The following is a 56926-nucleotide window of genomic DNA, read 5'->3' on the forward strand; positions in this document are numbered from 1 at the left end:
GGCCTCAGCGCGTACGAGATGGGGCAGGGCGTACGGGAAGGACAGGAAGGGACGCACGCGCGCCCACGCGGCACCACAGGGCCACAGAGGCGCCACAGGCCCGCAGGGACCCCGGAACGCCGCCGGGACAGCACCCGACCCCTCTGCCACGCCAGGCCCGCGTCACACCAGGCCCCGCGCCACACCAGGCCCCGCGCCACGCCAGGCCCGCCTCACATCAGGCCCGCGTCACGCCAGCGAGGCGCCAGGCACCTGCTCGCACCGCCGCGCCAACACCACCCGCGCTCAGCCTGCGCAGGCCGCCCAAAGGCCCCGCGCAGGCGTAGCGCAAGCCCACCCCGCCGCTCAGGCGTCGATGTGGTCCCGATCCACCTCGGCCGCACTGCTGACGATGAACTCTCGCCGAGGCGCGACCTCACTCCCCATCAGCAGGTTGAAGATCCCCTCAGCCCCTTCGGCATCCTCGATCCGCACCCTCCGCAGAATGCGGTGACGCGGATCCATCGTGGTCTCCGCGAGCTGATCGGCGTCCATCTCGCCCAGACCCTTGTACCGCTGCACCGGGTCCTTCCACCGCTTGCCCCGCCGCTCCAGGTCGCGCAGCACCTTCTGCAGCTCGGCGTCGGAGTAGCAGTAGATGTACTTCTCCTTGCCCCGCCCCGGGTTGGTCAGCTCGATGCGGTGCAGCGGCGGCACGGCGGCGAACACGCGCCCGGCCTCCACCATGGGCCGCATGTAGCGGTGGAAGAGGGTGAGCAGCAGGCAGCGGATGTGCGCGCCGTCGACGTCGGCGTCGGCCATCAGGATGACCTTGCCGTAGCGGGCGGCCTCGATGTCGAAGGAGCGCCCCGAGCCGGCGCCGACGACCTGGATGATCGCGGCGCACTCGGCGTTCTTGAGCATGTCGCTCACGGACGCCTTCTGCACGTTGAGGATCTTGCCGCGGATCGGCAGCAGCGCCTGGAACTCGGAGTCGCGGGCGAGCTTGGCCGTGCCGAGGGCGGAGTCTCCCTCAACGATGAACAGCTCGCTGCGGTCGAGGTCGTCGCTGCGGCAGTCGACCAGCTTGGCGGGGAGCGCGGAGTTCTCCAGCGCGCTCTTGCGGCGCTGGTTGTCGCGGTGCTCGCGGGCCGCGATGCGGGCCTTGGCGGCGGCGACGATCTTCTCCAGCACCGCCCGCAGCGGCTGCTTGTAGCCGCGCGGCGGGTTGGTGAACAGCTCCTTGAGCTCGCGCGAGACCACGTGGGCGACGATGCGGGTGGCCGCGGAGGTGCCGAGCACCTCCTTGGTCTGCCCCTCGAACTGCGGCTCCGGCACCCGGACGGTGACCACGCCGGTCAGGCCTTCCGAGATGTCGTCCTTGGTGACGGGATCGTCGCCGTTCTTGAGCAGGCGGGTCTCGCGCAGCAGCTCGTTGATCGTGCGGACGAGGCCGCGTTCGAAGCCCGTCAGGTGGGTGCCGCCCTTGGGGGTGGCGATCACGTTGACGAACGAGCGCACCGTGGACTCGTAGCCCTTGCCCCAGCGGACCGCCACGTCGACGCTCAGCTCGCGCTGCACCTCGGTGGGCGTCATGTGGCCCTGGTCGTCGAGGACGGGCACGGTCTCGTGGAAGTGGCCGACGCCCTGCATGCGCAGCACGTCGCAGACGGGCTCGTCGCGGGCCAGGAACTCGGCGAACTCGGAGATGCCGCCCTCGAAGCGGAACTCCTCCTCGATGCGCTCCTCGTGCCTGCTGTCGTAGACGGCCAGGGTCAGGCCGGGCACCAGGAACGCGGTCTGCCGCAGGCGCACGTGGATCTCGTCGAGCGAGACCTCGGCGTCGGGCAGGAAGATCTGCGTGTCGGCCCAGAAACGCACCCGGGTGCCGGTGACGGTCTTGGGGATCTTGGCGCCCAGGCGCAGGCCGGACTTCTTCTTGAACTTGGCCGCGGGCCCCTCGCCGTCGAAGACGCCGGTGACGCCGCGGCGGAAGCTGATCTCGTGCACCACGCCGCCGTGGTCGACCGACACGTCGAGGCGCGAGGACAGCGCGTTGACCACGGACGCGCCCACGCCGTGCAGGCCGCCGGAGGCCCCGTAGGAGCCGCCGCCGAACTTCCCGCCCGCGTGCAGCTTGGTGTAGACGAGCTCCACCCCGGTCAGGCCGGTCTTGGGGTGGACGTCGACCGGGATGCCCCGGCCGTTGTCGCGGACCTCGATGGACCCGTCCGCGTAGAGCTCTACCTCGATCCGGTCGCAGTGACCTGCCAGCGCCTCGTCGACGCCGTTGTCCACGATCTCCCAGAGGCAGTGCATGAGCCCGCGGCTGTCGGTGGACCCGATGTACATGCCCGGGCGTTTCCGCACGGCCTCCAGGCCCTCAAGCACCGAGAGGTGACGAGCCGTGTAACCCGCCTCCACAAGCGTCACTCCAGCTCCCCTGGTCTAGGCATCGAACACGTGTGCGTAGCCTACCGTTCTTCCCCTACGCGCGCGTACAAGCTTGCCATGGCGTCACGTTTGCCGTTACCAACCGGCTGATCGTCATTACTTTGGGACACATTCCGCTCTGGGCGTAGCGAGGGGGCGGTTGGGAACGTCCAGGTCCGGTTAGATGTTGTTCCAAGTGACTGACGCCAGATCCTCGCTTCGGCGGGGGTGACCCGAAAGGCGATACGTGACTGGAGCTCTCGCCCCCGTTAAGCCGCTGACGGCCCTCGACCGCTGCGACCGCTGCGGCGCCCAGGCCTACATTCGCGCGACCCTGCCTGTAGGTGGGGAGCTGCTGTTCTGCGCCCACCATGGGCGTCAGCACATTGCAGCGTTGCGCGAAAAGGGTGCCGACATCCTGGACGAGTCGGCTCGACTCAGCGAAACCCCAACCATTGCCCCCAACGACGAGCGCTGACCCGCGCTGGTCGTGATGAGATAACCACATATTGCATGATCAGTACGGCGACCCCGAGACACCTCGGGGCCGCCGTTCTGCTTATTCTGGGAGAAACGCACGCCCGGGCGTGTCGCGGCGCCTTCCCAGCTCATCGCACCCGGTAGTGGTACCGGCCCGCGTCCTCGAACCCCTCGCCGCGATAGAGCGCCTGAGCCGCCCCGTTCCCCGCCGTCACCACCAGATAGGCGGACGGGACCCCCGCCCGTGCCACCAGCGCCCGCAGCACCACCCGCGCCAGCCCTCTCCGCCGCGCCTGGGGCAGCGTGGCCATGCAGTAGATCCCGAGCGTGTCGCCCTGCGGAACGCCCCGCCCGACGGCCAGCACCGCCCCGTCCTGCTCGTACGCCGCGTACCAGGCGGGCACCCCGGCGCAGATCCGCGCGGCCTCCTCCAGGCCGCTGCCGTACCGCCCGTCCACGGCCCACCAGGCCTCCAGCCATTCCGGCCACGGCCGCTCCGAGATCCGCACCCCCGGCGCGGGCTCGCCCTTGGGCCGGCCGGACATCACGAGCGTGGGGTCCACCAGGTCGTACCCGCGGCGCTCCAGCTCCTCGTCCAGCCCGGCGGGCGCCGAGGTGCCGACCGAGAAGACGCAGCGCTGCCCGCGCGCGCCGTAGAACGCCTCCGCCGCGCGGATGGCGCCGTCCAGGTCGGCGGGCGGACGGGTGGCGAGCACGGAGTTGGCGCGCTTCGTCACCCCGCCGGCGTGGCGGAACACCCACCCGTCGTGGGGCTGCTGCTCGTACGCGGGCCAGGCCTCATGGACAAGACGGTCGAAATCCATCCCGGCAGGTTAACCGTCCCGAGGCCGGGCGGGGTCCGCCGGGTAGGGCGCCGACCTGGGCCAATAGGGTATGGGGCTGTGTTGATTCTGTTGCCGCCGTCCGAGGGCAAGGCCGCGGAGGGCAGCGGGCCTCCCGTGGGTGAGCTGTCCTTTCCCGCTCTCGGCAAGCACCGCACGCGGGTGCTGAACGCGCTGGTCCGCGCCTCCAAGCGCCGGGACGCCCTCGACGTGCTCGGGCTGACGCCGGGGCTGGCGGGCGAGCTGGCCAAGAACGCGGCACTGAAGAGCGCCCCCACACTGCCCGCCGCCGCGCTCTACACCGGCGTGCTCTACGACAATCTCGGCCTGGAGACTCTGGACGAGGAGTCGAGGAAGCGGGCCGAGGAGTCGGCGCTGATCTTTTCCGGGCTGTGGGGTGTGGTGAAAATCACAGACCTCATTCCGCCTTACCGGCTCTCCATGGGGGTCAATCTGCCGTCTCTCGGCGGGCTGGCCGCCTTCTGGCGGCCCAAGGTGACCAAGGAACTGGACGGGATCCCGGGGCTGGTGGTGGATCTGCGCTCCGCCACGTACGCGGGCGCGTGGCAGCCCGGCTCGCGGTCGGTCACGGTACGGGTCTTCCGCGACGGCAAGGTCGTCAGCCACATGGCCAAGGCCACCAGGGGCGAGATCGCCCGCGCCCTGCTGCGCCAGGAGACGGCCCCGGAGAGCCCCGACGAGCTGGCCAAGATCCTGGACGACCTCGGCTACACGGTGGAGCTGGCCGAGCCCGCGCGTCCCACGCGCCCCTGGGCCCTGGACGTGCACGTCACCGACCCCACCTGACCGCGCGCCCCGGCCAGAACACCGCACGCGCCCCCGCAGACACCGCGCGCCGCCACAACACCGCATGCCCCGCAGAAAAACCGAACGCCGGAAAACCGAACGCCCCACCGGGAACTCCCGGCGGGGCGTGCGGATCAAGCGAAGCGTGCCGTATCAGTCCAGGTAGTCACGCAGAACCTGGGACCGCGACGGGTGGCGCAGCTTGGACATGGTCTTCGACTCGATCTGGCGGATGCGCTCACGGGTGACCCCGTAAACCTTGCCGATCTCGTCCAGCGTCTTCGGCTGACCGTCGGTGAGGCCGAACCGCATCGACACGACGCCCGCCTCGCGTTCCGACAACGTGTCGAGAACGGAGTGCAGCTGCTCCTGCAGCAGCGTGAAGCTGACGGCGTCGGCCGGCACGATGGCCTCGGAGTCCTCGATGAGGTCACCGAACTCGCTGTCGCCCTCCTCACCCAGCGGGGTGTGCAGGGAGATGGGCTCGCGGCCGTACTTCTGGACCTCGACGACCTTCTCGGGCGTCATGTCCAGCTCGCGGGCCAGCTCTTCCGGCGTGGGCTCGCGGCCCAGGTCCTGCAGCATCTGCCGCTGGACGCGGGCCAGCTTGTTGATCACTTCGACCATGTGGACCGGGATGCGGATGGTCCGCGCCTGGTCGGCCATGGCACGCGTGATCGCCTGCCGGATCCACCACGTGGCGTAGGTGGAGAACTTGTAGCCCTTGGTGTAGTCGAACTTCTCCACGGCCCTGATCAGACCCAGGTTGCCTTCCTGGATCAGGTCGAGGAAGAGCATGCCGCGGCCGGTGTAGCGCTTGGCCAGCGAGACCACGAGCCGGAGGTTGGCCTCCAGCAGGTGGTTCTTGGCCCGGCGGCCGTCCTCGGCGATCCACTCCAGCTCGGCCTTGACGTCGACCGGCAGGTTGTCGGTCTCGCCGCCGCCGAGCTGCTCCTCGGCGAACAGGCCCGCCTCGATGCGCTTGGCCAGCTCGACCTCCTGCTCGGCGTTGAGCAGGGGGACCTTGCCGATCTGCTTGAGGTAGTCCTTCACCGGGTCGGCGGTGGCGCCGGCGGCGGCCACCTGGGCCACCGGAGCGTCATCGTCGTCGTCGGAGAGGATCAGGACCTCTTCCTCGGTCTTCTGCACCGCGGCCACGTCGGCGGCCTTGGGCTCCTCTTCGGAGTCGTCGTCGGAGTCTTCGCCCTCGGACTCGGACTCGTCCTCGGCGACGATCTCCTCGTCGACGTCGATGTCCTCGAGGTCCTCCAGCTCCACGTCGCCGTCGAGCTCGATGTCCTCGTCGTCGTCCGACTCGCCCCGCGGGGCGTCGGGCGCCTTCGGCTTGGTGGTGTCGGCAGGCCCAGCGTTCTTCTGCTCGGCCTTCTTGGCGGCGGCGGGTGCCGCGGCCTTCTTCGCCGCCGGAGCGGCCTTCTTGGCAGGGGCCGCCTTCTTGGCGGCCGGCTCGGCTTCAGCGGTGCCCACGACCGCGGTCACGGTCTCGGGCTGCTGCTCTTTGGCGGCCGCCGCCGTCTTGGTCTTGACGGGGGCGGCGGTGCGGCGCTTTGCTGGACCACGAGACTTCTTCGGCGCAGCCGAATCCGCGGCGGTCACCACCACGGTCACGCCCTCTTTGCTGAGGTTCCGCAAGAACGCGGCGGCGTGCGACATGGGGATGTCCGCCTCCTCGAAGGCCTGACGGACATCCTCAGACTCGAGGAAACCCTGCGAGCGCCCACGCTCGAGCAGTCGCTGAATGACGGGCTCGTTCAGCTCTTGTGGCTTCGAGCGAGTCGAACTTGCAGGCGACACGAACACCTCTCGAACGAACGCGTGGCGACAATGGACCCAGATGCCCGCTGGGGGGCTGTTGCCTCTCTCGGAGATCGGTGAGGCCGTGCGGACCGCGACGGACCTGCACAGCATTGTGGCACGACCCCGCACTCCATACGGCCACCTCCCGGCGGTTGACCTCCACCCTAGGCCGACCGAGACAGTAGTGCGTACGTAAGCGGGGCACTGATACCCGAAAGCAACCGTTATGACTGTTTCATTCAGTCACTCTTCGTGGCTGGTGGGACGTGAATTGCTAGCGCGGTAACGTCATCGTCCTGTTCATATCCAGACAACATCCGGTCAACCAGGAAGTCCAGCAGCATGTGAGGACTACTCACCACCTCAGGCGGCGCTTCGGTCACAACACTGCAAAGCTCGGCGAGTCCGGCGTCCAGCCCCCGCTTCCGGTTCTCGACGAGACCGTCGGAGTAGAGCACGGCGGTATGGCCGGGCGGCACCACGAACCGGAACTGCCTTCGGCTGGTCGGCCAGCCTAGCGGAGTGCCCGGCTCGGCGTCGCACAGGATCGCCGTGCCCTGGGGAGAGACCAGGACGGGTGGCGGGTGACCGGCCAGGGCCAGCGTGCCCTCGCCGGTGACGGGCTCGACCACCATGTACGCCAGCGTCGTGACCTGCTCTTCCTCCTCCGTGGCCTCGAAGACCCGGTCGAGGCCTGTGAGCACGGCCGCGGGCGGCGGGTTGGTCAGCGCCAGGGCGCGCATGGCGTTGCGGATGCGGCCCATGCCGGCCGCGGCCTTGACACCCTTGCCCATGACGTCGCCGACGACCGCCGCGACCCGCCCGTCCTGCAGCACGAACGCGTCGTACCAGTCACCGCCGACCTGCACGTGGCGGCTGCCCGAGCGGAAGCGCTGGGCCAGCACCAGGCCCTTGACCACCGGCAGGCGGTCGGGCAGCAGGCTGCGCTGCAGCGTCTCGGCGGTGCGGTGCTCGCGCTCGAAGAGCGTGGCCCGCTCCACGGCCAGCGCGCACTGGCCGGCCAGCGCCTCCAGGAAGACGCCGTCCTCCTGGGAGATCTTCTGCGGCCTGGTGAAGGAGAATCGGAGCGCTCCCAGGGCGCGGCCCGCGGCCAGCAGCGGCAGGCCCACCCAGGCCCGCTCGTCGCCGTGCGCCAGGAAGCCCGCCAGCACCTCCTCGTCGCCGCCCGCCTCCAGGAGCTGGGCCTTGAGCGACTCGGGCGACTCGGCGAACACGGGCCGGCGACTGTTGACGGCCATGGTCATCACGTTGGAGTGGGACAGCGGGATCTCGTCGCCCGTCGCCCCCGAGGCCTCCAGGATGCCCTCGCCGTTGATCAGCTTGAGCGCGGCGCGGTCGGTGTCGAGCAGCGCGACCGCCGAGCGGTCTGCGGCCAGGGCGGTGCGGCCCACGTCGATGATGACCTGCACGACCTGCTCGACCGTGAGCGCCTCCGCGAGCATGGCGGTGGCGCCCTGCAGCCGGGCGGTGCGCAGGGCGGCGGCGCCGAGCTGGTCGGTCAGCCTGCCGCGCATCTCCTCGGCCTCGCGCTGCGGCGTGACGTCGGTGTTGGCGCCGACCCACTCGACCACCCTGCCGTGGCGGATGATCGGCACGGCCCGCACCTCGAAGTGGCGGTAACCGCTGGCGCGGGTGCGCACGCGGTAGTTCCACTCGAACATGGTGCGGCCGCGCAGCGCCTCGCGCCACGCCTCCTCGGTCTGCTGGCGCTCCTCGGGATGCACGACCTCCAGCCAGCCGCTGGCGAGGTACTCCTCAAGGCCCTGGCCGGTGATGGCGCGCCACTGCGGCGCGTCCTCGACGACCGCGCCGGTGGGCGAGGTGATCCAGACGAGCTGGGACTGCGCCTCGACCAGCGAGCGGTAGCGCTCCTCGCTGCGGCGCAGCGCCTCCTCGGTCTGGCGGCTCTCGGTCACGTCGAGGCCGACCAGCGCGACGGCGCGCAGCTCGCCCGCGTCGTCGTGGACCGGCGAGAACGACAGCGACCAGTGCCGGGTGTCGCCCTCGGCGGAGCGCACCCGCACGCGGCCCTCGGTCACCGGGGCGTCGGTCTCGATGACGGCCTGCACGGCGTGGGTGATGATCTGACTGAGGTCGGCGGCCAGCACCTCGACGGGCTGGCGGCCCACCATGCGCTCCGCGGGCACGTTGACGACATCGCTGAACACGTCGTTGACCCGCTGGACGCGGCTGTCGGCGTCGAAGAAGGCGAAGGCGAACTCTGCCTCCGACAACATGCCCTTGAAGAGGGCGGAGTCTGAGATGTCCACATCCGACTCCCGGGGACGGGGAACGGAGGTCTCGGCGCTCATGGTCCGCACCTCCGTCGCGTGCCAGGGTCTCCCACGCGGCACATCTCCATAACTGTGTATCGGCGTAGCGCAGCTCCGGGCGACCGGATCCTGCAGTACATCATCGACGATGGGCATGTACGGACGGAAGCCCCCGCCGTGGCCCGGTCGACTCTAGGGTCTACGCATCCTGTCAAAGTCGCTCCACGTTGCGCAGCAAGATCAGGTTACAGCGTCACATCGCCGGGCCCGGATCGCCGTGGCGGACGCCCGTCAGGCTACTGCCCCTGCTGGCTCTTCGCCGCCTGCTTGGCCTCCTGCTTGGTGGCCCGCACGAGGCCCAGGCTGTCGGCGTCGACCACGTCGGCGACCGACCGGTGCGAACCCTCCTCGCCGTAGAGCCCGGCCGCCTCACGCCAGCCTGACGGCTGCACCCCCAGCTGCTTGCCCAGCAATGCCAAAAAGATCTGGGCCTTCTGCTTGCCGTATCCCGGCAGGGCCATGAGTCGTTTCAACAACTCTTTGCCGTCGGCGACGCCGGCCCAGATCTTCTCCGGCTGCCCGTCGTAGTGCTCGACGAGGTAGGCCGCGAGCTGCTGCACCCGGCCCGCCATGGACTTGGGATAGCGGTGCACGGCCGGTTTCTCCGCCAGCAGCGCGACGAACGCCTCGGGGTCGTAGGAGGCGATCTCCTGTGCCGTCAGGTCGCGCCCGAGCCGCTGGGAGATCGTGTAGGGCCCCGTGAACGCCCACTCCATCGGGATCTGCTGGTCGAGCAGCATGCCGACGAGCAGGGCGAGCGGGCTGCGGCCGAGGAGCTCGTCTGCCTCGCTCCGCTGGGCGAGCTGGATGCGCATGGAGACAGCTTCGCATGAAAGCTCGCCGGGTGAAGTGAACACAGACGTCGTGGAGCCTTGACACGGGCCGGAGAAAAGATGAAATGAGAGCGCAAGTCGCCCTGCTGACATTCCTGGGGGTTTGCCCCTGGGGTTCCAGAGGAATCTCACTTCTATGCTCGCTCTGGCCACACGGTTCCTGCGGGAGCCGGTCAGTCTCAGGCTGGCCGAAGAGTTCCTGACCGTACCCGTGGACACGATCGACCGCTGCGTGGCCGACGTGTGCGCGTGCGCACAGCATCTGGGCATCTCCGCCACGCCCGAGATCGTGGAACGCATCGCCCGCGAGCACCTGCTCGCGATCGTGAATTCCGCGCCTCCTCCCCGGGGCCTCCGCTAGGACATCAGGGAGATGCGGGACAAGGCGGGTGGACGCTCGGCGTGCCCGCAGAAAGCGCCTTCCCCGATAACATCGGGGTCACCAGGCCGTGTTCTCCGCACCGTCAGCGCCTGGAATACGAGAGAGTGAGGGTGTGCGCCGACACCGACGAGATCCCCGGGAGAGCACCCCGCCAGACGACGTGTTCAAGGAGATGGTGCAGGCGGCTCGCGAGCTGCTGGCCGTACGCACCCCTCTCGACGCGGAGCTGATGGTCTCCGACATGATCGGAGCCTGGTGGGGCAGGCGGGTCAGGGGCGGCGACGTCGAGCAGGTGCTCGGTGAGGGGCTGGTCGACTACGCGGCCAAGGCCGGCACGCCGGCCTCGCTGACGTTGCTGATCTGCCTGGCCTATCTGGGCACGGCCCGGCAGGGCGCCAAGGCCGAGGGCGCGGCGCTGGCGATGATGGAGTCGGGCGTGGCCAGGCCGGGCTGGGCCGACCGGGTGGGCGCGGTCAAGCCGGCCGGCTGCTACGTCTCCCGCGACGCCTACGGCGACCAGGACACCGTGATCTGCACGTTCGCCTACCGCTGGAACGACAGCGAGCAGCCGATCGACCGCCACGCGCTGGTCATGGTGGTCGACCACAACATGAGCGGCATGGCCCGCGACGCCTGGGTGTCCTCCCAGGTCGACAAGCTGCTGGAGCAGGCCAGGGCCGAGGCGGCGGGCAACCCGCTGCTGCTGTTCGAGGAGATCCAGCCCGAGCAGGCCAGGGCGCTGCTGGAGTCGGCGATGAAGGCCACCAGGGAGCCGAAGACGCCGCCGCCGGTGAGCGAGAGCTACAGCGCCTACCACGCCTTCGCCCGCGCCCGGCTCAAGGCGCTGCCGCCAGGGCGCAAGCGGCCCGCGCCGCTGCACATCGAGGCCCCGTACAGCAGGGAGCGGCGGGCCATGCTGGCGGCGGAGTTCCTGGCGTCCGACGCGGCCGAGCACCTGTCCGACCCGTCGGCGGCCTCGCGCTGCGCCGACCACATCATCGACTACGGCTGCGAGCAGGACTTCAACCGGCCGCTGCGGGTCAGCCCGACCAAGTGCGAGACGTTCCTGCTCGACTGGCTGCCGCGCAAGGTGATGCTGAGCGTGGCGGAGCAGGAGGCGATGCCGCACGTGCTGTCGGCGTGGGTGCGCTTCGCCGCCCACCGGTCGGGGCTGCCCGAGCAGGGGCTGAAGGCCACGCTCGACGCGGTGTGGGAGGCGACGGGCAAGTTCCCCGAGGCCTACCGCGACCCGACGTCGTTCGGGCTCGACCGGCCGCTGCTGGAGCGGCTGCTGCCGGACGGCGACCTGTCGGCGCTGGCCAGGCGGGCCTTCGCGTTCCCGTACTTGCAGGGCACGCACAACGGCATCGACCTCGACAAGCTCGACCCGGCCGACCAGGCCGACCGGCGCACGTTACTCGAGATCGACCACGGCGGCGTGATCGACCAGGAGCACCTGGCCTGGCACGAGGAGATCGCGACGAGGCTGTGGGACGGCGATCCGCCGCAGCTCTGGGAGGCGGCGCAGCGCCTGCTCGACCTGGGGCACGACCGCCACGACGTGCTGCACGTGCTGATCGAGATCGCCGAGCGGATCGGCGGCGATCCGGAGGAGCTGGCCGCCGCCCTCGACGACATCGCCGACATCCCGGACGAGTTCTGAAAAATGGCGATGTACGAGCGGCTGAGCGAGGGCCGTTATCTCGCCTCGGAGCACACGCAGGGGCCGTGGGACCCGCGCACGCAGCATCTGGGCCCGGTCACCGCGCTGGTCGCGCACGAGCTGGCGCGCACCGCGCCCCGCCCAGGGCTGGAGCTGTCCAGGCTGGTGGTGGACGTGTTCGCGCCGGTGCCCGTGGCCGAGCTGGAGGTGGCGACGGAGGTCGTCCGCGACGGCAAGCGGGTGCAGTGCCTGTCGGCGAGCGTGTCGTCCGGCGGCAGGGAGTTCGTCAGGGCCACCGCGTGGCGCATCCGCGAGGCCGACACCCCGCCCACGCCGGCCGGGCAGGCGCCGCCGATCCCGTCCCGCGAGGAGGAGCACGCGCGCTCGTGGCTGCAGTCCGGCTTCGGGTACGGCAAGGCGCTCGACTGGCGCTTCGTCACCGGCGGCCCCCTGGAGCTGGGCCCCGCCACGGTCTGGGGCAGGCTCACGATGCCGCTGGTCGAGGGCGAGGAGACGACGCCGGTGGAGCGGGTGGCGGTGTTCGCCGACAGCGGCAACGGCGTCAGCCTCGCCCTCGGCTTCGACACCCACGTGTTCGTCAACGTGGACCTGACGATCTCGCTGTTCCGCGCGCCGGTGGGCGAATGGGTCTGCATGGACGCGGAGACCGTCATCGGCCCGTCGGGCCGCGGCCTGACTCGTTCCACTTTGTTCGACGTGGCAGGTGAGATCGGCACGGCCACCCAGACGCTGTTCGTCGCGCCGAGGCAGTGACAACCGCCATGATGGACGCATGGTGATCGACCTCAACGCGGACCTCGGCGAGGGCTTCGGCATCTGGAAGCTGGGCGAGGACCTCGCCCTGCTCGACATCGTCACGAGCGCCAACGTGGCGTGCGGCTTCCACGCGGGCGACCCGGTGACGATCAGACGCACGTGCGCCGCGGCCGTCGATCGGGGCGTGGCGATCGGGGCGCAGGTGTCCTACCGGGATCTGGCGCACTTCGGGCGCAGGGAGATGGACGTCGAACCGGAGGAGCTGTGCGCCGAGGTGCTGTACCAGCTCGCGGCGGTCGACGGCATCGCCAGGGCGATGGGCGGCCGGGTGTCCTACGTCAAGCCGCACGGCGCGCTGTACAACCGGATCTGCCGCGACGAGCAGCAGGCGGCGGCGGTGATCGAGGCGGTCGCCGACTACGACCCCTCGCTGCCGGTGCTCACGCTGCCCGGCTCCGTGGTGCACAAGGTGGCGGCGGCCGAGGGCGTGCCCACGGTGAGCGAGGCGTTCGCCGACCGCGCGTACACGCCGCAGGGCATGCTGGTGCCGCGCAGGGAGCGGGGCGCGGTGATCCACGACGCCGCCACGGTGTCCGCCCGCGCCTGCCAGATGGCCGTGGAAGGCTCTGTGACGGCCGCTGACGGAAGTTCCGTGCCCATCGCGGCTCGTTCCATCTGCGTTCACGGCGACACGCCTGACGCGGTCAGGCTGGCGCAGGGGGTGCGTGACACGCTGCTGGCGGCCGGAGTGGTCCTTCAGGCGTTCGCGTGATCAGGACGGCCGGGGAGCACGCGCTGCTCGTGGAGACCGGGTCGCTGGAGCTGTCGCACCGGCTCGACGCGGCGCTGCGGGCCGAACGGCCGGACGGGGTCGTGGAGATCGTGCCGGGTCCTGAGACGGTGCTGGTGGTGGCTCCCGGAGCGGATCAGGCGCTGCTGCGGGCGCGGCTGGAGCAGGTCGCGCGCAGGGAACGTGACCAGGTCGGCGCGGGGGCCGGCGAGGAGCAGCCGCTGGTGACGATTCCCGTCGTCTATGACGGGGCCGATCTCGATTCCGTGGCGGAGCTGGCGGGGATCTCCACCGCCGAGGTGGTCGAGCGGCACACCGGGCGGGAACTGGTGGTGGGGTGGCTGGGGTTCGCGCCCGGGTTCGCCTATCTGACCGGGCTCGATCCGGTGCTGCGGACGCCGCGGCTGGAGACGCCGCGCACCTCGGTGCCCGCCGGGTCCGTGGCGGTGGCGGGGCCGTACTCGGCGGTGTATCCGGCGGCGTCGCCCGGCGGGTGGCGGCTGCTCGGGCGGACCGCCTTGCGGGTGTGGGACGTGGCGGGCGATCCGCCGTCGTTGTTCCGGCCGGGCATGCGCGTGCGGTTCGAGGCGGCATGATCGAGGTCGTGACGCCGGGGCCGTACGCGACGGTGCAGGATCTGGGCAGGCCTGGTCACGCCCATCTGGGGGTGCCCCGGTCGGGGGCGGCCGACGCGCCGGGCCTGCGGCTTGCCAACCGGCTGGTCGGCAACGCCGAGACGCTGGCCGGGATCGAGCTGACCTTCGGCGGGGCGCGGCTGCGCTTCCTCGACGGGGCCTGGGCGGCGCTGACCGGGGCGCCCCTGGTGGCGGCGTCGATCGAGACGTCCGGCGCCCGCGCCCTGAGCGTGACCGAGGCGTCCGGCGGGCGTGCCGTGGGCGTGACCGAGGCGTCCAGCGCCCTGAGCGTGACCGAGGCGTCCGGCGCCCGCGCCGTGGGCATGGGTGCGCCGTTCTGGGTGCCCGCGGGTGGTGAGCTGCGGCTGGGGGCGCCGGCGTGGGGGTTGCGGACGTATCTGGCGGTGCGCGGCGGGATCGCGGTCGAGCCGGTGCTCGGCAGCCGCTCCACCGACTCGCTGTCAGGGCTGGGGCCCGAGCCGCTGCGGGCGGGCACGCTGCTGCCGGTCGGGCGGCCCGAGGGCGTGATCTCCGTGGATCTCGCGCCGCCGCCGGGCCCCCGGCCCGCCGTGGTGCGCGTGCTGCCGGGGCCGCGCGACGACTGGTTCGTGCCGGAGGCGATGGCGGAGCTGTGCGCGCTGCCGTACCAGGTGACGCCCGACAGCAACCGCGTCGGCGTGCGCCTGCGCGGCCCGCGCCTGGAGCGGGCCAAGGACGGCGAGCTGCCCAGCGAGGGCATGGTCACCGGAGCCGTGCAGGTGCCGCCGAGCGGGCAGCCGATCGTGTTCCTGGCCGACCACCCGCCGACCGGCGGCTACCCGGTGATCGGCGTCGTGCCCGAGGCCGATCTGCCGGTCATCGCCCAGCTCAGGCCGGGCGAGGAGGTGCGGTTCACCACGCGACGCGGCCTGTGACGCAGGTGGCGCGGTTCACAACAGGCGGGTGCGGTTCACAGCTCGACCTGGCCCGTGACGCAGGTGATCACGTCGCCGCCCACCCAGACGGTCTCGTCGTCGCCGACGGAGATGTGCACGCGGCCCTCCCGCCCGATCGCCGTCCCCTGCGCGGCCACGTACGGGGCCTTGGTCCGGCCCGTGCGCAGCAGCCACTGCGCGAGGGAGGCGTTCAGGCTGCCCGTCACCGGGTCCTCCACGGTGGCGCCCTGCAAGGGGAAGAAGGCCCGCACCTCGAACGCGCACGGCGACCCCTCCGGGTGCGGCCCCACCACGCCGATGTCGTGCGGCACCGTGCCCGGACGCAGCGCGAGGACGGAGTCGGCGTCCTTGAGCAGCAGGCCGACCCAGCCGGGGCCGTTGTCGGCCCACTCGGCGTCCACGACGTCGTCCCGCGTGATCCCGAGCGAGGCGACGACCTGGTCCAGGAACTCCTCCTCCACCGGCCCCGAGCGGATCAGCGGCGGCGCCTGGAACGCGAGCCCGGCGTCCGTGGCGTCCACGGGGACGAGCCCGGCGCCGCACTCCTGCACGACCCGGCCCGCCTGGCGCGGCTCTCCCCCGGCCTCCAGCCAGGCGTGGCAGGAGCCGAGCGTGGGGTGCCCGGCGAAGGGCAACTCGGTGTCAGGGGTGAAGATCCGCACCCGGTAGTCGGCCTCGGGCGTGGTCGGCGGCAGCAGGAAGGTGGTCTCCGACAGGTTCGTCCAGCGGGCGAAGCGCCGCATCTCCTCCGTGCTCAGCCCGTCGCCGTCGATCACGACCGCCAGCGCGTTTCCCGTGTACGCCCGGCCGCCGGCGAACACGTCGACTTGCGTGAATCTCCGCAACATACTCCGGAGTCTCCCAGACGGGTCTTTCCCCGTTAACACACCGCCCGCAGACTGGACGGTGTGGCGGACTTTGATGTTGTGGTCCTCGGCTCGGGGCCAGGTGGGCAGAAGGCCGCGATCGCGGCGGCGAAACTCGGCAGGCGCGTGGCGGTGGTGGAGAAACGGCACATGCTCGGCGGCGTCTGCATCAACACGGGCACGATCCCCTCGAAGACGCTGCGCGAGGCGGTCCTGTATCTGACGGGGCTCAACCAGCGGGAGCTGTACGGCGCCAGCTACCGCGTCAAGGACGAGATCACGGTGGCGGACCTGGGGATGCGCACCCAGCACGTGATCGGCCGCGAGATCCAGGTGATCCGCAGCCAGCTCGCCCGCAACCACGTGACGGTGCTGCAGGGCACCGGCCGCTTCCTCGACGAGCACACGATCGGGATCACCGGCGACGAGGAGAAGAAGATCACGGCCGACAAGATCGTGATCGCCACGGGCACCTCCCCAGCCCGCCCGTCCAGCGTCGAGTTCGACGACAGGACGGTGATCGACTCCGACGCCATCCTGCACCTCGACAAGGTGCCCGAGACGCTGGTCGTCGTGGGCGCCGGCGTGATCGGCATCGAGTACGCCTCCATGTTCGCCGCCCTCGGCACCAAGGTGACGGTGGTGGAGCGGCGCGAGCGCATGCTGGAGTTCTGCGACCTGGAGATCGTCGAGGCGCTCAAGTACCACCTGCGCGACCTGGCGGTGACCTTCAGGTTCGGCGAGAACGTGGCGGCCGTCGAGCGCCGCCCGCGCGGCGCGCTGACCCTGCTGGAGAGTGGCAAGAAGATCCCCGCCGACTGCGTCATGTACTCGGCGGGCCGCCAGGGCAAGACCGCCGAGCTGAACCTGGAGGCCGCCGGCCTGGCCGCCGACGACAGGGGCCGGATCAAGGTGGACGAGAACTACGCCACCGAGGTGCCGCACATCTACGCCGTGGGCGACGTGATCGGCTTCCCCGCGCTGGCGGCCACCTCGATGGAGCAGGGGCGGCTGGCCGCGCAGCACGCGTGCGGCGAGCCGGCCGGAGACCTGCACGAGCTGCCGCCGATCGGCATCTACACCATCCCCGAGATCAGCTTCGTCGGGCGGTCGGAGGACGAGCTGACCCGCGACAAGGTGCCGTTCGAGGTGGGCATCTCCCGCTACAGGGAACTGGCCAGGGGGCAGATCATCGGCGACTCGTACGGGATGCTCAAGCTGCTGGTGTCGTCGGAGGACCGGCGGCTGCTGGGCGTGCACGTGTTCGGCACGCAGGCGACGGAGCTGGTGCACATCGGGCAGACCGTCATGGGCTGCGGCGGGACGATCGACTACCTGGTGAACGCGGTGTTCAACTATCCGACGCTGGCGGAGTCGTACAAGGTGGCGGCTCTGGACGCGATGAACAAGATGCGGACGGTGGCCCGGCTCACCGCGGAGATGTGAGCCGGGCCCCTTCTCGCTAGGACAGGGTCCACTTCTGGTTGGCCGCGCCCGTGCAGGCCCACAGTTGCAGCGGGGTGCCGTCGGCGCCGGTGTTGCCGGTGACGTCGGCGCACTTGTTCGCCGCCGGGTTCACCAGGTCGCGGGCCGAGGTGTACGTCCACTGCTGGTTGGCCGCGCCCGTGCAGGACCAGAGCTGGAGCCGGCTGCCGTCGGCGGTGCCGTGGTCGCGGACGTCGAGGCACTTGCCGAGCGCGCGCAGCGTGCCGTCGCCGGGGCGGGCCCACTGCTGGGCGGCGGTGCCGTTGCAGGTGTAGAGCTGCACGGCGGTGCCGTCGGCGGCGCTGCCGCCCGCCACGTCCACGCACTTGCCGGCCAGTCCGGTGATCTGGCCGCCTGAAGAGCTCGTGCCCGACCAGGTGTAGGTGGCGGTGGTGCGGGCGGGCAGCGTGTGGACGAAGGACTGGCCGCCCCAGTTGACCCTGACGGACTGGGCGGAGGCGCCGCCGTTGTGGGCGATCAGGGCCTTGGAGCCGTCCGGGTTGCGGTAGGCGACGTTCTGGATCGTGGCGTTGGCGGTGGAGTCGATGCGGTACGCGCCCGGCTTGACGAACTTGGTCAGGTGGCCGGTCGTGTAGTACTCGATCGTGTAGTCGACCTGGCCGGCGCGGGAGCCGCCCTCCTGGACGGTGATCAGGCCGGTGCAGGTGCCGCAGCCGCCGTTGTGCGGGCCCATGTTCTGGTTGAGCGCCAGGCTCCACTTGACCAGGCTGCCGCTCCAGTTGCGGGCGTAGGTGACGATGTCGGCCATGTCCTCGTTGTGCTGGTTGGCGATCCAGGTGCCGCCCGAGTGCTCGGTGCTGAACTGCCTGACCGACGGGTACTGGTTGTGCACCTGGGTGCCGACGGCGGGGTCGCCGAAGTAGCCGTGCCAGGCGATGCCGCCGAACAGCGGGTCGTTCCTGAGCGTGGCGTCGGCCAGGATGGGCTGGCCGATCTGGGCGTAGTCGCCGTAGTTCCAGTCGTGGACGAGGATCTTGGTGGTGAGACCGGCGGCGCGGAAGGCCGGGTAGACGAAGTTCTTGGTCAGCTCGATCAGGCCGGAGGCGTTCCAGGACATGCCGGGGTAGTTCATCGCGGCCGGGTTGCCCGCTTGACAGCAGTTGGGCTCGTTCTGGACGGAGACGTAGTCCACGGGCACGCCGGCGGCCTGGTAGCTCTGCACGTACTTGACCAGGTACTGGGCGTAGGTGGCGTAGTGCTCCCACTTGAGCCAGCCCATCTGGTCCATCCGGCCGTTGTCCTTCATCCAGCCGGGCGCGCTCCACGGCACGCCCTTGACGCGCAGGGCCGGGTTGAGCTGCTTGGCCTGGACGGTGAGCAGGCGCACGTTCGTGTCGTAGCCGTTGGCGCCGAAGTCGTTCAGGTCGCAGCAGGTGTCGTCGAGGGAGACCATGCCGGGGCGCGACAGGTCGGAGGCGCCGATCGGGTTGCGCACGAAGGACAGCCCGATCCCGTCCGTGGGGTGGAACAGCCTGCGCATGACGGCGTCGCGGGTGGCGGCGCTGACGGCGCCGCCGCGCAGCAGGTGGGCGGTGGTGTCGGTGATGGACGCGCCGCCGCCCTCGAACTGCTGGTACGTGGTGCCCTCGTTGACGGTGATCGTGTGGTTCGCGGTGCCTCCGGCGGGGCCGAAGGCGATGGGGGCCTGCTGGGCGAGGCCGCGGGTGACGGTGCGCCCGCCGGAGTCGGAGGTGGTGGTGAGCCAGACGTTCACGGGCTCGTTCGCGGCGGCGGCCGGCAGGGGCGCGGCGGCCAGCACCAGGGTGAGCGCGCAGGCGAGCGCCAGAGGGATTCTGGACACGGCAGAGGTCCTCTCAGGGCTGGGGGGTGATGCCCTTGGAACAAATGAAACAAATCGCGTAACACTGCCTTGCTCTGAGCAGCAGAGCACGAGTCAACTCAGACAGTCAACCGATGTAACAAATGAAACGCGTCAGCGCGGGGCAGGGCCTGTGGAGCCGCGCACGACCAGCTCCGTGCCGAGCGAGACGTGCAGCGCCTCCAGCGTGTGCCTGCTGAGCAGCCGCATCAGCAGGGTGACCGCCATCCGGCCCATCTCCTCCAGCGGCTGCCGCACGGTGGTCAGCGCGGGCGAGGCCGCCCTGCTGACGTCGATGTCGTCGAAGCCCGCCACCGACAGGTCGCCGGGCACGCTCAGCCCGCGCTCCGCCGCCGCGCGCAGCGCCCCCACCGCCATCTTGTCGTTGAACGCCACCAGCGCCGTCGGCCGGTCCGGCAGGCCGAGCAGCTCGCGGGCCGCCAGGTAGCCGTGCTCGATGTTCGGCTCCGGCACGTGCCGCAGCAGCTCGGGCGCGGGCAGCACCCCGGCGTCGGCCAGCGAGGCGGTGTACCCGGCCAGCCTGGCCTCGCTGGGCAGCCACTTGACCGGGCCGCCGATGATCCCGACCCGCCGGTGGCCCAGCTCCACCACGTGCGCCATCAGCTTGCGGCCCCCCGCGAAGTGCGCGGCCGACACGGCCACGATGTCCTTCGGGGGCGGCGTGCGCGGGTCGATCACCACGAACGGGAAGCCGCGGTCGCGCAGGCGTACCAGCTCCTCGCCCGGCTCCGGCGGCAGGATGAGGATCGCGCCCGCCACCCCCGGCCGGTCGGGCAGGCCGGGCAGCACCGCCGTGCGCTGCGCCGCCTCCCCCGCGCCGAGGATCATCTGCCTGCCGTGCAGCTCGATCGTCTCCCCCACCGAGGAGACGATCAGCCCGAAGTAGTCGGTCAGCACGTACGGGCAGCGCACGTACACCGCCCCCGCCGGCGCGTCGGGCGCGGCGCGCGGCCTGGGCGCCTGGTCGCCGAGCCGGCCGACCGCCCGCAGCACCAGCTCGCGGGTGTGCGGGGCGACGTTGGTCTGGCCGTTGAGCACGCGGGAGACGGTGGCGATGGACAGGCCCGTCTCGGCCGCGACGTCCCTGACCGTCGCCCGCGCCCTGCCTGCCATCGCTGCTCCCCGCTCGGCTGCCGTCAGGATATTCACCGGGTGAAGCTGATCTCCACCCTGCGGTTCTTGGCCCGGCCCCCGGGATTGTCGCCGCCGTCCGGCAGGGCGTTGGGAGCCACCGGATCCGCCTCGCCGTGGCCGGCCACGGTGAACGTGACGCCGGGGACGAGCTTGCCGAGCGCGTCGCGCACCGCCTGTGCCCGGCGCCGCGACAGCGCCAGGTTGTAGGAGCCGGAGCCCTTGGCGTCGGTGTAGCCGTCGATCTCGACCGGCTTGCCCGCCGCCTCCGCCTTCAGCGACGCGGCGGCCAGCTCCAGCCGGCTCCTGGCCTTGCCGGTCAGGGTGGCCTTGTCGAAGGCGAACAGCACGTCGGCGGCGAAGATGATGCGCCGCTGGGTGCCGCTCGTCTCGTCGGTGACCGACTCGTCCAGGTTCGAGATGCGCTCGCCGATGTCCAGGACCTTCCCTCCGAGGTCGAGGACCGGCGCGGTGACCGGCTCCCCGCCCTCCAGCGGCGGCTGCGTGGGTTCGAGCAGGCCGAGCAGCAGGGCCGCCGCGCTAAGAGATCGGTACATTCGCCAGTGTCCCCACGTTCGGGATGTGCACGTCCACCGAGGCCACGTCGGCGGGCGGGGCGGCGAACGTGGCCGAGAACACCGCCTTCTGGTCCTGCTTGAGGAACAGCGCCTCGATGCGGCTGCACACGCACTTGCCCTCGCTGTCCAGGGCCACGAGGTGCTTCTTGGCGTTCTTGACGTCCACGAGGTAGACGCCGTCCACGGTCGGATCCGGCCGGGGAACGGCGGAGAAGGCGTTGTGCACCTGCCAGCCGAGGCCGCCGCCGTCCTTGGTGACCGTGGCGGTGAAGGTGAGGTTGACGAAGCGCTCCCTGCGCAGGAGCTGGACGATCTCGACGTTGAACGTGTGACCGTCGAGCGTGCCCTCCCTGGCGGCCAGCACCTTGTCGGGCGGGACGGTGGACGGCGGGGCGGTGGACGGCGGGGCGGACGATGGTGGCGCCGTCGTCGCGGCGGCCGGCTCGGAGCGGGGCGGCGCGCCTGCGGCCTGGCAGCCCGCGGCCAACGCGGCGAGGATCACGATCGTCGAGGCTCTCGTCGGCGTCATGCTTCGTGGAGTGTAGCGAGGGATCGGGGCAAGATCCGGGGATTCGCCCCGATCCGTGCTAGTCGGTCTCCGTGCTGGTCGCGGTGCGGCGCGTACGGGCCTGCGGCTTCTTCCTGCCCGCCACCAGCGTGTCGCCGGGAGCGGGGGCGGGCTCCTCGGCCTGCTTGGGCTCGGGGGCCTGTGTCCTGGGCCGCGGGTGCGGCGCCGTGTCCTCGGTGGGGGAGATCTCCGGCTCGGGCTTGGGCTCCGCGGGTTTGTCCGGCTCCCTGAGCGAGGCGATGACCTGGTCGGCCTCGGTGTCGGCGGCGAACTCGCTCGCCGCCTCCGATTCCCTCCGCCGGATCACGACCATGTGATCCACCGAGATGCGTCCCGCGCCGACCACGGCGAGCAGGAGTGAGGCGGCGCCGAGCAGGATGAGCTCGTTCATGGTGATGGGGTTGAGCGGCGGGGCGACCAGGAAGACCGCGAGCGCCTCGGCGAAGAGGATCAGCCCCGTCGTCGAGACGGCGAGGCCGGCGATGAGCAGCGCGCCGCCGATGAGCTCGGCGAGCATGGTGACCGTGGCCCAGGCGCCGGGCGCGGGGGCGCCCTGCTCCGCGAACTTGGCCCCGGTGATCTTCAGCCCGTCTTCCAGCTTGGTCCACCCGTTGGCGAAGAAGATACCGCCCACCCCGAGGCGGGCGACTAATGCGGCGACATCACGGAGGACCTGTTTCACGGTAGTTGTCTGCCCTAATCGGGACATGGCACACCTCAATCACGGCTGAGCAGCATGGCCACCACCACGGCGGTCAGGCTGAGCAGGACGACGCTCACGACCACGGTCGTGTGCAGGGCGTTGACGAAGGCCCATCGGGCGGCGTCGAGCAGCGCGCCGCCGGCCGACCCGCCTACCTCGTCCGCGACGTGCGCGGCGGCGGCCAGCGACTGCCTGGCCTTGTCCATGCCGCCCTCCGGCACGCCGGGCACGGACGGCAGGCCGGGGGCGTACACGATCGTGGTGATCGTGCCGAGCACGGCCACGCCCAGGCCGGCTCCCAGCTCGTACGCGGTCTCCTCGATGGCCGCCGCGCCGCCCGCCTGCGACTCGGGCGAGGCGGCCATGATCGTGTCGGACGCGGCCAGCAGCGCCACCTGCACGCCGAACCCGATGCCCACGAAGCAGACCGCCAGCATCACGGGATGCCCCTCGACGCCCCAGGTCAGCGTGGGGGTCAGGGCCAGCGCCACAAGGGCCAGGCCGCCGCTCATGGTGGCCCGCATGCCGGCCCTGGGCAGGATGTGCGCGGCGGCGAGGCCGCCGATGATGGCCGACAGGACCAGGGGCAGCATCCGCAACGCCGCGCGCACGGGGCTGTCGCCCAGGACGAGCTGCAGGTACTGGGCGAGCATGAGCTGCAGGCCCACCAGCGCGAACACGCCGAGCAGCACGCCGACGACGCCGGTGGTGAACTCCCGCCGCCTGAACAGGCCGATCTCCAGGAACGGCGCGGGCAGCCGGGTCTGCCGCCGGACGAACGCCACCAGCAGCGCCAGCCCGGCCAGGAACACCGCGGCCGACGCCCAGAACGGCATCAGGCTGCCCGAGCCCGCCTCCTTGAGCCCGAACGCCAGAGCCAGGATGCCGGCCACCGACAGGACGGCGCTGACCGCGTCCCATGGCCTGTCGCGGCGCTCGCCCGACTCGGGCAGCAGGCGGATCGCGGCGGGCAGCAGCACCAGCAGGATCGGCACGTTGATGAGGAAGACCGCACCCCACCAGAAGCCGACGAGCACGCCGCCGATGAGCGGCCCGACGGCGGCGCCCGCCGCCGCGACGGCGCTCCAGACGCCCAGGGCGATGGCGCGCTCGCGCCGGTCGGTGAACACCTGGCGGATCAGCGAGAGCGTGGCCGGCATGATCATCGCGCCGCCGACGCCGAGCAGGGCCCTGGCCAGGATCAGGGTCAGCGGGGTCGGGGCGAACGCGGCGGCGGCCGAGGCCAGGCCGAACAGCACGAAACCCCACAGGACCAGCCGCTTGCGGCCGTACTTGTCGCCGAGCGTGCCGAACATGATCAGCAGCGGCGCGACCACCAGCGAGTAGACGTCGATGATCCACAGCAGTTGCACCGCGGAGGGTTCGAGCGCGGCCGTGAGCGCGGGCACCGCGATGTGCAGGACGGTGGCGTCGACCGTGATCAGCAGCAGGCTCAGGCAGAGCAGCACGAGAATGGACCAGCGATGGTCCTGGGGGTTCCGGTCGGCGGTGCGTACGAAGGATGCGGCCTGTGTGACGGTCATGGGCCTCCTCGCAGGCCGATCCGGTTCACAGGGCCCGCACGTGCTGGTGGTCGGCGGCGGCGGGACCACGGCTCGCCCTGCGCTCCTTTCGAGCTCCGCGGCCTGGTTCCGGCGCTCCCGGCTTGCGTGGCAGCTTAGGCCATGCCGGGGGGTTGTGATAGCGGTATCGGCCGATCCACGGTCACCGCACACCTCTCTAGAGAGATACAGCCATATGTCGGTATCTATCCAACAATGGCCCGCCCGCCGATCATGGGACGCGTGGGGACCGATGAAAGTGGCACCAAAGGCAACCATCCCGACCGGTCCTCCCGTGAATGGTGCGAAGAGGCTCTCGCCAGGCTGAGCGCGGGCCGCCCCGAATCCGCGCTGGACGCCGCCCGCCGCGCCGCCGGCCTGGACCCCGGCTCCGAATGGGCGCACCGGCTCATCAGCCTCGCGCACGAAAGGCTGGGCCGCGAGGCCGAGGCCGTGCCCGCCGCAGAACGGGCCGTGGAGCTGGCCCGCGGCTCCTGGCAGGCCCGGCTGCGCCTGGCCGCGGTGCTGCGCCGCGTGCCAGGCCGCTGGGCGCAGGCCGTCGAGCAGGCCGAACTGGCCAGGAAGTTCGCCCCCGAGGAGCCCGCGCCCGAGGTCATGCTGGGCGACCTTGCGCTGCTGCGCGGCGAGCACGCCAGGGCGGAACGTTCCTACCAGGCCGCACTCGCCATCGACCCCACCGATCCGCAGACCCGCGTCAACCTCGGCCTCGCGCTGCTGCGCTGGGACCGGCCCCGCCCGCACCACGACCCCGCCTGGCCGCTCGACCCCCGCGAGACCGGCCGGGCCAGGCGCGCGCTGGAGGTCTGGTCCCGCCAGGTGCGCCTCCTGCTCGCCGTGGCCACCCTCGGCATCGCCGCCTGCGCGCTCCTCCTCGACCGGGGCGCCGAGGCGCGGCTCGGCGGCTGCGCCGTGCTCCTGCTGCTGGTCCCGCTCACCGTGCGGCAGGCGCGGCGGGTCGGCGCCTGGCCGTACGTGGGGGCCATGTTCGGCCGGGACCCCTGGCTCGGGGTGTCGGTGGTGTCGGCCGTCCTGTCAGTGGCGGGGTTCGGGACGTGGCTGCTCCTCGGCGCCGTACGGGTGCTGCCGTCCCTGCTCGACCCCGTCTGGGCCGGGCTGGCGGGCATCCTCGTGCTGGGCTGGCCCGCGCTGGCCGCCGTGCGCGTGCTGGCCGAGTCGTGGCGCGGGCACCCGCTGCGGGCGCTGGCCGCGACCGAGCCCGCCCGGCCGGACGAGCGGACCGCCAGGCGCAACGCCGGGGTGATGCTCTGGATCGTGCTCGGCCGGACCTGGTCGGTGCTGGTGACGCTGGTCGCGGTGGCCCTCGTGGTGGAGCCGGGGGCTGCTGTGGCGGCGGTGGCGGTGCCGTACCCGATGGTGCGCGGCTACCTGCGCGCCCGGCGCGGGGCCCGTCACCAGGTGGATCCGTGGCTGGCCACCGCGATCTGGCTGGTCGTCCCGGCGGCCGTGGCCTGCGCGGCGGGCGGGCTGGTGGGGGCGGCCGGTGGTGCGGCGGTGGCGGCGTGGGCCTGGCGGATCGGGCTCGGGGCGCTCGCCGCGGCGGCGGTGGTGCTCGCGTTGCGTGGGCTGCAGGCCTGGTGGCGGGGCGGGCCGGGGCCGTGGCGGTCCTCGCTGCTCATGTGCGACCTGCCGGTGGGCGCGGGGCCGTCGGTCGCGCTGAACTCCGAGGTGCGCCAGACCTTCTCGTACGCGCGCAGCATCGTCCTGTCGTACGGCGACTCGCTCGGGCCCCGGGTCGCCGGCGCGGTGGCGTCCGTCACCTCCTCGGGCGAGCTGCGGCTGATCGCCGAGACGGCGGCCTGGGATGCGATCGAGGAGGATCCCAGGGTGGCGGTGTTCGCGACGGATCCGCTGCAGCGGCGGTTCTGGGTCGAGGTGCGCGGGATCGCCAGGGCCGACTCCGACGTGCTGCGGGTGACGCCCAAGCAGGTGCTGGTCGGCGAGTTCCCCGGCCGCCACCAGCGCCGCTAGCCGACCCGGGGGCGGTGGCGTGTGGGGCCGTGCCGGGGTAGAACGTTGTTCTATGCGAATCCTGCGCACGCCGGACGATCACTTCACCGACCTGCCCGGCTTCCCCTACACCCCCCACTACGCCGAGGTAGGCGACGGCCTGAGGATGGCCTACGTCGAGACCGGCCCCGCCGACGGCGAACCGGTCGTGCTCCTCCACGGCGAGCCGAGCTGGTCCTTCCTCTACCGCCACGTCATGCCGGAACTGGCCACAGCCGGCCTGCGCGCCATAGCCGTGGACCTGATCGGTTTCGGCCGCTCCGACAAACCGGCCGACCTGGCCGACCACACCTACGCCAGGCACGTGGAGTGGACGCGCGCCCTCCTGCTGGACGCGCTGGGCCTGACCGGCATGACCGTGGTCGGCCAGGACTGGGGCGGCCTGATCGGGCTGCGGGTGGCGGCCGAGCACCCGAAACGGGTGGCCAGGATCGTGGCCGCGAACACGGGCTTGCCGACGGGTGACATTCCTATGCCCGAGGTCTGGCACCGCTTCAGGAACGCGGTGCTCAAGGCCCCCGTGCTGGACGTCGCCCGGCTGGTCCAGGCGGGCTGCCGGAGCGAGCTGCCCAAGGAGGTGCTGGCGGCCTACGACGCGCCGTTCCCCGACGAGTCGTACAAGGCGGGGCCGCGCGCGATGCCCGGGCTGGTGCCGATCGCGCCGGACGACCCCGCCGCGCCCGCCAACCGCGCTGCCTGGCAGATCCTCACCACACTTGACAGGCCGTTCCTGGTGGCGTTCTCCGACAGTGACCCGATCACGGGGGGCATGGCACCCATATTGCGCAAATCGCTGCGCGGCACTGCTGGCCTGCGACATCCTGTGATCAAGGATGCCGGGCACTTCCTGCAAGAGGACGCGGGGCCCGAACTCGGCCGTCAGATAGCCCTTTTCGTGACCTCCACCTAGCGTGTCAGGACCGCCCAATAGTCGGCCCGGTGCGGTATAACCGGGGGCGGACCGGGGAGGCGTGATGCGGGAGTCCGACAGGGCCCAGGCCGCGGGGCGGGCCGCGGCGCGGGATCTGTTCGAAAAGGTTCGGCTGCGTTATTTCCAGATTCCCCCCGCCGTGCGCCGGGTGCTCTACGTGGTCGTGCTCGTGGTCACCATGGGCGTCGGCGCCGCACTCGGATGGGACCTGCTCAAGACCTTCCCCCTGGTGCTGCTGCTGCTCGCGTTCGTCGCGCTGACCATGCGCTATCCGAGGGCCGCGGCCACCGCGCTGGTGGTGGCGGGCTGGATGGCGCTGGCGGTGCAGGTCTTCGGGCGGCTGTTCCCCGAGGGCGCCCTCACCCTGCACATGATGGTCTTCCTCGGGCTGCCCGTGGCCGGGGCCGCCCACCTCATCCGCTGGGTGACGCCGTGGGTGAGCACGCTGCTGGCGCTCGTCCCCGCCGGGGTGCTCGCCGCCGCGCTGTCGCCCGTCTCCGACGCCGTGGCCGTCTGGGTGGCGTTCGCCGCCGCCGTGGCCGTTCTCGGCTACCGGTTCATGCTGGCCAGGAAGGTCCGTGCGGCGAGCGTCGCCGCGGCGGAGCAACAGGTGCGCGTCCGGGTCCGCGAGGGCAGGCCCGAGGTGCCGCACGACAAGTCGGGCGCGCCGCCGCAGATCTCGGTGGAGGAGGCGCTCGCCGAGCTGGAGAGCATGATCGGGCTCGCTCCGGTCAAGGAACAGGTGCGCTCGATCGCCGCCTCCATCGAGGCGTCGCGGCTGCGCGCCGAGGCCGGCTACACGGCCGAGCGGCCCACCAGGCACTTCGTGTTCGTCGGCCCGCCCGGCACCGGCAAGACCAGCGTGGCCCGCGCGCTGGCCAAGATCTTCTACGCGTTCGGCCTGCTGGAGACGCCCTACGTGGTCGAGGCGCAGCGGGCCGACCTGGTGGGCGAGTTCCTCGGCGCGACCGCCATCAAGACGAACGAGCTGGTCGACAGGGCGCTGGGTGGCGTGCTGTTCATCGACGAGGCGTACGGGCTGATCAACTCCGCCGACGGGCAGCCCGACCGGTTCGGCGCCGAGGCCGTGCAGACGCTGCTCAAACGGGCCGAGGACGACCGCGAGCGGCTCATCATCATCCTGGCGGGCTACGAGCAGGAGATGGGCTCGTTCCTCACCAGCAACCCGGGGCTGGCCAGCAGGTTCGCCACGCGGGTGCGCTTTCCCGGCTACTCCCCCGCCGAGCTGGTCGAGGTCACCGAGCTGCTGCAGCGGCGCAGGGGCGACCAGATGGACGACGCCACCAAGCGGGTGCTGCTCGGCCTCTACGACGACGTGCACCGCCGCGGCCTGGTCGACGAGCTGGGCAACGCCCGGTTCGCGCGCAGCCTGGTGGAGGCCGCCGCGCAGGCCCGCGACGTCCGCGTGGTGGGCGCCGGCGGCACGCCGACCACGCAGGACCTCGTCACCACGACCACGCCCGACGTGACCAAGGCGTTCGAGGAGCTGACCGCCCGCTTCCGCGGCTACGTGGCCACGCCCACGCTGGAGGAGGCGCTGGCCGACCTCGACAGGATGGCCGGGCTGGCCCCGGTCAAGCGCCAGGTGCACGCGATCGCGGCGCAGCTCCAGGTGGCCAGGATGCGCCAGGAGCGCGGGCTGCCCACGCCGCAGCAGATGCGGCACTTCGTCTTCGTCGGCCCGCCCGGCACCGGCAAGACCACGGTCGCCCGGGTGCTGGGCCGCGTCTTCGCCGCACTCGGCCTGCTGGCCAGGCCCGACGTGGTCGAGGCGCACCGGGCCGACCTGGTCGGCCAGCACCTCGGCGCCACCGCGATCAAGACGAACGAGCTGGTCGACAGGGCGCTGGGCGGCGTGCTGTTCATCGACGAGGCCTACAGCCTGGTCAACCCCGGCTACCAGGGCGGCGACGCGTTCGGCGCGGAAGCGGTGCAGACGCTACTCAAGCGGGCCGAGGACGACCGCGACCGGCTCGTCGTCGTGCTGGCGGGCTACGAGCGCGAGATGGACGTGTTCCTGTCGACCAACCCCGGCCTGGCCAGCCGGTTCAACCAGCGGGTGGCCTTCCCCAGCTACTCGCCGCGCGAGCTGTCGCAGATCGCGGTGCTGCTGGCGGAGAAGTCGGGCGACAACTTCGACGACGAGGCGCTGCAGCGGCTCGACGAGGTGTTCACCTGGGTGTGCGAGGACCGGCTGATCGACGGGCTGGGCAACGGCCGCTTCGCCAGGTCGCTGTTCGAGCGCGCGGCCATGCGGCGTGACGTGCGGCTGGCCGCCCACGCCTCACGCGGCGGCTCCGCCAGCGCGGCCGACCTGACCACCATCACCAGCGAGGACGTCCGCACCGCCGTGGACGAGCTCTCCGGCCGCTGACCCTTTTCGCGGCTTCTTCACGGCTTTCGTGCGGCGCGATGCTCGCATGGTGTAGCAATATGACTACGATAAGCCACGTCCAGTGGCTCGGTCGTGCGTGTCGCGCGCGCAGGAGGGGGAGCGATGGCGGGGTTCCTGGCCCGCAGGCTGCTCAACTACGCCGTGCTCGTGATCGTGGCCGCCAGCCTCGCCTACCTGCTCGCGGCCATGGCCCTCGACCCGCGCTCCAACTACGCCGACCGCACCCCGAAACCGCCGCCCGCCGTGGTGGACGCGCAGCTCGCCGCACTGAATCTCAACGACAAGACGCCGCTGCTGCAGCGCTACGCCGTCTGGGCGAGCGGCGTGCTGCGCGGCGACCTCGGCAAGACGATCGCGGGCGCGCCGGTCAACGAGGACGTCAAGCGCCGCATGGGCGTCACGTTCCGGCTGGTCATCCTGGGGCTGGTGTGCGGCAGCCTGCTCGGCGTGCTGGTGGGCGCGCTGGCCGCGGTCCGCCAGTACGGGTGGTTCGACCGGCTCTCGACCGGGCTGTCGTTCCTGGTGCTGGCGGTGCCGGTGGTCGTGCTGGCCAACATGCTGATCCTGGTCGCGGCGTGGGCCAACCAGCAGGTGTTCGGCCGGCAGGTGCTGCTGGTCAGCGGCGAGTACAGCACCGACGTCGAGGGCTTCTGGAACCAGGTGGTCGACCGGCTGCAGCACCTCGTCCTGCCGACGGTCTCGCTGTCGGTGGGGCTGATCGCCGTCTTCAGCCGCTACCAGCGCAACATGATGCTGGACGTGCTCGGCGCCGACTTCGTCCGCACGGCCAGGGCCAAGGGGCTGAGCAGGCGCAAGGCGCTGACCAGGCACGCGCTGCGCACCGCGATGATCCCGGTGGTGACCTACTTCGCGTTCACGTTCGGCGCGCTGCTGACGGGGGCCACGTTCACCGAGAAGATCTTCGGCTGGCACGGGCTGGGCGAGCAGCTGATCAACTCGATCTTCAGCAACGACGTCAACACCGTCGCCGCCATCTCCCTGCTGGCCGCCGTCTCCGTGCTGTGCGCCGCGCTGGCCGCCGACCTGCTGCACGCGGCGCTCGACCCGAGGGTGCGGGCCTGATGACGCTGTCGGAGGAGGAGCAGGCGGAGGAGCTCGCCGACGGCGTGCTGACCAGGGCGCCGTCCAGGATGCGGATGGTCGCCGGGCGGTTCTTCCGCTCCACCCAGGGGCTGATCGGGTTCGCGGTGCTGGCGCTGATGTTCCTGCTGGCCTTCGTGGGGCCGCTGTTCAGCCCGTGGACGTACACCGACAAGGACTTCACCGCGTTCATGCAGCCGCCGTCGGCGCGGCACTGGTTCGGAACGCTCCAAACGGGCTCCGACGTGTTCGCCGTGACGTTGCGCGGCATGCAGAAGTCGCTGGTCGTGGGGCTGCTCGCGGCGCTGGTCTCGACGGCTCTGGCGGCCGTCGTGGGGGCGTTCGCCGGCTACTTCCTGGGGTGGACCGACCGGGTGCTGAGCTGGGTGACCGACCTGCTGCTGGTGCTGCCCGCGTTCCTGATCCTGGCGATCCTGTCGCCGCTGTTCGGGTCAGGGCAGTGGCCGCTGTTCGTGGTCATGCTGGCGCTGTTCCTGTGGATGGTGACCTCGAAGATCGTGCGCGGGATGGCCATCTCGGTGAAGGAGCGCGAGTTCGTCCAGGCCGCCCGCTACATGGGCGTGCCACCGGTGCGGATCATCTTCCGCCACGTGATCCCCAACCTGTCGTCGCTGCTCATCGTGGACGCCACTCTCAACGTCAGCAGCGCCATCCTCACCGAGACGTCGCTGTCGTACTTCGGCTTCGGCATCCAGCCGCCCGACGTGTCGTTCGGCACGCTCATCGCCGACGGCTCCAGGACCGCGGTCTACGCGCCGTGGACGTTCTGGTTCGTGGCCGGGCTGCTGGTGATCACCGTGCTGGCGGTCAACCTCGTCGGCGACGCGCTGCGTGACGCGTTCGACCCCTCCTCCGGAAGGCCGTGATGGACGACGAGCCGGTGCTGGAGGTCAGCGACCTCAACGTGTCGTTCGGCGACGTGCGCGCCGTGCGCGGGGTGAGCTACGCGGTACGCCGGGGCGAGGTGCTCGGCATCGTGGGCGAGTCGGGCTCCGGCAAGTCGGTCACCTCGGCCGCCGTGATGGGCCTGCTGCCGCCGGGGGCGCGCGTCTCCGGCTCGGTACGCCTGCACGGCAGGGAGCTGATCGGCGCCCCCGAGCGGGCACTGAACTCCTTCCGCGGCAAGGCCGTGTCGATGGTCTTCCAGGACCCGCTGTCCGCGCTCACCCCGGTCTACCGGGTGGGCGACCAGATCGCCGAGGCGGTGCGCGTGCACCAGCGGGTCGGCAGGGAGACGGCCCTGGTCAAGGCGATCGAGCTGCTGGAGCTGGTGGGCATCCCGCGCCCGGCGGAGCGGGCGCTGGCCTTCCCGCACGAGTTCTCCGGCGGCATGCGCCAGCGCGTGGTGATCGCGATGGCCATCGCCAACGACCCCGACGTGATCATCTGCGACGAGCCGACCACGGCCCTCGACGTCACCATCCAGGCGCAGGTGCTGGAGGTGCTCAAGCGGGCGCAGGCCAAGACCGGCGCGGCCATCGTCATGATCACCCACGATCTGGGGGTGGTGGCCGGGTTCGCCGACCGGGTGCTGGTCATGTACGCCGGCCGGCCCGTCGAGGTGGGCGGCGTGGACGACATCTACTACCGCACGCGGATGCCGTACACCGCGGGCCTGCTCGCCTCTGTCCCGCGTGTGGACCGGCGCGGCCGGCAGCCGCTGACGCCCATCGAGGGCAACCCGCCGTCGCCGGGCGCGCTGCCGCCCGGCTGCCCGTTCGCGCCGCGCTGCCCGATGCGGATCGCCGAGTGCGAGGAGGCGGAGCCGCCGCTGTTCGAGGTCGGCCAGGATCACCGGGCGGCGTGCATCCGGTGGCAGGAGGTGCACCCGCGCGGGCCCGGCCGGCACGCGGCACCGTCCGACGGCGGGCGGCTGCGCGTGCGCGGCGAGCGCACCGTGCTGGAGGTGCAGCGCCTGGTCAAGGACTATCCGCTGCTCAAGGGGGCGGTGTTCAAGCGCCGGATCGGCACCGTGCACGCGGTGGCAGGGGTCAGCTTCGACATCCGGCAGGGCGAGACGCTGGGGCTGGTCGGCGAGTCGGGCAGCGGCAAGACGACCACGCTGACGCAGATCCTGGAGCTGGCCGCGCCCCAGGACGGCCGTATCGTGGTGCTCGGCCACGACACCGCCAAGCTGGGGCGGGGCGAGCGCGTCGAGATCAGGCGCGACATGCAGGTCGTCTTCCAGGATCCGCTGGCCTCGCTCGACCCGCGCATGACCGTGCACGACATCCTGGCCGAGCCGCTGCGTACGCACGGGTGGGGCACGTCCAGAGACGGTGCGGGCGGCGGCGCGCGCGGTCAGGCGGGTGGCGGCGCGGGGGCCGTGGGGCGGCGGGTGCGGGAGCTGCTCGCCCTGGTCGGCCTCGATCCCGCCCACGCCGCCCGCTACCCGCAGGACTTCTCGGGCGGGCAGCGGCAGCGCATCGGCATCGCCAGGGCGCTGGCGCTGGAGCCCCGGCTGCTCGTGCTCGACGAGCCGGTCTCCGCGCTCGACGTGTCGATCCAGGCCGGCGTGATCAACCTGCTCGACTCGCTCAGGACCAGGCTCGGCCTGTCCTACCTGTTCGTGGCGCACGACCTGGCCGTGGTGCGCTCCATCGCCGACCGGGTGGCGGTGATGTACCTCGGCAGGATCGCCGAGCTCGGCCAGGTGGACGCGGTCTACGACAACCCGTCCCATCCGTACACCCAGGCGCTGCTCTCGGCGATCCCGCTGCCCGACCCGGTACGCGAGCGTGCCCGCGAGCGGATCCTGCTCGAAGGCGACCTGCCCAGCCCGGCCAACCCTCCGACGGGCTGTCGATTCCGCACCAGGTGCCCCAAGTTCCGCGCGGAGCTCACCGACGAGGAGCGTCAGCTCTGCGTCGGCGTCGAGCCCGAGGTGCGGCCGGTGGGCGAGGACCACGGTGCGGCCTGCCACTACGCAGAGAGACGCGAAGTCGTATAGACCTCGCTCGATCCAGGAGGAATTTCGCGCGATGAACTCATCACGTCGTGTCGTGGCCGCGGCCATGGCCGTCACCGCAGCGCTCCCGCTGCTGCTCGCGGGCTGCGGCTCAGGCCAGGGCGGCGTCCCGGGGAGCCAGGACAGCGCGGGGGACGAGCGGACGATCAAGGCTTCCGACGTCAACCCGCAGCCGCGCGACAAGGTCAAGGACGGCGGCACGCTGCGCTGGGGCATCAACGAGTTCCCCAGCCAGTGGAACCGCAACCACGTCGACGGCAACCTCGCGATGGCCGCCGTGATCAGCAACGCGCTGCTGCCCTCGCCGTTCACCTCCGACGAGAAGGCGGAGATCTCGGTCGACGCCGACTATGTGCTCGACGCCAAGGTCACCGAGCAGCGGCCGAAGCAGGTGGTGACGTACCGGCTGAACCCGAAGGCCAAGTGGTCCGACGGCAAGCCGATCACCTGGGCCGACTACCAGGCGCAGTGGCAGGCGCTCAGCGGGCGCGACCCGGCCTTCCACATCGTCTCCTCCACCGGTTACCAGGACATCGAGAAGGTGGCGCGGGGCAAGGACGACCACGAGGTGGTGGTGACGTTCCGCAAGCCGTTCGGCGACTGGCAGGCGCTGTTCGGGCCGCTGCTGCCGGCGGCCACCAACCACAGCGCGCAGACGTTCAACAACGCCTGGGTGAACCAGATCCCGGTGACGGCGGGGCCGTTCAAGTTCGGCGGGTTCGACCAGACGGCCAAGACCATCACCATCGTGCGGGACGACACGTGGTGGGGCGACCGGGCCAAACTGGACAAGATCATCTATCGGGCGTCCGAGCAGGACTCGCTGATCGGCGCGTTCAACAACGGCGAGCTGGACATCATCGACGTCGGCACCTCCGCGCCCAACTACGCGCGCGCCAAGGCCACCACGGGCGCCCAGGTGCGCCAGGCGGCCGGCCCCGACTTCCGGCACCTCACCTTCAACGGCTCCGGCGAGCTGCTGAAGGACCGCAACGTCCGCCAGGCCGTCCAGCTCGGCATCAACCGCCAGGCCATCGCCCAGTCGGACCTGCAAGGGCTGGACTGGCCGATCGCGCTGCTGAACAACCACTTCTTCATGAACACCCAGGAGGGCTACCAGGACAACGCAGGACCGCTCGGCGCCTACAACCCGGAGAAGGCCAGGCAACTGCTGGACGCCGCCGGGTGGAAGCTGAACGGGACGGTCAGGCAGAAGGACGGCAAGCCCCTGGACCTGCGCTTCGTGGTGCCGTCCGGGGTGCAGACCAGCAAGGCGGAGGGCGAGCTGGTGCAGACCATGCTCGCCCAGATCGGCGTGAAGGTCACGATCAAGGCCGTGCCCAGCGACGACTTCTTCACCAAGTACGTCATCCCCGGCAACTTCGACCTCACGCCGTTCGCCTACATCGGCACGCCGTTCCCCGTCTCCAGCAGCTACGGCATCTACGCCAACGCCGCCAACGGGCAGAACTGGAACGCCAACTTCGGGCGTACCGGGTCGGCGGCCATCGACGAGGCCATGAGCAGGGCCGCGCAGAGCCTCGACCCCGTACGCGCCCGCGCCGCCACGAACGCGGCCGACCGGCTCATCTGGGAGGAGGTCAACGTGCTGCCCCTCTACCAGCGGCCCCAGCTCGTGGCGGTGCGGCAGGAGCTGGCGAACATCGGGGCGCGCGGCTTCGACGACCTGCGGTACCAGGACATCGGCTTCACGGACTGAACCTGTCCGCTATCGCAGGTAGACATGTCCGTGTGAAAGTGACATGGGCCCAGATCCTCGCCTGGCGGTTGAGCCGGCAGTTCGTGAGCGCGGCCGACGGCGGCGGTGCGGTGGAGGTCGCGCGGCGGCTGTGCGGGGTGCAGGCGCAGGTCGCCTCGTCCGCGCGGCTCGCCGTGGCGGTCAGGAGCGCGCGGCCGGACGCCTCGGAGATCGACCGGGCGTTGTGGGGGGATCGCACGCTCGTCAAGACGTGGCTCATGCGGGGTGGGACGCTGCATCTGGTGCCGGGGGATCAGCTCGCGGACTACTGCTCGGCGCTGAGCACGCTGCGCTTCTGGGAGAAGGGGGCGTGGCTGCGTGGCCAGGGGGTCACGGCCGGGGAGATCGCGGCGATCATGGCCGCGGTCCCGGCCGTGCTCAATGAGCGGGCCGCGCCCGGCGAGTCGGCAGCGTCCGGTGCGCAGGCCGCTCTCGGTGAGCCGGGGCTGACCAGGGAGGAGCTGGTCGATGCCGTGGTGGCGCGGACCGGGGACGCGCATCTGCGGGAGGCGCTCGGCTCGGGGTGGGGCGCGTTGCTCAAGCCGCTGAGCCGGCTGGGCGAGCTGTGCTACGGGCCGCCACGCACGGGCAAGGTGACCTTCACCACGCCGCGCGCCTGGGTGCCGGGCTGGCCCGGCGCGCTGCCGCCGCAGGAGGAGGCCGGGGTGCGCCTGGTGCGGGCCTTCCTGGGCGCGCACGGCCCGGCCACGCCGCAGATGTTCGACGCGTGGCTGTTCGGCGGGACGGCGCCCAAGGCGGTGCTGAAGGGCTGGTTCCGCGAGCTGGCGCCCGAGCTGACCGAGGTGGAGACCGACGACGGCGCCACACTGCCGGCGCTGACGTCGCACCTCGACGACCTGGCGGCCACCGAGCCCTCGCAGGCGGTGCACCTGCTGCCCGGGTTCGACCAGTACATCCTGGGCGCGCCACGCAACCTGGCGCCGCTGCTGCCGCCGGAGCTCAAGCCCAGGGTGAGCAGGCAGGCCGGGTGGATCTCCCCGGTGGTCGTGCACGAAGGGCGGGTCGCCGGGGTGTGGGAGGCCAAGGGCGGCGACATCGTCACCGATCTCGCCGCCCCCGTGCCCCGTGCGCCGCTGGACGAGGCGATCGCGCGCATGCGCGGTCTGCTCGACGCGCTCAGCGCCGAGGGACGGCAGGCCTCCTGGTCCGGCGCCTAGGCCGTGGTGCCGGCCATGACCCGGTCGACCAGGCCCTTGGTGCCCTCCTCACGCGCGCAGTGGGCGCAGCAGTACCAGTGCTCGCCCGACTGCACGCCGTGCCCGATGACCTTGGTGCCGCAGTGCTCGCAGATGGGCGCCATCGCCTCGATCGCGCACTGGAAGCAGTCGAAGGTGTGCACCGCTCCCTGCGCGTGCACCTCGAACGCCATGTCGTAGTCGTTGCCGCAGGTCTCGCAGACAGCCATGGTGATCCCCTTTGCAGTCGATCCGCCGGGGGGATACCCGGTTCCGTGGTCTCTTTTCCCCAAGAGAGCGCCATATTCCGGCTCACCGGCGTTGGATGGCGGCCCGTGCGAGGAGCGGCAGGCCCAGCAGGCCGAGGGCGGCCAGGGCTGCGGGCAGGCCGAGCCACCCGCTCAGCCCTGCCACCAGAAGCGGGCTCACCACGAACCCCGTGTACGAGATCGTGGACACGCCCCACACCATCGTGCCGCTGGGGTCGTCGGCGGCGGCCCGGCTGAGCAGGGCGGGCACCAGTGGCCCGAGCGCCAGCCCGGTGAGCCCGAATCCGGCCAGCGACACCACCACTCCCCCGCCGAACCCGGCCGTCGCTTCCCCGCCGAGCCGGAAGAGCGAGCCGCCGAGCCCCGCCAGGGCGATCCCGGCGCCGCCACCGGCCCCCGCCACCACGTACAGCACCTTGAGCGGCACCCTGGGCAGCGCCTGCACGGCCAGCCGCCCCGCCGTGAGTGCCGCCATGTAGACCGAGGGCGCGGCGCTGGCGACCAGCGGCGTGGCGCCCCGGTGCTCCTCCAGCAGCAGGACGGACCACTGCTCCACGGAGTTCTCGATGATCAAGACGCAGGCGGCCAGCACGCCCAGCACGACGGCCGCGCCCCACAGCCGCCGCCCGTCGCCGGTGCTCTTCTCCTGCGGGCCGCGCCCCTGGGGCAGTGTCGGGAGGGTGAGCGACGTGGCCGCCACGATCAGGGCGATGATCACGAGCACGGTGGCGACGCCGAGCCCGTACGAGCGGGCCAGGCCGGTGAGCGGCGCGGCGGCGATGACCGCCACGGGGAAGGCGGCGTGCACCGGCTGGAAGAGGCGGCGGCCGGTCTCGCGCTCGGCGCGTCCGGTGGCCAGGTTGAGCGCGATGTCGAGGGCGCCGCTGGTGGCGCCGACCAGCAGGAGGGCGAGCGCGAGCTGCCAGGCGGTGCCGGCCAGCCCGATGGCGGCCACGGCGAGCGCGAACAGGATCATGGTGGTGGCCAGCGCGGTGCGCTCGCGTCCTCTGGCCAGGCGTCCGGCCAGCGCCATCGCGGGCAGGGCGCCCACCGGCACGGCGCTGAGCGCCAGCCCGAGATCGCCGGCCGTGAGGCCGAGCTCGCCCTTGATGGCGGGCAGCAGGGCCGACCACGACCCCCAGAACACGGCCCACGCCGCACAGACCGCGATCAGTGGCATTTACCGGATCTCCTTGAAATTTCGGTCAATACACAGTAAAGATCAGCTTTGCCCATATACCCGTTCGAAGGACAGCTCGTGCTCATCCGTTCGGTCATCGCGGCGAGTCTCGTCGCCGCCGGCATCGCCGCCGTCCCCTCCTCCGCGTACGCCGCCACGGCCGCCTACTCCCCCGAGCGCGTCTGCGGCAAGGGCTTCCACCGGGTCAAGGACGGCCACCGCGCGATGCGCACGCGCGGCGGAGCCGTTTTCGGGCACGTCTACCTGATGTACAACAAGCGCAGCGGCAAGAACTGCGTCGCCGCGATCAAGACCGCCTACACCGGCACGCGCACGGTCACCGGCGCCTACCTGGAGGTCAAGGGCGGCGGCCGGAGCGAGGACGCGCAGCGTTACAAGTACTACGCCGAGACCGGGCACATCGACGGCGCCTGGAAGTGCGTGAAGTACGAGGGCTGGACCCGCGACCCCGACAACCGCGTCACGGCGTGGGGCGGCCGCAAGAGCTGGGGCAACTGCGACGGCTGATCGGGGGTAGGGGTGCGCTGAAGGTTTCTTCGCCGTAGATGTCACATCGGGGCGGGCTGTCCCGTCCTGGTGGCGTACGACGAAACCTTGGAGGTTCTCATGACCCAGCGCATCAATGTCGCCCAGCAGGTGCCCCAGGCCTTCCACCACTTCCTGGCCGTGGAGAAGCTGCTGCACGAGAGCGAGCTGCCCACCCCCACGCTGGAGCTGGTCAAGCTGCGCGCCAGCCAGATCAACGGCTGCGGCTACTGCGTGGACATGCACAGCCGCGACATGAAGAAGGCCGGCGAGAGCGACGAGCGGCTCTGGATGGTGGCGGCGTGGCGCGATGCCACCGTGTTCACGCCCGAGGAGCGGGCCGCGCTCGCGCTGACCGAGGAGGCGTGCCGGCTGGCCGACCGCGAGGCCGTGCCCGACGCGGTGTGGCAGCAGGCGGCCGAGCACTACAACGAAAAGCAGCTCGGTCTCCTCATCGTGGCCCTCGCCATGATCAACGCGTGGAACCGGATGAACGTTATCGCACGTACCACGCCCGGTCAGTGACCGGCGGCACCGGCGCACCCGGCAGAAATGCATGGAGCGGGCGGGCCGGCCCCGGCTAGGTTGGCGTGCATGGCGGGCGGCGATCGCCCGTCGTGCCGCGACCTTCGGGACGAGGAGAGCGGGGCGCGCTTCGGAAGGGGGAGACCATGAAACGCGTCAGGATCGCCAAGCAGGCGCCCAAGCGGCGCACCCGGGCCACGGAGCTGGACCTCCGGACACCGGCCGGCCGCAGGCTTCCCTACTGACGTGCTCCTTACACCGAACTTACGGGGGTATCGGTAGATAACATAGGTAACAGATCCATCACGGGGGGCTCACGATGAACAGGCTTGTGGCGGTGCCGCCACCCGTCGCGCGGCACAAGATCCGCGACATCCGGTCGATCGGCCGCCGCAGGCCCCCCGCCGATCCGAAGGTGATCGATCTGCACGCCTACACCGGCAAGAACGTCATCCGCTTTCCCGGCGGGCCCACTCCGGCCGCCTGAGGGCCGGAGCGGGCGAGGGCGTCAGCCGTACAGGCGCTTGGCGTAGGCCTCGCCGTAGTAACTTTCCAGTTGTTCGAGGCTCTCCTCGACCGTCTGCACCTCCTTGACCAGCCTGGCGTGCGTCGGCAGCGTGTCGGCCGCCCAGGCGTCGGGCTTCCACAGGGACGAGCGCAGGAACGACTTGGCGCAGTGGAAGAAGATCTGCTCGATCTCGACGACCAGCGCGAGGTGCGGGCGGTGGCCCTTGACGATCAGCTCGTCGAAGAACGGGGCCTCGCGGACGAGCCTGGCCCGGCCGTTGATCCGCAGGGTCTCGTTCCGCCGGGGGATCAAGAAGAGCACCCCCACGTGCGGATTTTTCAGGATATTGAGGAACCCGTCCGCCCTGCGGTTCCCCGGGCGGTCCGGGATCGCGATCGTCGTGTCGTCGATGACGTGCACGAAACCGGCGGGGTCGCCCTTGGGCGAGACGTCGCAGTTGCCCTCGTCGTCCGAGGTGGCGATGAGGCAGAACGGCGAGGCCGCCAGCCACTCGCGGTCGCGCTCGTGCAGGCGCTGCCGCTCCTTGGTCGCCGCCCTCGGCATGACTTCGCCGAGCAGCTCCCGCAGCTCGGCTTCCGACCCGATCTCGGCCCAGCTCATGTGTTGAATCTCCCTTCGAGGGGTTACACCCGATTTTGTCAGGGAATCGGGTCGAGCATCCGGTGTGGCGTCCGAAGGGCGAGACTGACCTGGTCCTGCCGCGTGTCGCCGGCGAGGCCGGGGCCGGGACGCATCTCCACTTCCTCCAGCTTCACCACGCCGCCGCAGGTCGGGCAGTACGACGTGGGCTCCAGCCGGCCGCCGCAGCTCATGTGGTGGAACAGGCGGCGGGGACCGTACGTGGCGAGGTGCCGCTCGCTCCACTGCGCCAGCGCCAGGACGGGCAGCCAGAGCTCGTGGCCGGCGGAGGTCAGCACGTACTCGTCGCGGGGCGGCGCCTCCTGGTAACGGCGGCGCTCCAGGATTCCGGCCTCGGTGAGCGTGGTCAGCCGCTGCGACAGCACCGCCTTCGGGATGTCCAGGTGGGCCTGGAAGTCGCCGAAGCGGCGCACCCCGTACAGGGCGTCGCGGACGATCAGCAGCGTCCAGCGCTCGCCGACCACCTCCAGCGCGCTGGCCAGCGCGCAGTTCTGGCCGTCGTAGTTCTTGCCGAGTGCCATGGCGTCCATGTTAGTTCATTCACCGAACCGTGTTAGTGTGCGCGCCATGAGTTCAATCACTGAACCGACGGTGCGGCCAGGGACGCTCGCCGTGACCACCGCGGTGCCGCTGCTCGTCCTGACCAACTTCACGCTGCCGATGGCGACGCTGCCGCAGACCGCCGCGTCACTGGGAGCCGGGCCGACGGGGCCGGTGTGGATCCTCGGCTCCATCGCGCTCGGGCTGGCCTCGCTGCTGCTCGTGGCCGGCGGGCTCGCCGACGATTACGGGCGCAGGCGGGTGCTGGTGGCGGGCACGTCCGCGATGGCCGCCGCCGAGGTCGTCGGCGCGCTCAGCCCGAACGTGCCGGTGTTCGTGCTGGCCAGGCTGGTGCAGGGCGCGGCGGGGGCCGCCATGCTGGCCGCCAGCCTGGGCATCGTCGGGCACGCCTACCCGTCGGGCAGCGAGCGGGTGCGGGCCACCGCGCGCTACGGGGCCATGATCGGGCTGGGCACCGCCGTGGGGCCGCTGCTGTCCGGGGCGCTGGCCGCGGTGGCGAGCTGGCGGGCGGCGTACTGGCTGATGGCGGCCGGGGCGCTGGCGCTGGCGGTCGCGTCGGCGCGGACGCTGGAGGAGTCACGCTCGCAGGCGCCGCGCAGGTTCGACGTGCCCGGGGTGGTGCTGCTCAGCCTCGGCGTGGCGGCGCTGGTGGCCGGGGTGACCGAAGGGCGGGCCGGGTGGGGGCGGCCGGTCGTGGTGGTGGCGTTCGCGCTGGCCGTGGTGCTGGTGGTGGCGTTCGTGGCCGTCGAGCGGCGGCGTGCCGAGCCGTTGCTGGACCTGGAGCTGTTCAGGCGGCCGGTGTTCCTGGTGGCGACCGGCGGGGCACTGGTCGTGGGGGCCGCGGTGGTGGGGCTGCTCAGCTACCTGCCGAGCGTGTTGCAGGTGGCACACGGGTTGACGCCGCTGGACACGGCGCTGCTGTTCTGCGTCTGGTCGGGGCTGTCGTTCGTGGCGTCGCTGGCGGGCGGGCTCGTGCCGCTGCGCGCCGCCGCGCGGCTGGCGCTGGGGCTGGGGCTGAGCGCGCTCGGCTTCGCCGGGCTGCTGGGGGTGGGGTACTCGCTGTCGCTGCCGCTGGTCGTCGCCGGGCTGGCCGTCAGCGGGGTCGGGTCCGGGTTGATCAACTCATCGATCACGCATCTGGCGATCGAGAGCGTGCCCGCGCATCGGGTGAGCATGGGGTCGGGGGCGAACAACACGGCGCGGTACGTCGGCTCGTCGCTGGGGGCCGCCGGGGTGGCGGCCGTCGTCGGGAGCCTCGGGCCAGGGCAGGGGGCCCTGGTGGCGGTGGCGGGGTGCGTGGTGCTGACGGGCGTCATGGCGCTGGCCGCGCTGCTGGTCCGTTCCTGAAGCTCCTGGCCGTGGCAGTCGCGGCGGGCGCGCCCCTGGATGCGCCTACCAGCGGCGGGCGCGGGCCATCGCGCCGAGGAGCGCGTCGCGTTCCATGGCGAACCTGCGCGGCTCCACCCCCTGCCGCTCGTTGCGCAGGTGCAGCATGGTCAGCTCCGTCGCCGCCTGCTGGTAGTCGCTCATCGCCCGCCCCAGCCCCGCTCCCCTGGCCCACTTGCGGGCCGACTTGCGGGCGGACAGCGTGGTCAGCATCCGTACGTCGGCCTCGCTCACCAGCCCGGTCTGCCCGTACGCGGGCAGGTAGTACGCCATCCTGTGGATGAGCTGACGCCGCTCGACCACGGTCACGACGATGAGCAGCACCAGCGCCGCCATGATCACCAGGTAGGCGGCACCCAGCCACTCGAGCGAGCCGGTGGTGGCGGCGCCGTTCCAGAGGCCGTGCAGGAAGACGGCGGCCACGTAACCGAGCGGGATCGCGGCGTACCTGGCCTGGCTGCGGCTGGTGAGCGCGAACGCGACGCCCAGGCCGATCATGGAGGTGTAGATGGGATGGCCGAGCGGGTCGATCAGCCCGCGCAGCACAAAGAGCTGGACGGCCGCCCCTGCCCCGTCCTCGCCGAACGCCAGCAGGTAGTAGCCGACGTTCTCCACGGCGGCGAAGCCCAGGCCGGCCATGGACGCGTACACGATGCCGTCGGTCAGCCCGTCGATCTCGGCCCGCCGGCGCAGGAGCAGCAGCAGGGCGGAGCCCTTGAGCGCCTCCTCCACCAGCGGGGCGAGCACGACGGTGCCGATGCTCTCGACAGCGGCGGAGGTGTAACCGGCCCTGACGAACAACTGCTGGCCGGCGAGGGTCAGCGCGATGCCCGCCACAATGGCCACCCCCGCACCCCAGGCGAAGGCGAAGGCGAGGTTCAGTTTCGGCTCGGGTTCGAGCCTGTCGAGCGAGAGCACGGCCGCGAGCAGCACCGGCAGGGGCGCCACAGCCAGCAACGCCGACAGGCCGAACCCGATGACGCCACCGGAGAGCAGCATGACGACCAGCACGGTCAGCGCGATGACTCCGGAGACGACCAGGCCGATCAGCAGGGCCTTGCTGGGGCGCTGGACGAGCGGGGGAGCAGTCATGGTGATGCCTCTCTTCCCGTTGGCTTCGCCCACTATGCGCGCCACGCATCTACAGGCGCTTAAAGGCCACTTGATTCGCGGAAGTACGGATCGGCCACGACGGGCTCACCGTCGGTGTATGAGTACACCTCACGGCCGTTGATGAACACTTTCAACGCCCGGCTCATGATGTCCAGTGGATCACCGGACCAGATGACCACATCGCCGTCGAGGCCCGGCCGCAGCGAGCCCACCCGGTCGTCCAGCCCCATGATCCGGGCGGGGTTGACGGTGATCGAGCGCAGCGCGGCGGCCGGGTCGAGGCCCTCCTTGACGGCGAACGTGGCCGAGTGCACCAGGAAGTGGATCGGCACCACGGGATGGTCGGTGGTGATCGCCACCTCCACGCCCGCCCTGTCCAGGATGCCGGGGTTGCGCAGCGAGCGTTGCCGCAGCTCGACCTTCGACCGGCTGCCGAGCAGCGGGCCGATGATGACCGGCACGTTCCGCTCGGCCAGGACGTCGGCCAGCAGGTGCCCCTCGGTGCCGTGGTTGATCACCAGGCGGTAGCCGAACTCGTCGGCCAGCCGCAGCGCGGTGGCGATGTCGTCGGCCCTGTGGGTGTGCTGACACCAGGGCAGCTCGCGGTCCAGCACGCGGACCAGCGTCTCCAGCGTGCCGTCACGGTCGAACGGCTCGCCCTCCTGCTCGGCGGCGGCCTTCCTGGCCTTGTAGTCCTGCGCCTTCATCAGCGCGTCGCGGATCACCGCGGCCACGCCCTGCCTGGTGGAGGGCAGCTTCTTCTGGTCGCCGTACACCCGCTTGGGGTTCTCGCCGAGCGCGCTCTTGACGCTCACCGGCTGCTTGACCAGCATCTCGTCCACCGATCGGCCCCAGCACTTGATCGCGACGGTCTGGCCGCCGATCGGGTTGCCGGAGCCGGGCTTGATCACCGCGGTGGTGACCCCGCCGGACAACGCGTCGCCGAACGCCAGGTCAGCCGGGTTGATGGCGTCCAGCGCGCGCAGCCTGGCGCCGTTCGGGTCGGTCATCTCGTTGGTGTCCTGGCCGGCCCACCCCTCGGCCTCCTCGTGCACGCCGAGATGGCCGTGCGCCTCCACGAAGCCGGGCAGCACCCAGGCGCCCGCGGCGTCCACGACCGGGGTGCCCTCCGGCACGGCCACGTCCCGGCCGACCGCGGCGATCTTCCCGTCCTGGATGAGCACGGTGCCGCCGTCGATGGGGTCTCCGTCGACGGGCACGACATATCCGCTGGTAATCGCAAGATTCATGGCTTGTAACCTACCGGTGGGCGGGTAGTGGGGCTGGATGATCTCAGATCTCTACCGACGATGGCTGCTCGAGCTCTGGAACGGCGACTTCGACCTGGCGTACGAGCTGGTCACCCCCGACTTCGCCGGCCACTGGCCCGGCATGGAGGTGTCGGGGCCCGGCGGGCTGATCGAGGCGCTGCGGCAGGGGCACGCGCCGTTCACCGGCGTCAAGGTGACGCTGGACGTGGGGCCGATCGCGGACGGGGACCTGGTGTCGGCCAGGTGGACGTTCGCGGGGACGTACCGGGGCGGGATGCCCGGGGTGACGGCGGCGGAAGGCACCAGGATCGCGTTCAGCGGTCACGACATCCTGCGGGCGCGCGAGGGGAGGTTCGCCGAGTACTGGGTGATCTCGGATGCCCAGTCGCTCAACCAGCAGCTCGGTATAGGGTGACATTTCCCGATTTATGAGGGCTGGTGCATGGCGGAGAACTACGGTCTCGGGGGGCCGGATCCTCTGTCGCGGAGCGACGAGGAGCTGTCGGACCCGCGGGGTTACCAGGAACCGGGGGACGGCGAGCTCTCCGGTCCGCGGGGTTACGAGGAACTCGCCGATCTGCGGGAGTTCCAGGAGCTCGGGGACAGCGAACTCTCCGACCTGCTGGCCGGGCAGCGCTTCGGCGCGCTGGCCACCATCCAGGCCGACGGCCGGCCCCAGCTCTCCACCGTCCTGTACGCCTGGGACGCGCGGCAGCGCGTGGCCCGGATCTCGGCAGTCGCCGACCGGCTCACGGTGCGCCGGCTCCAGCAGGATTCACGCTGTTCGCTGTACGTGGCCAGCGACGACTTCGCGGAGTTCGCGGTGGCGGAGGGCGAGGCGGAGTTGTCTCCGGTCACCGCCGAGCCGGGCGACGAGGTGGGGCTGGAGCTGCTGGCCATGCGGCAGCCGTTCGGGGAGGCGGCGGGTGAGCAGGCGTTCCTGCGGCGGATGGTGGCGGACCGGCGGCTGGTGATCCGGCTCAGGGTGTCACACCTGCACGGAACCGCACTGCCCATCGGCTGACTCCGGCCCGCCCCGCCCGCCAACCGCCACCCAGCCCGCACTGCCCTGCAGCCGCCACCCCGCCGCGCCGCCCGGCAGCCGCCACCCCGGCCGCGCCGCCCGCCGGGGTGGCCGGGCCGCGCCGCCCGCCGGGGTGGCCGGGCCGCGCCGCCCGCCGGCCACCGCCCGGGCCGCGCTGTCCGCCGGTTGACCCGGGCCCTTGTCAGCGCTGCGAGGTGGGCTTACGATCCGGCTAATTGTTAGGAAACTTTCTTTAATGAAAGGTCTCCGACGTGCGCCGATTAGCCATCCCCCTGATCGCCGTCCTCCTGATCACGGCCCTGAGCACCCTCCCCGCCCAGGCCGCAGGCCGCCTCATCGCCACGTTCTCGCTGTCCGGCACCACCGGCACGTTCGTGGTGAGCAACCCGGGCACGACCGCCGTGACCGGCTGGTCGATCGTCTTCGAGCTACCCCCCGGAGTCACCGCCTCCACCCCGCAGAACGCCACCATCAGGCAGAGCGGCACCAAGGTGACCCTCACTCCCGCCTACTACATCGCCACCCTCCAACCGGGCAGGACCACCGAGCCGTACAGCCCCAAGGTCACCCTCAGCTCCCCCGTCCAGCCCGTGAGCTGCCTCATCGACGGCGCGAACTGCGACGGCAGCGGCGGCGACCCGCCCGCCAAGCCGCCCGTCACCGCCGCCTACGACGTGGCGGGGACCGCCGCCAGGTTCGTGGTGGCCAACAACGGCACGGCCCCGCTCAACGGCTGGACGATCGTGTTCGACCTGCCCGCCGGGGTGAGCGCGAGCAACGCCCAGCACGCCACGCTGAGCCAGAGCGGCCGTACGGTGACGCTGACGCCCGCCCACTACAACACCATCGTGAACGCGGGCGCCACCACCGAGCCGTACAGCCCGTCCTTCACCGTCAGCACGGCGGGCGCCGAGCCGGTGAGCTGCCGGATCAACGACGTCAACTGCGACGGCAGCCCCGACGCCCCGCCGGGCGCGCCGGCGAACCTGCGCTCCCCCGCCAGGACCACCAAGACCGTGACGCTGGCCTGGGACGCCGCCACGCCCGGCAGCCTGCCGATCACCGGGTACGAGGTCTACAGCGGCTCCTCGGTGGCCGCCTCCGTCACCGGCACCACGGCGACCGTCCCAGGGCTGTCGCCCTCGACCGCGTACACGTTCACCGTCAAGGCCAGAGACCGCAAGGGCACGCTGTCGCCGGCGTCCGCACCGCTGGCGGTCACCACCCGTGACCCGGCCGACGACACGCAGCCGCCCACGGCGCCTGGCGAGCTGCGCAGCACCGCGCGGACGTCGTCCACCGTCACGCTGGCCTGGACGGCCTCCTCCGACAACTCCGGCATCGCCGGCTACGACGTCTATCTCGGCCCTTCTGTGGCGACGACCGTCACCGGCACCACGGCGACCGTCTCAGGGCTCTCGCCCTCGACCGCGTACTCGTTCACCGTGCGGGCCCGTGACCTGTACGACAACCTCTCCCCCGCCGGCGCGGCGGTGCAGGTCACCACGGCGGACATCGTCGAGACCGGCTACGCCCGCGTCGGATATTTCGTGCAATGGGGCATCTACGGCCGCCAGTACTTCGTCCGGAACCTCGACACCACCGGCGCCGCCGCCAAGCTGACCCACATCAACTACGCGTTCGCCAACATCGACCCGCAGAACCTCACCTGTCTCCAGGGCGTCACGAAGGGAACCACCACCAACCCGCAGGACCCGAACCAGGGCGACGGCGCGGGCGACGCCGAGGCCGACTATGGGCGGCCGTTCAGCGCGGCGCAGTCGGTGGACGGCGTGGCCGACACCGGCTGGGAGAAGCTGCGCGGCAACTTCAACCAGCTCAGGAAGCTCAAGGCCAAGCACCCGCACCTGAAGGTGCTCATCTCGCTGGGCGGCTGGACGTACTCGAAGTACTTCTCCGACGTGGCGGCCACGGACGCGGCGCGCAAGAAGTTCGTGGCGTCGTGCATCGACATCTACCTCAAGGGGAACCTGCCCGCCTACAACGGCGCGGGCGGCCCCGGCACGGCGGCGGGCGTCTTCGACGGCATCGACCTGGACTGGGAGTGGCCGGGCGCCGAGGGGCATCCGGGCAACCACGTCAGCCCGGCCGACAAGGCGAACAACACGCTGCTGATCGCCGAGTTCCGCCGCCAGCTCGACGCGCTGACCGTCACGACGGGCAAGCGGTACCAGCTCACGGCGTTCACACCGGCCGACCCAGCCAAGATCGCCGCCGGCTGGGACCTCCCACAGGTCACGAAATATCTGGACATCTTTAATGTCCAGGGGTACGACTTCCACGGCGCAGGCAGCGACAACTCCTGGGAGCCGAACCGCACCGGCCACCAGGGCAACCTCCACCTCGACACCGACAGCCCGTACGACCCGGACTTCAGCGTCGAGCGTGCCGTGGACGTCTACCTCCAGGCAGGCGTCCACCCCCGCAAGATCACTATCGGCCTGGCCTACTACGGGCGCGGGTGGCAGCGGGTGGCCGACGGCGGACGGTACGGCGAATGGCAACAGGCCGGCGGGGCCGCACCCGGCCAGTTCCAGGAGGAGGCAGGCACCCGCGGCTACACGAACCTGCTGGCCATGGTGCCGGGGTGCACGGCCAGGCACGACGAGCAGGCGGTGGCCACCTACTGCTTCACCGGGGACGGTGGGCAGTGGTGGACGTTCGACGACGCCTGGTCGATCGGGAAGAAGACGGCCTGGTTGCGGAGTAAGGGGCTGCTCGGGGCGATGGTCTGGGAGATGTCCGGCGATTCCGGCACTCTGACCAGCGCGCTCGACGCGGGCCTGCGGTAGCCGGGAGCCTTCTGCGCCGTGGCGGGCGCGCCTGCGAGCGCCCCGCCACGGCGCAACGACCCCGGCGACATCCCTCCTAATACCGTGCCGAATGACCATCAAAAGCCCTCCCCCGCGCACCTTCGTGTGTCGAATGCTCACCCGCCCGGCCCCGCCGCGTTACTCTGCTCTCAACTTCAAGTCACGCGCTGTTGTCACCGTCGAGTCGTTGTCTCTCCCCACCCGAGGAGACCCATGTTCAGGCGACTCGCCGTCCTCATCGCGACCTCCCTCACCTTTCTCCCCTTCGCCACCCCCGCCGACGCCGCCACCGTCGTCAACGTCGCCCACCGGGGCGCCTCCGCCTACGCCCCCGAGAACACGATCGCCGCCTTCGAGCTGGCCGCCACCCAGGGCGCCGACCGGTTCGAGCTGGACGTCCAGGAGACCGAGGACCACGAGCTGGTCCTGATGCACGACACGTCGCTGTCCCGCACCACGAACGCCGAGCAGGTGTTCCCCGGCCTGTCCCAGTGGAACGTCGGCGACCTCACGCTCGACCAGATCCGCGAGCTGGACGCCGGCTCGTGGCTGTCCGGGAAGTACGACGACGAGCGGGTGCCCACCCTCGGCGAGGCACTGCGCGAGATGAGCGGCTCGGGCATGGGCCTGCTGCTGGAGGTCAAGGCGCCGGAGCTGTACCCGGGGATCGAGTCGCGCATCGCCGCCGAGCTGCGCCGCCACCCCGCCTGGCTGACTCCGGGCAAGGTGGTGGTGCAGTCGTTCAACTGGGAGTCGATGCGCAGGTTCGACCGGCTGATGCCCGACCTGCCGATCGGGCTGCTCGGCACGCCCTCGACGGGGGAGCTGACGGGGCTGGCCGAGTTCGCCGACCAGATCAACCCGTCGTACACCACGCTCACCGGCTCGTACGTGCGCCGCGTGCACTCTCTCGGGATGGAGCTGTTCGCCTGGACCGTCGACAGCCCGACCGCCATGCGGCGCATGATCGGCTACAAGGTGGACGGCATCATCACCAACCGGCCCGACGTGCTGAGCGACGTCCTCAACTCCTGACCCCCGCGCGTCCGGCTGCGGTTACGGCGCTGGGGCGATGGCGCTGCGGCTGCGATCCCACGCGGCCCGCAGCGCCAACCAGAAGATCAACGCATACCCGGCGAACAACCCCAGCATCGCCGTCATCAGCGCCATCTCCGGCACTCCGGTCGCGTCCATCAGATAATCGATCACCGCGACGTAGTCCCGCTCCGCCCAGTGCCACACCGCGTACACGATGAGCTGCAACAACGGACTGATCACGAACGCGGTCACCGCCACCGTCGCCAGCTCCCTGGCGGGGCCGCGCCGCAGGGCCAGCAACCCGATGGCCGCCCACGCCACCACCTGCGTGGCCAGCACCCCGGACACGGCGACGAGCACGTTGCCCCACGGATCCGGCGCGTTCCTGTTGTAGTCGATGCAGCAGTCCAGCCCGACGATCATGTCCTTGTTGCCGATCAGCCACGCGACCGCCACCATGGCCAGCCTGTGCACCCCGTACAGCAACGCCCCGGACACCACGGCGAGCACCGCGATCCGCCTCATACCCGGCAGCATGACCGACAAAGCCGCGCCCGATCCATCCCGCTGTCCGCTACTGGACATCCCGACCTGCCGGGCCGGCCTCGTCCGGGAACACCCCGGCCGCCGCGTTCGCGAGCAGCAGGTTTCACCGGTCGTCCACCGCCGGCCGCCGGGAATCGCTCGTGCGCGCGACACCTGCTCCAGCGCCGCCCGAGCCGGGCAGGGCCGACGCCCGTAGGCGGGCGCGTGCCAGACGAGCCCGTACCACAGGTGCCGGCACCCGCGAGGGGCATGGCGCCGTCAGCCGCCATGCCCCTCACTTCTGGAACTGGAACCGCCGCAACGCTCACGCGCCCACCAGGTCGAACGACACGGTGGCCGTGGCCGTCGCGGAGGCCGGCGTGGACACGCACGCCTCCATGCTGTGCAGTTCCGCAGGCAGCGCGACCACCTGGTCCACCGCCGTGCCGGTCACGTCGAAGACGATGTGCCGGCTGGAGTAGTCGGAGTCGAACCCCTGCAGCCAGAACCGCACGGGCACGTTGGACCGGGCCACGAACCGGGCGGCGCCCCTGGAGAACTCGCCGCAGAACATCGAGTTCTGCGTGAGCACCGCGTTGTGCGGGCCGATCCCTGCCTGGCCGATCGGGCCGTTGCCGTACATGCGCAACTTGACGACCTGCCGGAAGCCATCCGTACGGGGATTCTGCACGCAGAACCGGTAGAAGTACGTCCCCGGATCCGGGTGCGTGACCGTCGGATAGTTCTCGATGGAGCCTGTGCTGCGGCGGAACACCACCGTCTCAGGCCCGTTGACGGTGGAGGCGGCGAACACCGTCCACAACGACGGCTGGTTGTTGCCGATGCCGTAGATGGTCACTCCGCCGCTCGACTGCGTCCTGTCCGTGCAGACGGTGCTGCCGGGGCTGATCCAGCCCGTCTCCGCGTTCGCCGGCCCGGACAGCACGGCCACGCCGAGCACCCCGATCACGAACGCGGACAGCACCACGATGACTCGTCTCACTGCTGCTCCCCTTTCCCCTCATAAGGGTTCGGGTACAGCCTCACGACGGGGACGGGCCCGCGATAGACGAGCCACGCGCATCAGGCGCCGGACCGGCCGCGCCCGGACTGATCGGGTCGGACGGTCACCCTGCGTCACCGGCAGGGCATCTGGCGAGGGGCCCGGAACGATGTCCGGGCCCCCTCTCAGACAGTCCCGCTGATCAAGCCGGGCGTCGCGGCCTAGCTGCAGCCGCTGGTCGACCCGCAGCCCTCGCACACGTAGCAGCTACCGGCAGGCCGCATCTTCGTGCCGCACGTCATGCACAGCGGCGCGTCCGCGGTGAACCGCTGGTGGCTCTCCAGCGTCAGCTCCTGGACGGCCGGCTGCGCGTCCTCCTTCGGCTGGGCGGCCTCGATCGGCGCCGACTGGGCCAGCGCCTCCCGGTCCACCGCCTCCTGCAGCGCCGCCGGGTCCTCGCCGCGCTGCTGCGCCGCGCGCTCGGCCGCCGAGAAGATGCCCAGCGCCGCCCGCTCGTCGTAGGGCAGGTGGTCCAGGGCCAGGCGGCGGAAGATGTAGTCCATCACCGAGGTGGCCATGCGGATGTCGGGGTCGTCCGTCATGCCGGCCGGCTCGAAGCGCATGTTGACGAACTTGCTCATGTACGTCTCCAGCGGCACCCCGTACTGGAGGCCGATGGAGATCGCCACCGAGAAGGCGTCCATGACGCCCGCCAGCGTCGAGCCCTGCTTGGACATCTTGAGGAAGACCTCGCCGAGCCCGTCGTCGGGGTAGGACGAGGCGGTCATGTAGCCCTTGGCGCCGCCCACGGTGAAGCGGGTGGTCATGCTCGGCCGCTGGTTCGGCATGCGCCGCCGGGTCGGCCGGTTGACCTCGATGACCTTGACCTCGGGCTCCTTCGGCTGCTCCTGCTGCTTCTTGGAGCCGTCGCCGGCCGACAGCGGCTGGCCGACCTTGCAGTTGTCGCGGTAGACGGCCAGCGCCTTCAGGCCGAGCTTCCAGCCCTCCAGGTAGACCTGCTCGATGTCGTCGATGGTGGCCGACTCGGGCAGGTTCACTGTCTTGGAGATGGCGCCCGACAGGAACGGCTGCGTGGCCGCCATCATGCGCACGTGGCCCATGGGCGCGATCGCCCGCTCGCCCATCGCGCAGTCGAACACCTCGTAGTGCTCGGGACGCAGGCCGGGAGCGTCGACGACGTGGCTGTTCTCGCCGATGTACTCGACGATGGCCTCGATCTGCTCCTGCTGGTAGCCGAGCTGCTTGAGCGCCCGCGGGATCGTCTGGTTGACGATCTGCATGGAGCCGCCGCCGACGAGCTTCTTGAACTTGACCAGCGCCAGGTCCGGCTCGATGCCGGTCGTGTCGCAGTCCATCATCAGGCCGATGGTGCCGGTGGGCGCGAGGAGGCTGGCCTGGGCGTTGCGGTAGCCGTTCTTCTCGCCCAGCTTCAGGCACTCCGACCACTGGCGCGACGCCTCGGCGTGGATCTTCGCGTCCATCGAGCCGACCGTGCGCAGGTCGTCGTTGGCCGCGGCGTGCTTGCGCATGACCCGCTTGTGGGGCTCGGCGTTCCTGGCGTAGCCGTCGTACGCGCCGACGACGCCGGCCAGCTCGGCGCTGCGCCGGTAGGACACGCCGGTCATCAGCGACGTGATCGCCCCGGCCACCGCTCGGCCGCCGTCGGAGTCGTAGGCGTGGCCGGTCGCCATGAGCAGCGCGCCCAGGTTGGCGTAGCCGATGCCGAGCTGACGGTACGCGCGCGTCGTCTCGCCGATCTTCTCCGTCGGGAAGTCGGCGAAGGTGATCGAGATGTCCATCGCGGTGATGATCAGCTCGGTCAGCTTGACGAAGTCGGCCACGTTGAAGGAGTTGTCGTCCTTCAGGAACTTCAGCAGGTTGATGCTGGCCAGGTTGCAGGAGGAGTTGTCGAGGTGGACGTACTCGCTGCAGGGGTTGCTGGCCGTGATCCGGCCCGTCTCCGGCGTGGTGTGCCAGTCGTTGATCGTGTCGTCGTACTGCACGCCGGGGTCGGCGCACTCCCACGCGGCCTTGGCCATCTTCCGGAACAGGTCCTTGGCGTCGATCTTCTCGATCACCTCGCCGGTCAGGCGGGCGCGCAGGCCGAAGTCGCCGCCCTGCTCCACCGCGCGCATGAACTCGTCGGAGACGCGGACGGAGTTGTTGGCGTTCTGGTACTGGACGGAGACGATGTCCTTGCCGCCCAGGTCCATGTCGAAACCGGCGTCACGCAGCGCGCGGACCTTGTCCTCCTCGCGCGCCTTGGTCTCGATGAACTCCTCGATGTCGGGGTGGTCGACGTCGAGCACGACCATCTTGGCGGCCCGCCGGGTCGCGCCGCCCGATTTGATCGTCCCGGCGCTGGCGTCCGCGCCCCGCATGAAGCTCACCGGCCCGCTGGCCGTGCCGCCGCTGGACAGCAGCTCCTTCGACGAACGGATCCTGGACAGGTTCACACCCGACCCGGAACCGCCCTTGAAGATCACACCCTCTTCCTTGTACCACTCCAGGATCGACTCCATCGTGTCGTCCACGGAGAGGATGAAGCACGCGCTCACCTGCTGCGGCGACTGCGTGCCCACGTTGAACCACACCGGCGAGTTGAACGCGAACACCTGGTGCGCCAGGGCGTGCTTCAACTCGTGGTCGAAGATCTCGGCGTCCTCGTCGCTGGCGAAGTAGCCGTTCTCGATCCCCGTCCTGGTGTAGACGCCGACGACCCGGTCGATCAACTGCTTCAGGCTCCACTCGCGCTGCGGGGTGCCCACGGCGCCGCGGAAGTACTTGGTCGTCACGATGTTGGCCGCGTTGACCGACCAGAACTCGGGGAACTCGACGCCCCGCTGCTCAAAGTTGATGGACCCGTCGCGCCAGTTCGTCATGACGACGTCGCGGCGCTCCCACTGGATCTCGTCATACGGGTGCACGCCGGGCTTAGTGAAGATCCGCTTCATCTTCAGTCCCTTACGCGGACGCTTTCCCCCGCGCGCGACTGAACCGCTGGCCGTCTCCGTCATGACTCCCCCTTCTCCGCCTTCAACTGTTTGATCTCGGCCTCGAAGTCCGCCAGGCTCTCGAAACCGCGATACACCGATGCGAACCGCAGGTAGGCCACCTCGTCCAGCTCCCGCAGCGGGCCCAGAATGGCCAGGCCCACCTCGTTCGAGGGGATCTCGGCCGCGCCCTTCGCCCTGATGACCTCTTCCACCCGCTGCCCGAGCTGCGCCAGCGAGTCCTCGCTGACCGGCCTGCCCTGGCACGCGCGCCGCACGCCCGCGACGACCTTGTCCCGCGAGAACGGCTCCGTCACTCCGCTGCGCTTGCTCACCATCAGCAGTACGGTCTCCTGCGTGGTGAACCTGCGCCCGCACTCGGGACAGGTGCGGCGGCGCCGGATGGCCGCGCCGTCATCCGTGGAGCGGCTGTCGATGACCCTGGTGTCAGGGTGGCGACAGAACGGACAATGCACGCTTTCGCCTCCAAGAAACCTGCGGTCACCACACGCGCCCTCACCCGCCATGACGGGACGCTCGCGCACACTCCACGGCTGTCCATGGAGCGGTCACGGAAACACAAGGTGTGGTGAACTACATCGGTGTAACTACTAGATGTTGTGGTCCAACCGTAGAAGCGCGCGACCATGAACGCAAGTTGAGCGGGCCCTTCCGGCTGAAGTCGCTGATCAGCCCATGGACATCAACTGTCTCGGGCGTGTCGCTCGGCGGGGGTGATCTTCTTGCAGGTCGGAGCGTCACATCGGTTGCTTGGGGGCTCGGTCGTGAACAAACCTCACAAAGGTACCCGAGGACTCGAGTGGTCATTCCTGTCCCTGGGGTTGCGTCGATTTGGGGTGGCTTGTCGGGGTGGCGAGACCCGCCTACAGGCGCAAGGGCAGGTACGCGGCCAGTGCATGGCAGGGCGAACACAGTCGTCGCACGACCGACGCACAGCCACACGGCCGACAGCACAGCCACACGGCCGACGCACACGGCCGAGGCACAGCCACACGGCCGACGCACACGGCCGAGGCACAGCCACACGGCCGACAGCACAGTCGAGCGCACCCCGTCACTGGCCCCCGGCACGGGCACGAGGCAGGGTGCGGCACAGAACAGCGCAGCGCGGGATCCCGTTCCGCGACGCGGTGTGACACGACCCCGCCTTGGCTTGCCCCACCCTCCCCGCCCCGCGACCCATCGGCGAACCCGGCTGGGCCGGCCGGTCAGCGTAAGGCGGCGGTGTCCTTCGGGACGTAGATGCGGACGCCCGGCCGGATGAGCGAATCGGACAGGCCGTTCAACCGCTTGATCTCCTCCACCAGAGCCCCCGGGTCATCCCCCTCGGAGAGCGCGTCGGCGATCTCCCACAACGTGTCCCCCTTGTGCACCTCAACCCATGGCAGCCCAGCATGGCCCGCCATCACGACCCGTACTTCCGCATGCCCCGCAGCCCGCGTACCGAGCCAGAACCCGCCCAGCGACAGCAACGCCACAGCCACCACCAGCACGACCCGACCCCGCCGGGTCAACCGCACCGGAGCACCGCCCCCCTTGGAAACCTTTCGGCTCCCGTCTTCGCCGGCCCGCGCGGAAGCGTCCCGCCGCCCGGGCATGCTCACCCACGCGGGCGCTCCAGACCGTCGGGATCGCCGCGATCGGCTGGAGATCTCCGACCGGCCGGACACGCCTGGCCGCCCAGCAACATCCGACCGACCGGACATACCCGACCGCCCCGGTACGCCTGGCCGCCTAGACAACCCTGACCGGCCGGAGATCGCGGACCGGCCGGGAGCGCCTGACCTGCCCGGAACGCCCGACCGGCCCGGCGTGCTCGACCGGAGCCCCGCAAGATCCTCCTGTCGCCCCGCCGGCCTTCCCCGTTGCGCCGCAGCATCCCTACGCCACGCCGCACGCCTTCTCCACCGCGCTCCGATTCCCCGCCGCTCCCCGTCCCCCTCACGCAGTGCGACGGATTCGCCGGAGCCCATCGGAGCAACACCTCGCGGCGCCCCCTCTCGTCCCCCTTTGCCCTTCACCCCTCCCCTGCGGCCAGCCGCCTTCTCGCCGGGCCTGCGACCCACCACCGTGTCATCACCGTCACCCCGCCCCTGCCGTCTCTTACCCCTCCCCGGGGACGGCGGGACGGTGGTGTCCGGGTCGTCGTCGCCTGCTCGTGGCGATGGGACAAGCCGCAAATGGGATCTCCCCCCACCACTCGAACGGGGCCCCAACCTCTTGCCGGAATTCCCTCGAACGGTGGCACCCACGCGCGTATTGTCAGCCCGTCGATCCTTACTCTGCGTGGCATCGGCGATCAGGGTGAGCTGGTTGACGTCTTCGCTGGTCGTGTCCGTATTTGTGGGCGTTCGCATGGATGACCTCCTGCCGTGTGGCCTGAGGAAAGGCCAAATAAAGATCAGCAAATCGAACACGATGTCGATCGAACTCCCGTACGATGTTGTACACCACGCTGGCGACAATTTCGAGGAAGACTCGAACAATTGTTTGAAGATGATCTTCAACAGCGATACGGTCGCTGTGTGCGACATCAGGACCACGGACCGGGAGGTTCGCCGGTGAGGCGGGCCGCCAGGCGAGGAGGAAGAGCATGACCGAGCGGGATGACGCAAACGGGGTCAGCGACCTCGCGGTGCGCCGGCGAGACGCCCTGGGCCTGACGCCCAGGCAGCGCAAGATCCTCGAAGTGATCCGCGACTCGGTTCAGCAGCGCGGATACCCACCGTCCATGCGTGAGATCGGCGAGGCGGTGCAGCTGACCAGCACGTCCAGCGTGTCGCACCAGCTCACCGCCCTTCAGCGCAAGGGCTACCTGCGCCGCGACCCGCACCGGCCACGCGCGCTCGAGGTCCGCCTGCCCGGCGAGCCCGTGCTCTGGGTCGACCCCGACGCCACGGACGAGGAGCCCACGGTCAACCGTCCGACGGCCGCCTACGTCCCGCTTGTGGGCCGCATCGCCGCCGGTGGGCCGATCCTCGCCGAGGAAAGCGTCGAGGACGTCTTCGCCCTGCCCAAGCAGCTCGTCGGCGAAGGCACGCTGTTCCTCCTGCAAGTCGCCGGTGACTCCATGATCGAGGCCGCCATCGCGGATGGCGACTGGGTGGTCGTACGCCAGCAGCCCGTGGCGGAGAGCGGCGACATCGTGGCCGCTATGATCGAGGGCGAGGCCACGGTCAAGACCTTCAAGCGCAAGGACGGGCACGTCTGGCTCGTCCCGCACAACCCCAACTACGAGCCCATCCCCGGTGATGAGGCCAGCGTTCTGGGCAAGGTCGTAGCGGTCCTGCGTCGCCTCTAGACGAGGGGCCTGCCAGGCCAGGGTCCGGGCGCGCGTCCGACCGCTTGCGCCGCGTATTGGCGCGCGCCGAAAACATGACCCTGTGGGTGCGATGTTCTTGTTGCCGCGCCCGGGTCATGGTGTGCTGAGTGCTTCTCTCGCTTGGGGTCTGGCGTGGCGAGAATTTGGACCGTTCCTATGGGTTGGCGTCTTTGGATCGTTCTCCT

49 protein-coding genes are annotated in these 56926 nt (G+C 70.9%); 26 read left to right on the forward strand and 23 right to left on the reverse strand.

Annotated features, from left to right (window positions below; translation table 11 throughout):
- Positions 1 to 345 precede the first annotated feature (345 nt).
- Positions 346 to 2412: a type IIA DNA topoisomerase subunit B gene (locus FXF51_RS47080; RefSeq protein WP_148441336.1), complete on the reverse strand. Its 2067-nt coding sequence runs from the start codon at positions 2410 to 2412 to the stop codon at positions 346 to 348.
- 247 nt (positions 2413 to 2659) lie between these two features.
- Between FXF51_RS47080 and FXF51_RS63170 the strand changes: the two genes are divergently transcribed.
- Complete coding sequence (locus tag FXF51_RS63170) at positions 2660 to 2890, forward strand: hypothetical protein (RefSeq protein ID WP_080046306.1); 231 nt, start codon at positions 2660 to 2662, stop codon at positions 2888 to 2890.
- Between the two features lie 130 nt (positions 2891 to 3020).
- Here FXF51_RS63170 and FXF51_RS47090 read toward each other — a convergent pair whose 3' ends face one another.
- Entirely contained in the window at positions 3021 to 3716 is a 696-nt protein-coding gene (locus tag FXF51_RS47090) for a GNAT family N-acetyltransferase (RefSeq protein ID WP_148441337.1), read from the reverse strand.
- 78 nt (positions 3717 to 3794) lie between these two features.
- Between FXF51_RS47090 and FXF51_RS47095 the strand changes: the two genes are divergently transcribed.
- Positions 3795 to 4541: a YaaA family protein gene (locus FXF51_RS47095; RefSeq protein ID WP_187414964.1), complete on the forward strand. Its 747-nt coding sequence runs from the start codon at positions 3795 to 3797 to the stop codon at positions 4539 to 4541.
- A gap of 153 nt (positions 4542 to 4694) precedes the next feature.
- Here FXF51_RS47095 and FXF51_RS47100 read toward each other — a convergent pair whose 3' ends face one another.
- The 3 genes from FXF51_RS47100 to FXF51_RS47110 all read right to left on the reverse strand — a co-directional run bounded on the left by FXF51_RS47100 (position 4695) and on the right by FXF51_RS47110 (position 9525).
- Positions 4695 to 6353, reverse strand: coding sequence for an RNA polymerase sigma factor (locus tag FXF51_RS47100; protein WP_148441338.1), 1659 nt, complete (start codon positions 6351 to 6353; stop codon positions 4695 to 4697).
- 242 nt (positions 6354 to 6595) lie between these two features.
- The gene (locus tag FXF51_RS47105; RefSeq protein WP_148441339.1) at positions 6596 to 8689 is read right to left on the reverse strand and encodes a SpoIIE family protein phosphatase; all 2094 of its coding nucleotides are present in this window, start codon (positions 8687 to 8689) and stop codon (positions 6596 to 6598) included.
- 257 nt (positions 8690 to 8946) lie between these two features.
- Entirely contained in the window at positions 8947 to 9525 is a 579-nt protein-coding gene (locus FXF51_RS47110; RefSeq protein WP_148441340.1) for an HhH-GPD-type base excision DNA repair protein, read from the reverse strand.
- 154 nt (positions 9526 to 9679) lie between these two features.
- Here FXF51_RS47110 and FXF51_RS47115 point away from each other — a divergent pair, with 154 nt between their 5' ends.
- From FXF51_RS47115 to FXF51_RS47140, 6 genes are all read left to right on the forward strand, one after another.
- On the forward strand, positions 9680 to 9904 hold the full coding sequence (locus FXF51_RS47115) for a hypothetical protein (RefSeq protein WP_148441341.1): 225 nt from the start codon (positions 9680 to 9682) through the stop codon (positions 9902 to 9904).
- Between the two features lie 193 nt (positions 9905 to 10097).
- Positions 10098 to 11588 carry a hypothetical protein gene (locus FXF51_RS47120; protein ID WP_262380311.1) on the forward strand — a complete coding sequence of 497 codons (1491 nt, stop codon included), beginning with the start codon at positions 10098 to 10100 and terminating at the stop codon, positions 11586 to 11588.
- Between the two features lie 3 nt (positions 11589 to 11591).
- Positions 11592 to 12362 carry a thioesterase family protein gene (locus FXF51_RS47125; protein ID WP_148441342.1) on the forward strand — a complete coding sequence of 257 codons (771 nt, stop codon included), beginning with the start codon at positions 11592 to 11594 and terminating at the stop codon, positions 12360 to 12362.
- Positions 12363 to 12381: 19 nt separating this feature from the next.
- The gene (locus FXF51_RS47130; RefSeq protein ID WP_148441343.1) at positions 12382 to 13137 is read left to right on the forward strand and encodes a LamB/YcsF family protein; all 756 of its coding nucleotides are present in this window, start codon (positions 12382 to 12384) and stop codon (positions 13135 to 13137) included.
- Positions 13134 to 13751 carry a 5-oxoprolinase subunit B family protein gene (locus FXF51_RS47135; RefSeq protein ID WP_148441344.1) on the forward strand — a complete coding sequence of 206 codons (618 nt, stop codon included), beginning with the start codon at positions 13134 to 13136 and terminating at the stop codon, positions 13749 to 13751. Before FXF51_RS47130 ends, FXF51_RS47135 begins: the two co-directional genes overlap by 4 nt.
- Complete coding sequence (locus FXF51_RS47140) at positions 13748 to 14704, forward strand: biotin-dependent carboxyltransferase family protein (protein ID WP_148441345.1); 957 nt, start codon at positions 13748 to 13750, stop codon at positions 14702 to 14704. The genes FXF51_RS47135 and FXF51_RS47140 overlap by 4 nt, the downstream gene beginning before the upstream one ends.
- A 35-nt stretch (positions 14705 to 14739) precedes the next feature.
- On the opposite strand, the gene FXF51_RS47145 is transcribed toward FXF51_RS47140, so the two are convergent.
- Positions 14740 to 15573, reverse strand: a complete 834-nt coding sequence (locus FXF51_RS47145; RefSeq protein WP_148441346.1) for a PhzF family phenazine biosynthesis protein — start codon at positions 15571 to 15573, stop codon at positions 14740 to 14742.
- Positions 15574 to 15633: 60 nt separating this feature from the next.
- Here FXF51_RS47145 and sthA point away from each other — a divergent pair, with 60 nt between their 5' ends.
- Positions 15634 to 17037 carry a Si-specific NAD(P)(+) transhydrogenase gene (gene sthA, locus FXF51_RS47150; protein ID WP_148441347.1) on the forward strand — a complete coding sequence of 468 codons (1404 nt, stop codon included), beginning with the start codon at positions 15634 to 15636 and terminating at the stop codon, positions 17035 to 17037.
- A gap of 16 nt (positions 17038 to 17053) precedes the next feature.
- Here the strand turns inward: sthA and FXF51_RS47155 are convergent, their stop codons facing one another.
- The 6 genes from FXF51_RS47155 to FXF51_RS47180 all read right to left on the reverse strand — a co-directional run bounded on the left by FXF51_RS47155 (position 17054) and on the right by FXF51_RS47180 (position 23461).
- Positions 17054 to 18898: a ricin-type beta-trefoil lectin domain protein gene (locus FXF51_RS47155; RefSeq protein ID WP_148441348.1), complete on the reverse strand. Its 1845-nt coding sequence runs from the start codon at positions 18896 to 18898 to the stop codon at positions 17054 to 17056.
- Between the two features lie 132 nt (positions 18899 to 19030).
- Positions 19031 to 20050 carry a LacI family DNA-binding transcriptional regulator gene (locus FXF51_RS47160; RefSeq protein WP_148441349.1) on the reverse strand — a complete coding sequence of 340 codons (1020 nt, stop codon included), beginning with the start codon at positions 20048 to 20050 and terminating at the stop codon, positions 19031 to 19033.
- Positions 20051 to 20082: 32 nt separating this feature from the next.
- Positions 20083 to 20625: an OmpA family protein gene (locus FXF51_RS47165; RefSeq protein WP_148441350.1), complete on the reverse strand. Its 543-nt coding sequence runs from the start codon at positions 20623 to 20625 to the stop codon at positions 20083 to 20085.
- On the reverse strand, positions 20609 to 21175 hold the full coding sequence (locus tag FXF51_RS47170; protein WP_148441351.1) for a hypothetical protein: 567 nt from the start codon (positions 21173 to 21175) through the stop codon (positions 20609 to 20611). The genes FXF51_RS47165 and FXF51_RS47170 overlap by 17 nt, the downstream gene beginning before the upstream one ends.
- Positions 21176 to 21233: 58 nt before the next feature.
- Positions 21234 to 21896 (reverse strand): DoxX family protein, encoded by a 663-nt coding sequence (locus tag FXF51_RS47175; RefSeq protein ID WP_187414965.1) that lies wholly within the window; start codon positions 21894 to 21896, stop codon positions 21234 to 21236.
- Positions 21897 to 21931: 35 nt separating this feature from the next.
- Positions 21932 to 23461, reverse strand: coding sequence for an MFS transporter (locus FXF51_RS47180; protein ID WP_148441353.1), 1530 nt, complete (start codon positions 23459 to 23461; stop codon positions 21932 to 21934).
- Positions 23462 to 23713: 252 nt separating this feature from the next.
- Between FXF51_RS47180 and FXF51_RS47185 the strand changes: the two genes are divergently transcribed.
- The 8 genes from FXF51_RS47185 to FXF51_RS47220 all read left to right on the forward strand — a co-directional run bounded on the left by FXF51_RS47185 (position 23714) and on the right by FXF51_RS47220 (position 35902).
- Complete coding sequence (locus FXF51_RS47185; protein WP_148441428.1) at positions 23714 to 25489, forward strand: CHAT domain-containing protein; 1776 nt, start codon at positions 23714 to 23716, stop codon at positions 25487 to 25489.
- Positions 25490 to 25541: 52 nt separating this feature from the next.
- Positions 25542 to 26438 carry a haloalkane dehalogenase gene (locus tag FXF51_RS47190; RefSeq protein ID WP_148441354.1) on the forward strand — a complete coding sequence of 299 codons (897 nt, stop codon included), beginning with the start codon at positions 25542 to 25544 and terminating at the stop codon, positions 26436 to 26438.
- A gap of 64 nt (positions 26439 to 26502) precedes the next feature.
- A complete protein-coding gene (locus tag FXF51_RS47195) occupies positions 26503 to 28854 on the forward strand; it encodes an AAA family ATPase (protein ID WP_148441355.1) in 2352 nt (783 codons plus the stop codon).
- Positions 28855 to 28977: 123 nt separating this feature from the next.
- The gene (locus FXF51_RS47200; protein ID WP_148441356.1) at positions 28978 to 29958 is read left to right on the forward strand and encodes an ABC transporter permease; all 981 of its coding nucleotides are present in this window, start codon (positions 28978 to 28980) and stop codon (positions 29956 to 29958) included.
- Positions 29958 to 30863, forward strand: coding sequence for an ABC transporter permease (locus FXF51_RS47205; protein WP_148441357.1), 906 nt, complete (start codon positions 29958 to 29960; stop codon positions 30861 to 30863). Before FXF51_RS47200 ends, FXF51_RS47205 begins: the two co-directional genes overlap by 1 nt.
- Entirely contained in the window at positions 30863 to 32947 is a 2085-nt protein-coding gene (locus tag FXF51_RS47210) for an ABC transporter ATP-binding protein (protein WP_148441358.1), read from the forward strand. Before FXF51_RS47205 ends, FXF51_RS47210 begins: the two co-directional genes overlap by 1 nt.
- 31 nt (positions 32948 to 32978) lie before the next feature.
- A complete protein-coding gene (locus FXF51_RS47215) occupies positions 32979 to 34685 on the forward strand; it encodes an ABC transporter family substrate-binding protein (RefSeq protein WP_148441359.1) in 1707 nt (568 codons plus the stop codon).
- Between the two features lie 32 nt (positions 34686 to 34717).
- Positions 34718 to 35902 carry a winged helix DNA-binding domain-containing protein gene (locus FXF51_RS47220; RefSeq protein WP_262380314.1) on the forward strand — a complete coding sequence of 395 codons (1185 nt, stop codon included), beginning with the start codon at positions 34718 to 34720 and terminating at the stop codon, positions 35900 to 35902.
- Here FXF51_RS47220 and FXF51_RS47225 read toward each other — a convergent pair.
- Both FXF51_RS47225 and FXF51_RS47230 read right to left on the reverse strand, forming a co-directional pair.
- Positions 35899 to 36150, reverse strand: coding sequence for a hypothetical protein (locus tag FXF51_RS47225; protein WP_148441360.1), 252 nt, complete (start codon positions 36148 to 36150; stop codon positions 35899 to 35901). The genes FXF51_RS47220 and FXF51_RS47225 overlap by 4 nt on opposite strands.
- Positions 36151 to 36232: 82 nt before the next feature.
- The gene (locus FXF51_RS47230) at positions 36233 to 37369 is read right to left on the reverse strand and encodes an MFS transporter (RefSeq protein ID WP_148441361.1); all 1137 of its coding nucleotides are present in this window, start codon (positions 37367 to 37369) and stop codon (positions 36233 to 36235) included.
- 78 nt (positions 37370 to 37447) lie between these two features.
- Between FXF51_RS47230 and FXF51_RS47235 the strand changes: the two genes are divergently transcribed.
- From FXF51_RS47235 to FXF51_RS61350, 3 genes are all read left to right on the forward strand, one after another.
- Entirely contained in the window at positions 37448 to 37897 is a 450-nt protein-coding gene (locus FXF51_RS47235) for a hypothetical protein (RefSeq protein ID WP_148441362.1), read from the forward strand.
- A gap of 99 nt (positions 37898 to 37996) precedes the next feature.
- Positions 37997 to 38440, forward strand: a complete 444-nt coding sequence (locus tag FXF51_RS47240; protein WP_148441363.1) for a carboxymuconolactone decarboxylase family protein — start codon at positions 37997 to 37999, stop codon at positions 38438 to 38440.
- A gap of 319 nt (positions 38441 to 38759) precedes the next feature.
- Positions 38760 to 38927, forward strand: coding sequence for a hypothetical protein (locus FXF51_RS61350; RefSeq protein ID WP_187414966.1), 168 nt, complete (start codon positions 38760 to 38762; stop codon positions 38925 to 38927).
- A 21-nt stretch (positions 38928 to 38948) separates the two neighbouring features.
- Here FXF51_RS61350 and FXF51_RS47245 read toward each other — a convergent pair whose 3' ends face one another.
- Both FXF51_RS47245 and FXF51_RS47250 read right to left on the reverse strand, forming a co-directional pair.
- Positions 38949 to 39569 (reverse strand): pyridoxamine 5'-phosphate oxidase family protein, encoded by a 621-nt coding sequence (locus tag FXF51_RS47245; protein ID WP_148441364.1) that lies wholly within the window; start codon positions 39567 to 39569, stop codon positions 38949 to 38951.
- 38 nt (positions 39570 to 39607) lie between these two features.
- On the reverse strand, positions 39608 to 40129 hold the full coding sequence (locus tag FXF51_RS47250) for a winged helix-turn-helix transcriptional regulator (protein ID WP_187414967.1): 522 nt from the start codon (positions 40127 to 40129) through the stop codon (positions 39608 to 39610).
- A gap of 46 nt (positions 40130 to 40175) precedes the next feature.
- Here FXF51_RS47250 and FXF51_RS47255 point away from each other — a divergent pair, with 46 nt between their 5' ends.
- Positions 40176 to 41516: an MFS transporter gene (locus FXF51_RS47255; RefSeq protein WP_187414968.1), complete on the forward strand. Its 1341-nt coding sequence runs from the start codon at positions 40176 to 40178 to the stop codon at positions 41514 to 41516.
- 45 nt (positions 41517 to 41561) lie between these two features.
- Here FXF51_RS47255 and FXF51_RS47260 read toward each other — a convergent pair whose 3' ends face one another.
- Both FXF51_RS47260 and FXF51_RS47265 read right to left on the reverse strand, forming a co-directional pair.
- Positions 41562 to 42647 (reverse strand): PrsW family intramembrane metalloprotease, encoded by a 1086-nt coding sequence (locus FXF51_RS47260; RefSeq protein ID WP_148441367.1) that lies wholly within the window; start codon positions 42645 to 42647, stop codon positions 41562 to 41564.
- A 59-nt stretch (positions 42648 to 42706) separates the two neighbouring features.
- Entirely contained in the window at positions 42707 to 43918 is a 1212-nt protein-coding gene (locus FXF51_RS47265) for an amidohydrolase (RefSeq protein WP_148441368.1), read from the reverse strand.
- Positions 43919 to 43955: 37 nt separating this feature from the next.
- Here FXF51_RS47265 and FXF51_RS47270 point away from each other — a divergent pair, with 37 nt between their 5' ends.
- The 4 genes from FXF51_RS47270 to FXF51_RS47290 all read left to right on the forward strand — a co-directional run bounded on the left by FXF51_RS47270 (position 43956) and on the right by FXF51_RS47290 (position 48853).
- Complete coding sequence (locus tag FXF51_RS47270; RefSeq protein ID WP_148441369.1) at positions 43956 to 44354, forward strand: ester cyclase; 399 nt, start codon at positions 43956 to 43958, stop codon at positions 44352 to 44354.
- Between the two features lie 27 nt (positions 44355 to 44381).
- On the forward strand, positions 44382 to 44963 hold the full coding sequence (locus FXF51_RS47275) for a PPOX class F420-dependent oxidoreductase (RefSeq protein ID WP_148441370.1): 582 nt from the start codon (positions 44382 to 44384) through the stop codon (positions 44961 to 44963).
- 272 nt (positions 44964 to 45235) lie between these two features.
- Positions 45236 to 47797 carry a glycosyl hydrolase family 18 protein gene (locus FXF51_RS47285; RefSeq protein ID WP_148441371.1) on the forward strand — a complete coding sequence of 854 codons (2562 nt, stop codon included), beginning with the start codon at positions 45236 to 45238 and terminating at the stop codon, positions 47795 to 47797.
- Positions 47798 to 48031: 234 nt separating this feature from the next.
- Positions 48032 to 48853, forward strand: coding sequence for a glycerophosphodiester phosphodiesterase (locus FXF51_RS47290; protein ID WP_148441372.1), 822 nt, complete (start codon positions 48032 to 48034; stop codon positions 48851 to 48853).
- 21 nt (positions 48854 to 48874) lie between these two features.
- Here FXF51_RS47290 and FXF51_RS47295 read toward each other — a convergent pair whose 3' ends face one another.
- The 5 genes from FXF51_RS47295 to FXF51_RS61355 all read right to left on the reverse strand — a co-directional run bounded on the left by FXF51_RS47295 (position 48875) and on the right by FXF51_RS61355 (position 54912).
- Positions 48875 to 49381, reverse strand: a complete 507-nt coding sequence (locus FXF51_RS47295; RefSeq protein ID WP_148441373.1) for a hypothetical protein — start codon at positions 49379 to 49381, stop codon at positions 48875 to 48877.
- 325 nt (positions 49382 to 49706) lie between these two features.
- Positions 49707 to 50384 carry a hypothetical protein gene (locus FXF51_RS47300; protein ID WP_148441374.1) on the reverse strand — a complete coding sequence of 226 codons (678 nt, stop codon included), beginning with the start codon at positions 50382 to 50384 and terminating at the stop codon, positions 49707 to 49709.
- Positions 50385 to 50605: 221 nt separating this feature from the next.
- The gene (locus tag FXF51_RS47305; protein WP_148441375.1) at positions 50606 to 53422 is read right to left on the reverse strand and encodes a vitamin B12-dependent ribonucleotide reductase; all 2817 of its coding nucleotides are present in this window, start codon (positions 53420 to 53422) and stop codon (positions 50606 to 50608) included.
- The gene (nrdR, locus tag FXF51_RS47310) at positions 53419 to 53874 is read right to left on the reverse strand and encodes a transcriptional regulator NrdR (RefSeq protein WP_148441376.1); all 456 of its coding nucleotides are present in this window, start codon (positions 53872 to 53874) and stop codon (positions 53419 to 53421) included. Before nrdR ends, FXF51_RS47305 begins: the two co-directional genes overlap by 4 nt.
- Positions 53875 to 54627: 753 nt before the next feature.
- Positions 54628 to 54912, reverse strand: coding sequence for a LysM peptidoglycan-binding domain-containing protein (locus tag FXF51_RS61355; RefSeq protein ID WP_187414969.1), 285 nt, complete (start codon positions 54910 to 54912; stop codon positions 54628 to 54630).
- Between the two features lie 1100 nt (positions 54913 to 56012).
- On the opposite strand from FXF51_RS61355, the gene lexA reads away from it, so the two are divergent.
- Entirely contained in the window at positions 56013 to 56720 is a 708-nt protein-coding gene (gene lexA / locus FXF51_RS47320) for a transcriptional repressor LexA (protein ID WP_148441378.1), read from the forward strand.
- The last annotated feature ends 206 nt before the right edge of the window (positions 56721 to 56926 follow it).

The organism is Nonomuraea sp. PA05 (genome assembly GCF_008086045.1).
Classification (GTDB): Bacteria; Actinomycetota; Actinomycetes; order Streptosporangiales; family Streptosporangiaceae; genus Nonomuraea; species Nonomuraea monospora.

Bases quoted from the DNA above. Each gene is read 5' to 3' on its own strand.
- FXF51_RS47090 (WP_148441337.1), bottom strand. From the start codon at position 3,716: ATGGATTTCGACCGTCTTGTCCATGAGGCCTGGCCCGCGTACGAGCAG.
- FXF51_RS47105 (WP_148441339.1), bottom strand. From the start codon at position 8,689: ATGAGCGCCGAGACCTCCGTTCCCCGTCCCCGGGAGTCGGATGTGGAC.
- FXF51_RS47110 (WP_148441340.1), bottom strand. From the start codon at position 9,525: ATGCGCATCCAGCTCGCCCAGCGGAGCGAGGCAGACGAGCTCCTCGGC.
- FXF51_RS47115 (WP_148441341.1), top strand. From the start codon at position 9,680: ATGCTCGCTCTGGCCACACGGTTCCTGCGGGAGCCGGTCAGTCTCAGG.
- FXF51_RS47120 (WP_262380311.1), top strand. From the start codon at position 10,098: ATGGTGCAGGCGGCTCGCGAGCTGCTGGCCGTACGCACCCCTCTCGAC.
- FXF51_RS47125 (WP_148441342.1), top strand. From the start codon at position 11,592: ATGGCGATGTACGAGCGGCTGAGCGAGGGCCGTTATCTCGCCTCGGAG.
- FXF51_RS47130 (WP_148441343.1), top strand. From the start codon at position 12,382: ATGGTGATCGACCTCAACGCGGACCTCGGCGAGGGCTTCGGCATCTGG.
- FXF51_RS47140 (WP_148441345.1), top strand. From the start codon at position 13,748: ATGATCGAGGTCGTGACGCCGGGGCCGTACGCGACGGTGCAGGATCTG.
- FXF51_RS47145 (WP_148441346.1), bottom strand. From the start codon at position 15,573: ATGTTGCGGAGATTCACGCAAGTCGACGTGTTCGCCGGCGGCCGGGCG.
- FXF51_RS47160 (WP_148441349.1), bottom strand. From the start codon at position 20,050: ATGGCAGGCAGGGCGCGGGCGACGGTCAGGGACGTCGCGGCCGAGACG.
- FXF51_RS47165 (WP_148441350.1), bottom strand. From the start codon at position 20,625: ATGTACCGATCTCTTAGCGCGGCGGCCCTGCTGCTCGGCCTGCTCGAA.
- FXF51_RS47170 (WP_148441351.1), bottom strand. From the start codon at position 21,175: ATGACGCCGACGAGAGCCTCGACGATCGTGATCCTCGCCGCGTTGGCC.
- FXF51_RS47180 (WP_148441353.1), bottom strand. From the start codon at position 23,461: ATGACCGTCACACAGGCCGCATCCTTCGTACGCACCGCCGACCGGAAC.
- FXF51_RS47185 (WP_148441428.1), top strand. From the start codon at position 23,714: ATGGGACGCGTGGGGACCGATGAAAGTGGCACCAAAGGCAACCATCCC.
- FXF51_RS47190 (WP_148441354.1), top strand. From the start codon at position 25,542: ATGCGAATCCTGCGCACGCCGGACGATCACTTCACCGACCTGCCCGGC.
- FXF51_RS47195 (WP_148441355.1), top strand. From the start codon at position 26,503: ATGCGGGAGTCCGACAGGGCCCAGGCCGCGGGGCGGGCCGCGGCGCGG.
- FXF51_RS47200 (WP_148441356.1), top strand. From the start codon at position 28,978: ATGGCGGGGTTCCTGGCCCGCAGGCTGCTCAACTACGCCGTGCTCGTG.
- FXF51_RS47205 (WP_148441357.1), top strand. From the start codon at position 29,958: ATGACGCTGTCGGAGGAGGAGCAGGCGGAGGAGCTCGCCGACGGCGTG.
- FXF51_RS47210 (WP_148441358.1), top strand. From the start codon at position 30,863: ATGGACGACGAGCCGGTGCTGGAGGTCAGCGACCTCAACGTGTCGTTC.
- FXF51_RS47215 (WP_148441359.1), top strand. From the start codon at position 32,979: ATGAACTCATCACGTCGTGTCGTGGCCGCGGCCATGGCCGTCACCGCA.
- FXF51_RS47225 (WP_148441360.1), bottom strand. From the start codon at position 36,150: ATGGCTGTCTGCGAGACCTGCGGCAACGACTACGACATGGCGTTCGAG.
- FXF51_RS47230 (WP_148441361.1), bottom strand. From the start codon at position 37,369: ATGCCACTGATCGCGGTCTGTGCGGCGTGGGCCGTGTTCTGGGGGTCG.
- FXF51_RS47240 (WP_148441363.1), top strand. From the start codon at position 37,997: ATGACCCAGCGCATCAATGTCGCCCAGCAGGTGCCCCAGGCCTTCCAC.
- FXF51_RS61350 (WP_187414966.1), top strand. From the start codon at position 38,760: ATGAACAGGCTTGTGGCGGTGCCGCCACCCGTCGCGCGGCACAAGATC.
- FXF51_RS47245 (WP_148441364.1), bottom strand. From the start codon at position 39,569: ATGAGCTGGGCCGAGATCGGGTCGGAAGCCGAGCTGCGGGAGCTGCTC.
- FXF51_RS47250 (WP_187414967.1), bottom strand. From the start codon at position 40,129: ATGGCACTCGGCAAGAACTACGACGGCCAGAACTGCGCGCTGGCCAGC.
- FXF51_RS47255 (WP_187414968.1), top strand. From the start codon at position 40,176: ATGAGTTCAATCACTGAACCGACGGTGCGGCCAGGGACGCTCGCCGTG.
- FXF51_RS47260 (WP_148441367.1), bottom strand. From the start codon at position 42,647: ATGACTGCTCCCCCGCTCGTCCAGCGCCCCAGCAAGGCCCTGCTGATC.
- FXF51_RS47265 (WP_148441368.1), bottom strand. From the start codon at position 43,918: ATGAATCTTGCGATTACCAGCGGATATGTCGTGCCCGTCGACGGAGAC.
- FXF51_RS47270 (WP_148441369.1), top strand. From the start codon at position 43,956: ATGATCTCAGATCTCTACCGACGATGGCTGCTCGAGCTCTGGAACGGC.
- FXF51_RS47275 (WP_148441370.1), top strand. From the start codon at position 44,382: ATGGCGGAGAACTACGGTCTCGGGGGGCCGGATCCTCTGTCGCGGAGC.
- FXF51_RS47290 (WP_148441372.1), top strand. From the start codon at position 48,032: ATGTTCAGGCGACTCGCCGTCCTCATCGCGACCTCCCTCACCTTTCTC.
- FXF51_RS47295 (WP_148441373.1), bottom strand. From the start codon at position 49,381: ATGAGGCGGATCGCGGTGCTCGCCGTGGTGTCCGGGGCGTTGCTGTAC.
- FXF51_RS47305 (WP_148441375.1), bottom strand. From the start codon at position 53,422: ATGACGGAGACGGCCAGCGGTTCAGTCGCGCGCGGGGGAAAGCGTCCG.
- lexA (WP_148441378.1), top strand. From the start codon at position 56,013: ATGACCGAGCGGGATGACGCAAACGGGGTCAGCGACCTCGCGGTGCGC.